The organism is Micromonospora sp. DT53 (assembly GCF_049841535.1).
GTDB lineage: Bacteria > Actinomycetota > Actinomycetes > Mycobacteriales > Micromonosporaceae > Micromonospora.
In genome coordinates this window covers 194,303-249,520 of record NZ_JBNCKM010000001.1, presented here as the reverse complement: position 1 = coordinate 249,520, position 55,218 = coordinate 194,303, and the positions used below count along the sequence as shown (strand labels likewise).

General features: G+C 72.9%; 55 protein-coding genes, 4 pseudogenes and 1 riboswitch (1 of these 60 running past the window's edge). Of the genes and pseudogenes, 35 read left to right on the top strand and 24 right to left on the bottom strand.

The features are described 5' to 3' along the window. On the top strand, positions 1-792 hold the 3' portion of the coding sequence (locus ACLQ3B_RS01285; RefSeq protein WP_425776592.1) for an MFS transporter. 486 nt of this gene lie to the left of the window's left edge; 792 of the gene's 1,278 nt are visible here — the last part of the coding sequence; its start codon lies off the left edge, out of view; the stop codon is at positions 790-792. Between the two features lie 51 nt (positions 793-843). Then, positions 844-2,253 carry a glutamate--tRNA ligase gene (gltX, locus tag ACLQ3B_RS01280; RefSeq protein ID WP_425776590.1) on the top strand — a complete coding sequence of 470 codons (1,410 nt, stop codon included), beginning with the start codon at positions 844-846 and terminating at the stop codon, positions 2,251-2,253. Positions 2,254-2,339: 86 nt separating this feature from the next. Here gltX and ACLQ3B_RS01275 read toward each other — a convergent pair whose 3' ends face one another. Further along, entirely contained in the window at positions 2,340-2,939 is a 600-nt protein-coding gene (locus tag ACLQ3B_RS01275) for a copper resistance CopC family protein (protein WP_425776588.1), read from the bottom strand. A 252-nt stretch (positions 2,940-3,191) separates the two neighbouring features. Here ACLQ3B_RS01275 and ACLQ3B_RS01270 point away from each other — a divergent pair, with 252 nt between their 5' ends. Further along, positions 3,192-3,842, top strand: coding sequence for a hypothetical protein (locus tag ACLQ3B_RS01270; RefSeq protein ID WP_425776586.1), 651 nt, complete (start codon positions 3,192-3,194; stop codon positions 3,840-3,842). A gap of 74 nt (positions 3,843-3,916) precedes the next feature. Here ACLQ3B_RS01270 and ACLQ3B_RS01265 read toward each other — a convergent pair whose 3' ends face one another. Both ACLQ3B_RS01265 and pyrE read right to left on the bottom strand, forming a co-directional pair. After that, entirely contained in the window at positions 3,917-4,246 is a 330-nt protein-coding gene (locus ACLQ3B_RS01265) for a hypothetical protein (RefSeq protein ID WP_425776585.1), read from the bottom strand. 213 nt (positions 4,247-4,459) lie between these two features. Then, entirely contained in the window at positions 4,460-5,002 is a 543-nt protein-coding gene (pyrE, locus tag ACLQ3B_RS01260; protein WP_425776583.1) for an orotate phosphoribosyltransferase, read from the bottom strand. 119 nt (positions 5,003-5,121) lie between these two features. On the opposite strand from pyrE, the gene ACLQ3B_RS01255 reads away from it, so the two are divergent. From ACLQ3B_RS01255 to fabF, 7 genes and pseudogenes are all read left to right on the top strand, one after another. Further along, the gene (locus ACLQ3B_RS01255) at positions 5,122-6,306 is read left to right on the top strand and encodes a sensor histidine kinase (RefSeq protein WP_425776581.1); all 1,185 of its coding nucleotides are present in this window, start codon (positions 5,122-5,124) and stop codon (positions 6,304-6,306) included. Further along, positions 6,303-7,004, top strand: coding sequence for a response regulator (locus ACLQ3B_RS01250; protein ID WP_425776579.1), 702 nt, complete (start codon positions 6,303-6,305; stop codon positions 7,002-7,004). Before ACLQ3B_RS01255 ends, ACLQ3B_RS01250 begins: the two co-directional genes overlap by 4 nt. A 37-nt stretch (positions 7,005-7,041) precedes the next feature. Continuing rightward, the gene (locus ACLQ3B_RS01245; RefSeq protein ID WP_425776577.1) at positions 7,042-8,343 is read left to right on the top strand and encodes a PucR family transcriptional regulator; all 1,302 of its coding nucleotides are present in this window, start codon (positions 7,042-7,044) and stop codon (positions 8,341-8,343) included. Positions 8,344-8,421: 78 nt separating this feature from the next. Further along, positions 8,422-9,339, top strand: a pseudogene (locus tag ACLQ3B_RS01240) (ACP S-malonyltransferase); the annotation flags it as partial. Between the two features lie 5 nt (positions 9,340-9,344). Further along, on the top strand, positions 9,345-10,289 hold the full coding sequence (locus ACLQ3B_RS01235) for a beta-ketoacyl-ACP synthase III (protein ID WP_425776576.1): 945 nt from the start codon (positions 9,345-9,347) through the stop codon (positions 10,287-10,289). A gap of 85 nt (positions 10,290-10,374) precedes the next feature. Continuing rightward, complete coding sequence (locus ACLQ3B_RS01230) at positions 10,375-10,614, top strand: acyl carrier protein (RefSeq protein WP_030330276.1); 240 nt, start codon at positions 10,375-10,377, stop codon at positions 10,612-10,614. Positions 10,615-10,616: 2 nt separating this feature from the next. After that, complete coding sequence (fabF, locus tag ACLQ3B_RS01225; RefSeq protein ID WP_425776574.1) at positions 10,617-11,843, top strand: beta-ketoacyl-ACP synthase II; 1,227 nt, start codon at positions 10,617-10,619, stop codon at positions 11,841-11,843. Positions 11,844-11,891: 48 nt separating this feature from the next. On the opposite strand, the gene ACLQ3B_RS01220 is transcribed toward fabF, so the two are convergent. After that, positions 11,892-12,110 carry a hypothetical protein gene (locus ACLQ3B_RS01220; RefSeq protein ID WP_030488757.1) on the bottom strand — a complete coding sequence of 73 codons (219 nt, stop codon included), beginning with the start codon at positions 12,108-12,110 and terminating at the stop codon, positions 11,892-11,894. 134 nt (positions 12,111-12,244) lie between these two features. Here ACLQ3B_RS01220 and ACLQ3B_RS01215 point away from each other — a divergent pair, with 134 nt between their 5' ends. Further along, positions 12,245-12,910 (top strand): lipoprotein, encoded by a 666-nt coding sequence (locus ACLQ3B_RS01215; protein WP_425776572.1) that lies wholly within the window; start codon positions 12,245-12,247, stop codon positions 12,908-12,910. Positions 12,911-12,981: 71 nt separating this feature from the next. Here the strand turns inward: ACLQ3B_RS01215 and ACLQ3B_RS01210 are convergent, their stop codons facing one another. After that, positions 12,982-14,715: a glycoside hydrolase family 3 protein gene (locus tag ACLQ3B_RS01210; RefSeq protein ID WP_425777993.1), complete on the bottom strand. Its 1,734-nt coding sequence runs from the start codon at positions 14,713-14,715 to the stop codon at positions 12,982-12,984. 97 nt (positions 14,716-14,812) lie between these two features. Continuing rightward, positions 14,813-15,304: a DUF3145 domain-containing protein gene (locus ACLQ3B_RS01205; protein ID WP_124820305.1), complete on the bottom strand. Its 492-nt coding sequence runs from the start codon at positions 15,302-15,304 to the stop codon at positions 14,813-14,815. 309 nt (positions 15,305-15,613) lie between these two features. Between ACLQ3B_RS01205 and ACLQ3B_RS01200 the strand changes: the two genes are divergently transcribed. Continuing rightward, complete coding sequence (locus ACLQ3B_RS01200) at positions 15,614-15,943, top strand: hypothetical protein (RefSeq protein ID WP_030330285.1); 330 nt, start codon at positions 15,614-15,616, stop codon at positions 15,941-15,943. Between the two features lie 75 nt (positions 15,944-16,018). Here the strand turns inward: ACLQ3B_RS01200 and ACLQ3B_RS01195 are convergent, their stop codons facing one another. After that, complete coding sequence (locus ACLQ3B_RS01195; protein ID WP_425776570.1) at positions 16,019-16,645, bottom strand: carbonic anhydrase; 627 nt, start codon at positions 16,643-16,645, stop codon at positions 16,019-16,021. 170 nt (positions 16,646-16,815) lie between these two features. On the opposite strand from ACLQ3B_RS01195, the gene ACLQ3B_RS01190 reads away from it, so the two are divergent. The 5 genes from ACLQ3B_RS01190 (at position 16,816) to ACLQ3B_RS01170 (ending at position 22,985) form a co-directional block, all read left to right on the top strand. After that, the gene (locus ACLQ3B_RS01190) at positions 16,816-17,751 is read left to right on the top strand and encodes an alpha/beta fold hydrolase (protein WP_425776568.1); all 936 of its coding nucleotides are present in this window, start codon (positions 16,816-16,818) and stop codon (positions 17,749-17,751) included. 107 nt (positions 17,752-17,858) lie between these two features. Further along, the gene (locus ACLQ3B_RS01185; RefSeq protein WP_425776566.1) at positions 17,859-19,976 is read left to right on the top strand and encodes a HelD family protein; all 2,118 of its coding nucleotides are present in this window, start codon (positions 17,859-17,861) and stop codon (positions 19,974-19,976) included. Positions 19,977-20,082: 106 nt separating this feature from the next. Further along, on the top strand, positions 20,083-21,000 hold the full coding sequence (locus tag ACLQ3B_RS01180) for a cation diffusion facilitator family transporter (RefSeq protein ID WP_425776564.1): 918 nt from the start codon (positions 20,083-20,085) through the stop codon (positions 20,998-21,000). Positions 21,001-21,141: 141 nt separating this feature from the next. Continuing rightward, positions 21,142-21,273: riboswitch (cyclic di-AMP (ydaO/yuaA leader) on the top strand. A gap of 5 nt (positions 21,274-21,278) precedes the next feature. Next, positions 21,279-22,343 carry a coiled-coil domain-containing protein gene (locus tag ACLQ3B_RS01175; protein ID WP_425776562.1) on the top strand — a complete coding sequence of 355 codons (1,065 nt, stop codon included), beginning with the start codon at positions 21,279-21,281 and terminating at the stop codon, positions 22,341-22,343. Positions 22,344-22,487: 144 nt separating this feature from the next. Then, positions 22,488-22,985 carry a hypothetical protein gene (locus ACLQ3B_RS01170; protein WP_425776560.1) on the top strand — a complete coding sequence of 166 codons (498 nt, stop codon included), beginning with the start codon at positions 22,488-22,490 and terminating at the stop codon, positions 22,983-22,985. A gap of 96 nt (positions 22,986-23,081) precedes the next feature. Here ACLQ3B_RS01170 and ACLQ3B_RS01165 read toward each other — a convergent pair whose 3' ends face one another. Continuing rightward, the gene (locus ACLQ3B_RS01165) at positions 23,082-23,549 is read right to left on the bottom strand and encodes an SRPBCC family protein (RefSeq protein WP_425776558.1); all 468 of its coding nucleotides are present in this window, start codon (positions 23,547-23,549) and stop codon (positions 23,082-23,084) included. A gap of 187 nt (positions 23,550-23,736) precedes the next feature. Here ACLQ3B_RS01165 and ACLQ3B_RS01160 point away from each other — a divergent pair, with 187 nt between their 5' ends. Continuing rightward, complete coding sequence (locus tag ACLQ3B_RS01160) at positions 23,737-24,714, top strand: PfkB family carbohydrate kinase (RefSeq protein ID WP_425776556.1); 978 nt, start codon at positions 23,737-23,739, stop codon at positions 24,712-24,714. Continuing rightward, positions 24,711-25,538, top strand: coding sequence for a 5'/3'-nucleotidase SurE (surE, locus tag ACLQ3B_RS01155; protein WP_425776554.1), 828 nt, complete (start codon positions 24,711-24,713; stop codon positions 25,536-25,538). Before ACLQ3B_RS01160 ends, surE begins: the two co-directional genes overlap by 4 nt. A 17-nt stretch (positions 25,539-25,555) precedes the next feature. Here the strand turns inward: surE and ACLQ3B_RS01150 are convergent, their stop codons facing one another. Further along, entirely contained in the window at positions 25,556-25,918 is a 363-nt protein-coding gene (locus ACLQ3B_RS01150; RefSeq protein WP_030330302.1) for an STAS domain-containing protein, read from the bottom strand. A gap of 387 nt (positions 25,919-26,305) precedes the next feature. Between ACLQ3B_RS01150 and ACLQ3B_RS01145 the strand changes: the two genes are divergently transcribed. Then, positions 26,306-26,446: a hypothetical protein gene (locus ACLQ3B_RS01145; RefSeq protein ID WP_238670080.1), complete on the top strand. Its 141-nt coding sequence runs from the start codon at positions 26,306-26,308 to the stop codon at positions 26,444-26,446. 185 nt (positions 26,447-26,631) lie between these two features. Beyond that, on the top strand, positions 26,632-27,030 hold the full coding sequence (locus ACLQ3B_RS01140; protein WP_425776552.1) for a hypothetical protein: 399 nt from the start codon (positions 26,632-26,634) through the stop codon (positions 27,028-27,030). Between the two features lie 156 nt (positions 27,031-27,186). Here ACLQ3B_RS01140 and ACLQ3B_RS01135 read toward each other — a convergent pair whose 3' ends face one another. Further along, positions 27,187-29,880, bottom strand: coding sequence for a cellulose binding domain-containing protein (locus tag ACLQ3B_RS01135; protein ID WP_425776550.1), 2,694 nt, complete (start codon positions 29,878-29,880; stop codon positions 27,187-27,189). A gap of 352 nt (positions 29,881-30,232) precedes the next feature. Here ACLQ3B_RS01135 and ACLQ3B_RS01130 point away from each other — a divergent pair, with 352 nt between their 5' ends. The 3 genes from ACLQ3B_RS01130 (at position 30,233) to ACLQ3B_RS01120 (ending at position 32,050) form a co-directional block, all read left to right on the top strand. Further along, positions 30,233-30,919, top strand: coding sequence for a BON domain-containing protein (locus ACLQ3B_RS01130; protein WP_425776548.1), 687 nt, complete (start codon positions 30,233-30,235; stop codon positions 30,917-30,919). 88 nt (positions 30,920-31,007) lie between these two features. Further along, positions 31,008-31,505, top strand: a complete 498-nt coding sequence (locus ACLQ3B_RS01125) for a redoxin domain-containing protein (RefSeq protein WP_425776546.1) — start codon at positions 31,008-31,010, stop codon at positions 31,503-31,505. Next, a complete protein-coding gene (locus ACLQ3B_RS01120) occupies positions 31,502-32,050 on the top strand; it encodes a DsbA family protein (RefSeq protein WP_425776544.1) in 549 nt (182 codons plus the stop codon). Before ACLQ3B_RS01125 ends, ACLQ3B_RS01120 begins: the two co-directional genes overlap by 4 nt. Before the next feature lie 11 nt (positions 32,051-32,061). Here the strand turns inward: ACLQ3B_RS01120 and ACLQ3B_RS01115 are convergent, their stop codons facing one another. After that, positions 32,062-34,917: a LuxR C-terminal-related transcriptional regulator gene (locus ACLQ3B_RS01115; RefSeq protein WP_425776542.1), complete on the bottom strand. Its 2,856-nt coding sequence runs from the start codon at positions 34,915-34,917 to the stop codon at positions 32,062-32,064. A 144-nt stretch (positions 34,918-35,061) separates the two neighbouring features. Here ACLQ3B_RS01115 and ACLQ3B_RS01110 point away from each other — a divergent pair, with 144 nt between their 5' ends. The 5 genes from ACLQ3B_RS01110 (at position 35,062) to serS (ending at position 40,356) form a co-directional block, all read left to right on the top strand. Beyond that, positions 35,062-35,490, top strand: a complete 429-nt coding sequence (locus ACLQ3B_RS01110; RefSeq protein WP_425776540.1) for a hypothetical protein — start codon at positions 35,062-35,064, stop codon at positions 35,488-35,490. Further along, positions 35,487-36,635, top strand: coding sequence for an alcohol dehydrogenase catalytic domain-containing protein (locus ACLQ3B_RS01105; RefSeq protein ID WP_425776538.1), 1,149 nt, complete (start codon positions 35,487-35,489; stop codon positions 36,633-36,635). Before ACLQ3B_RS01110 ends, ACLQ3B_RS01105 begins: the two co-directional genes overlap by 4 nt. Positions 36,636-36,686: 51 nt before the next feature. Beyond that, positions 36,687-37,868: a saccharopine dehydrogenase family protein gene (locus ACLQ3B_RS01100; RefSeq protein ID WP_425776536.1), complete on the top strand. Its 1,182-nt coding sequence runs from the start codon at positions 36,687-36,689 to the stop codon at positions 37,866-37,868. Positions 37,869-37,911: 43 nt separating this feature from the next. After that, positions 37,912-38,976: a MerR family DNA-binding transcriptional regulator gene (locus ACLQ3B_RS01095; RefSeq protein ID WP_425777992.1), complete on the top strand. Its 1,065-nt coding sequence runs from the start codon at positions 37,912-37,914 to the stop codon at positions 38,974-38,976. A 96-nt stretch (positions 38,977-39,072) separates the two neighbouring features. Next, entirely contained in the window at positions 39,073-40,356 is a 1,284-nt protein-coding gene (gene serS / locus ACLQ3B_RS01090) for a serine--tRNA ligase (protein ID WP_425776535.1), read from the top strand. Between the two features lie 57 nt (positions 40,357-40,413). Here the strand turns inward: serS and ACLQ3B_RS01085 are convergent, their stop codons facing one another. Genes ACLQ3B_RS01085 through ACLQ3B_RS01070 form a run of 4 tightly spaced genes read right to left on the bottom strand, consistent with a single transcriptional unit; the run spans position 40,414 to position 45,080 of the window. Continuing rightward, complete coding sequence (locus ACLQ3B_RS01085) at positions 40,414-41,313, bottom strand: cytochrome c biogenesis CcdA family protein (protein WP_425776533.1); 900 nt, start codon at positions 41,311-41,313, stop codon at positions 40,414-40,416. Further along, entirely contained in the window at positions 41,310-41,927 is a 618-nt protein-coding gene (locus tag ACLQ3B_RS01080) for a TlpA family protein disulfide reductase (protein ID WP_425776531.1), read from the bottom strand. The genes ACLQ3B_RS01085 and ACLQ3B_RS01080 overlap by 4 nt, the downstream gene beginning before the upstream one ends. Before the next feature lie 40 nt (positions 41,928-41,967). Further along, complete coding sequence (locus tag ACLQ3B_RS01075; RefSeq protein ID WP_425776529.1) at positions 41,968-43,431, bottom strand: NADH-ubiquinone oxidoreductase-F iron-sulfur binding region domain-containing protein; 1,464 nt, start codon at positions 43,429-43,431, stop codon at positions 41,968-41,970. Then, a complete protein-coding gene (locus tag ACLQ3B_RS01070) occupies positions 43,431-45,080 on the bottom strand; it encodes a hypothetical protein (protein WP_425776527.1) in 1,650 nt (549 codons plus the stop codon). Before ACLQ3B_RS01070 ends, ACLQ3B_RS01075 begins: the two co-directional genes overlap by 1 nt. Positions 45,081-45,270: 190 nt before the next feature. Here ACLQ3B_RS01070 and ACLQ3B_RS01065 point away from each other — a divergent pair, with 190 nt between their 5' ends. Then, positions 45,271-46,179, top strand: a complete 909-nt coding sequence (locus ACLQ3B_RS01065) for a L,D-transpeptidase (protein ID WP_425776525.1) — start codon at positions 45,271-45,273, stop codon at positions 46,177-46,179. A gap of 16 nt (positions 46,180-46,195) precedes the next feature. Here ACLQ3B_RS01065 and ACLQ3B_RS01060 read toward each other — a convergent pair whose 3' ends face one another. The 4 genes from ACLQ3B_RS01060 to ACLQ3B_RS01045 are packed head-to-tail and all read right to left on the bottom strand — an operon-like array spanning position 46,196 to position 49,657. Continuing rightward, complete coding sequence (locus tag ACLQ3B_RS01060; protein WP_425777991.1) at positions 46,196-46,819, bottom strand: response regulator; 624 nt, start codon at positions 46,817-46,819, stop codon at positions 46,196-46,198. A 5-nt stretch (positions 46,820-46,824) separates the two neighbouring features. After that, complete coding sequence (locus ACLQ3B_RS01055; protein WP_425776523.1) at positions 46,825-47,955, bottom strand: sensor histidine kinase; 1,131 nt, start codon at positions 47,953-47,955, stop codon at positions 46,825-46,827. Positions 47,956-47,982: 27 nt separating this feature from the next. After that, positions 47,983-48,783 (bottom strand): ABC transporter permease, encoded by an 801-nt coding sequence (locus ACLQ3B_RS01050; protein ID WP_425776521.1) that lies wholly within the window; start codon positions 48,781-48,783, stop codon positions 47,983-47,985. 1 nt (position 48,784) lies between these two features. Then, on the bottom strand, positions 48,785-49,657 hold the full coding sequence (locus ACLQ3B_RS01045; protein WP_425777990.1) for an ABC transporter ATP-binding protein: 873 nt from the start codon (positions 49,655-49,657) through the stop codon (positions 48,785-48,787). Positions 49,658-49,836: 179 nt separating this feature from the next. Between ACLQ3B_RS01045 and ACLQ3B_RS01040 the strand changes: the two genes are divergently transcribed. Beyond that, positions 49,837-50,691 (top strand): alpha/beta hydrolase, encoded by an 855-nt coding sequence (locus tag ACLQ3B_RS01040; protein WP_425776519.1) that lies wholly within the window; start codon positions 49,837-49,839, stop codon positions 50,689-50,691. Positions 50,692-50,699: 8 nt separating this feature from the next. Here ACLQ3B_RS01040 and ACLQ3B_RS01035 read toward each other — a convergent pair whose 3' ends face one another. Beyond that, a complete protein-coding gene (locus ACLQ3B_RS01035) occupies positions 50,700-50,957 on the bottom strand; it encodes a hypothetical protein (protein WP_425777989.1) in 258 nt (85 codons plus the stop codon). Next, positions 50,946-51,046 (bottom strand): annotated as a pseudogene (locus tag ACLQ3B_RS01030) (DivIVA domain-containing protein); the annotation flags it as partial. The pseudogene ACLQ3B_RS01030 and the gene ACLQ3B_RS01035, both read right to left, overlap by 12 nt. On the opposite strand from ACLQ3B_RS01030, the pseudogene ACLQ3B_RS01025 reads away from it, so the two are divergent. After that, a pseudogene (locus ACLQ3B_RS01025) lies at positions 51,044-51,658 on the top strand (DUF5753 domain-containing protein); the annotation flags it as partial. The pseudogenes ACLQ3B_RS01030 and ACLQ3B_RS01025 overlap by 3 nt on opposite strands. 14 nt (positions 51,659-51,672) lie before the next feature. After that, entirely contained in the window at positions 51,673-51,879 is a 207-nt protein-coding gene (locus ACLQ3B_RS01020) for a DUF397 domain-containing protein (protein ID WP_425776518.1), read from the top strand. A gap of 97 nt (positions 51,880-51,976) precedes the next feature. Here the strand turns inward: ACLQ3B_RS01020 and ACLQ3B_RS01015 are convergent, their stop codons facing one another. Continuing rightward, positions 51,977-52,798 carry a hypothetical protein gene (locus ACLQ3B_RS01015; protein ID WP_425776517.1) on the bottom strand — a complete coding sequence of 274 codons (822 nt, stop codon included), beginning with the start codon at positions 52,796-52,798 and terminating at the stop codon, positions 51,977-51,979. A gap of 133 nt (positions 52,799-52,931) precedes the next feature. Here ACLQ3B_RS01015 and ACLQ3B_RS01010 point away from each other — a divergent pair. Continuing rightward, positions 52,932-53,051, top strand: a pseudogene (locus ACLQ3B_RS01010) (type II toxin-antitoxin system VapB family antitoxin); the annotation flags it as partial. Between the two features lie 141 nt (positions 53,052-53,192). Here the strand turns inward: ACLQ3B_RS01010 and ACLQ3B_RS01005 are convergent. Together ACLQ3B_RS01005 and ACLQ3B_RS01000 are read right to left on the bottom strand one after the other, a co-directional pair. Then, entirely contained in the window at positions 53,193-53,603 is a 411-nt protein-coding gene (locus tag ACLQ3B_RS01005; RefSeq protein WP_425778069.1) for a type II toxin-antitoxin system VapC family toxin, read from the bottom strand. After that, positions 53,600-53,881, bottom strand: a complete 282-nt coding sequence (locus ACLQ3B_RS01000; RefSeq protein WP_425778068.1) for a hypothetical protein — start codon at positions 53,879-53,881, stop codon at positions 53,600-53,602. The genes ACLQ3B_RS01005 and ACLQ3B_RS01000 overlap by 4 nt, the downstream gene beginning before the upstream one ends. 106 nt (positions 53,882-53,987) lie before the next feature. Between ACLQ3B_RS01000 and ACLQ3B_RS00995 the strand changes: the two genes are divergently transcribed. Continuing rightward, positions 53,988-55,133: a site-2 protease family protein gene (locus ACLQ3B_RS00995; protein ID WP_425776515.1), complete on the top strand. Its 1,146-nt coding sequence runs from the start codon at positions 53,988-53,990 to the stop codon at positions 55,131-55,133. The last annotated feature ends 85 nt before the right edge of the window (positions 55,134-55,218 follow it).

Sequence of the window (55,218 nt, the reverse complement as noted above, 5' to 3'; positions counted from 1 at the left end):
GTCTCGGGTTGGGTGGGCATCCCGCAGGCGCTCGGGCTGGTGCTCGGCGCGGTGCTGGTCACCGCCGTGGTCACCGGTAACGCCGCCGGCTACCTGGCCATCGCCGTGGCCATCCTGCTGCTGTCGCTGCCGTTCGCGTTGCTCACCCCCGACGAACCGCTGCCGCGTACGCATCGGCCGGCGATCCGGACGCGGGCGCTGCTGGCCTCGATGTGGATCAGCCCCCGTCGGCACCCGGACTTCGCCTGGGCCTGGATCACCAGGTTCCTGGTCCAGCTCGGCAACGCCCTGGGCACCCTCTACCTGCTGTACTTCCTCACCGACGGGGTGGGCCACCCCGACCCCGAGGCCGGCCTGCTGGTGCTGATCCTGCTCTACACGCTCGGAATGATGCTGACCGCTGTGGTCGCCGGCCGGCTGTCCGACCGCTCCGGCCGCCGCAAGATCTACGTCATCGTGTCCGGGCTGATCATGGCGGTGGCGGCGCTGCTGCTCGCGGTCGCGCCGGTCTGGCCGATGGCCGTCGTCGCGGCGCTGCTGCTCGGCGCCGGCTACGGCGTCTACCTCGCGGTGGACGCCGCGTTGATCACTCAGGTGCTGCCCCGGGCCACCGACCGGGCCAAGGACCTGGGCGTCATCAACATCGCCAACTCGGCACCGCAGGTGCTCGGCCCGGCGCTCTCCGCCCCGCTCGTGGTGTACCTGGGCGGCTATCCCACGCTCTACGCGGTCACCGCCGTGGTCACCCTGGTCGGCAGCGCCCTGGTCGTGAAGATCCGCTCAGTGCCGTGAGCCAGGGGGCGGTGGCGGAAAGCAGTCGCGTACCGCCGTAGGCTGGGGGACGTGACAGTACGTGTGCGCTTCGCCCCCTCCCCGACCGGTATGTTCCACGTCGGCGGCGCCCGCTCGGCGCTGCAGAACTGGATCTACGCCAAGCAGCAGGGCGGCGTGTTCGTGCTGCGTATCGAGGACACCGACGCGGCGCGCAACAAGCCCGAGTGGACCGAGGGCATCCTCTCCGCGCTGGACTGGATCGGGATCTCCCGGGGGAGCTACGAGGGCCCGTACTTCCAGTCGGCGAACGCGGGCGAGCACCGGGCCGCCGCCGCGCGCCTGTACGAGTCGGGCCGCGCCTACTACTGCGACTGCACCCGTGAGGACGTGCAGGCCCGCACCGGCTCGCAGTACCAGGGCTACGACGGCTACCACCGCGATCTCGGCCTGGGCCCGGGCGAGGGGCGTGCGCTGCGCTTCCGTACGCCGGACGAGGGCACGACAGTGGTGGTCGACCTGATCCGCGGTGAGCCCACCTTCGAGAACAAGCTCATCGAGGACTTCGTCATCGCCCGGGGCGACGGCTCGCCGGTCTTTCTGCTGGCCAACGTCGTCGACGACATGACCATGGGGATCACCCACGTGATCCGGGCCGAGGAGCACCTGCCCAACACCCCCAAGCAGCAGTTGCTCTGGGAAGCCCTCGGGGTCAAGCCGCCGGTCTGGGCGCACGTGCCGGTGGTGGTCAACGAGAAGCGACAGAAGCTCTCCAAGCGCCGCGACAAGGTCGCCCTGGAGGCGTACCGCGACGAGGGTTACCTCGCCGGGGCGATGCGCAACTACCTGATGCTGCTCGGCTGGGCGCCCTCCGGCGACCGGGAGATCGTTCCCTGGTCGGTCATCGAGGACGAGTTCCGGCTGGACGAGGTCAACCTCTCCTCGGCGTTCTTCGACGAGAAGAAGCTGCGCGCGTTCAACGGTGAGTACATTCGCGCGCTGCCGGTGGCCGAGTTCATCGACGCCTGCCAGCCGTGGCTGACCGGCACCGGGACCATCGCGCCACCGCCGTGGCAGCCCGAGGAGTTCGACGCCGACGCGTTCGCCGCCGTGGCACCGCTGGCCCAGACGCGGATCGCGGTGCTCAGCGAGATCGTGCCGAACGTCGACTTCCTCTTCCTGGCCTCGCCGCTGATCGACGAGGCCGCCTGGACCAAGACGATGAAGGACGGCTCCGCCGAGCTGCTGGACGACGCCGTCGCGGCGTTCGAGGCGCTGGAGTCCTGGGATGCCGAGTCGCTGAAGTCGACGCTGGAGGCGGTGGGCGCCGAGCGGGGCCTCAAGCTCGGCAAGACGCAGGCGCCGGTGCGGGTCGCGGTCACCGGCCGCACCGTGGGTCTGCCGCTGTTCGAGTCGCTGGAGGTGCTCGGTCGCGAGCGCTCCCTGACCCGGATCCGCGCCGCCCGCCTGCGCCTGGTCTAGGCCCCCACCTCCGTCGATCATGGAGTTGTGGTGCCCGGTTTGGCGACCCACGGGGACTTTGTCAGCCACCACAACTCCATGATCGACTAGGTTTGGCGGCGGCGGAACAGGAGGCCGGCTGCTAGGGCGGCTAGTAGTAGCAGGGCGCCTAGCGGCCAGAGCCACCAACGGCCGGCGGAGTCGGACTGCTCCTTTGCCGCCGGCACTGTGGAGGCAGTCGAGCTGCCGGGTGTCGCCGACGCGGGCCCGGCGGTCGGCTCACCCACGGCCGAGGGCGAGCCGGCCGGGCTGGTGCTGGCGGCGGCCGACGGCGAGGCGGACGGGTCGGCGGCGGTGCCGGTCGTGAGGGTGAACCGCACCTCGCCCTTCACCGGATGCCCGTCGGACGACGCGAGCTGGTAGCCGACGATGTAGAGCCCCGCGGCGGCCGGCTTGAACGGCACCCGCACCCGACTGCCGTCGAAGGCGGGAGTCCCGCCGGCGACCACATTGTCCGGTCCGGTTATTGTGATCTTCGTCGTAGTCGGTGACGGCTTGGCGAGGAACCGCAGCTCGACCCGGGCGGGTGCCGTCGCCACGCGGGCGCCATCGCGCGGGTTACTGCCGGTCAGCTCGTTGTGGGCGGCGGCCGGTGTCGCCGGCACCAGAAACGACACACCGAACGCCACGCCGAGCACCACTGGCATGACCCGCACCGTACGTGCAACCCTGCCCCCCATGAACCCCTCCGTAAGGGTACGATCCGCCCGCTGATCAAACGGCTCCTCACTAGTCGAGCAGAGATCGCAGATAGTTCCAAATACTGTTCCAAAAGCTGCAACTCATCGACGTTCTGCGGAGTCTGTAGGAGTGGACGCGACCATCTGGTCGATGCCGCACCGGCAGATCGGTCCAGACGTCACGACGAAGCCATCCATCGAACGGGGCGAGGAGGCGGGATGGTCCGACACATGAGGCGCTTGGCCGCCGTGTTGGCGGGCACGCTGGCGGCGGCGCTGCTGTCGCTTGGCACCGCCGGCCCGGCCTCGGCGGCGCCGAAGCCGCCACCCGCCGGAGTGGACATCACCGGCACGGGGCTGTCCGCGCCGCTGCGGATGCACGAGGACACGGAGCCCGCCCTCGTGGGCGCGGTCATCGACCAGGTCAACTTCCTCGCTCGCACCGGCATGCCGACCGGCCCGAAGGCGGCCAGCCTCGGTCCGAAGTACACGGTCGTGGTGCTCGCCGGCGAGACGCCGAAGCAGACGTACGACCTCTATCCCAAGGCGGTCGGTGGCCCTCGCGTCTACCGGCCGGCGAAGCAGCCGGACGGTCGCAAGACCAGCGCCGGCTGGTTCCTGGGTCGGCTCAGCATGTCCGAGACCCTGCGCACCGCCGGTGTGCCGCTGGAGCGGCAGTTCGACACGGTCAGCGGCGGCGCCGGCGGCGGCGAGCGGGTGCTCCCGGAGGACACGCTCGACCCGGCGAAGGACCTCGACGAGGCGCTCGGCGACCTGCAACGCCTGCTGTTGCTCAACGTCGGCGTGATGCTGACCATCACGGTCGGCCTCGCCGGGATCGCCCTGCTGATCCGCCGCCGCACGCGCTGAGCTGGCGCACGGGGTTGAGCTGGCGCACGCGCTGACCCGACGCACTCGCTGATCAGCGAGTGCGTCGGCGGTGATCAGCACCAGCGGCGCGGTGGGCGCTCCCTGCGGGTGGCCCGTGGCCGCGGCCGGACTGGGCCGTGCCGATGTGCCCCGGCCCAGCCGGGAAGTTCGCTGAGGCAACCAGCGGGAACGTCGGAGTCGGGCTCGGCGAGGGTGTTGGGCTCACCGGAGCGCTGACGCGGAAGCGGGGCATCATCGTCGGCCCGGCCGGCGAGCGGCTCCACCGGGTGCGCCGATGCGCCGCCGACCGCCCGGCGGTGCTTGCCAGCCGCCTGCGGGTCGTGGTGCCCCGGCCGGCAGGGCTCGCCCTGGGCGCAGCCGTGTTCGGCCTCCCCGTGCGCCATTCCCGGTCTCCTCACGCTCGCCTCACCCTCGGATGCTCCCCCCGAGGTGCCCTGTCACCGTACTGGCCGGGACCGACGGGCCGCGCGCAGCGTACCCGGGGTCCGGGAGGGCCGGTCCTCGAAGACGCCGGTGAGCGCGGGGCCTGGTTACGCAGTTCACAGCTTCTTCGCGCACCGTTCACCGGGGGCTCGCCGGCGGGGAGGACCCGGCGTTCAGCGGGTGCGGTGAGCCTCCAGGTCGGCTCGGGTGAGGAGCGCTCGCAGTGTCACGCCGTGATCGGCGAGCGCCTGCGCCCCGCCCTCGGCCCGGTCGATGACGCAGAGGGCGTGCTCCACCCGGGCACCCAGCTCACGGAGTTGGCCGGTGGAGATGACCACCTGGCCGCCGGAGGTCACCACGTCCTCGACGACAAGCACCCGCCGCCCGGCCAGCTCGGCCCCCTCGGCGAGCCGGGCCGTCCCGTACGCCTTGGCGGTCTTGCGGACGAAGGCGCAGGGCAGCCCGGTGTGCCGGCCGAGCGCGGTCACCACCGGGATGCCGCCCATCTCCAACCCGGCCAGCACCTCGGTGTCCGTCGGGACCAGGAGCGCCAACTGGGCGGCCACCCGGTCCAGCAGACGGGGATCGGCCTCGAAGCGATACTTGTCGAAGTACTCGTCGGCGGTCCGACCGGAGCGGAGCACGAACGTGCCGGTCAGCCGGCAGGTGGTGTCGATCTCGCGAGCCAGCGCGGCCAGGGTCTCCACATCGGTCATGATGATCATTATTGCGCTGGCGGCGCGTGATCCGCGTACCCCTTTCGGCGCATGGCGGTGCGGTCGACGTCCTCCCCCGGTCGGAGTTCGACGGGCGACGGTTGTGGTGGGATCGGGGCATGCGTCCGCCACCGTGGCTCGACTCCGGCACCCTCGGCCGTGACCTCGTGCTGGCCGGCGCGTCGCTGGCCGGCGGCCTGGTGCTCTACGCCCTGGGTTGGCAACCGCAGGTCCGTCCGGACGCGGACGCGCCGTCGGCGCTGTTCCTGCCGCCGCTGGTGGCGGTCTGCGTCGCCGTCGGCCTACGGCGGGTGGCACCGCGTGCCAGCCTGGCCGTGGGGACCGGCGCACTGGTGGTGGACACGGCGCTGGGCAGTTCGCTGGGCACTGTCCTGGTCTACACGCAGGTGCTCTACGACGCCTGCGTGTACGGCCCGCCCCGGCTCTGGCGGTGGTTACTGCGGATCACCGTGGCGCTGAGCCTGGTCGGGGTGGTCGTCGGCGTGCTCGGGTACGGCCATTGGCGCGGGGCGGCGTTCGGGGTGCTGGTGGTGCTCGTCGGGCTGCTGCCGGTCCTGACCGGCATCAGTGTGCGGCAGTACCGCGACCAGGCCGCCGCCGAGCGGGCGCGGGCCGAGCAGACCGCCCGGCTTGTCGAGTTGGACCGTCGGCAGGCGGTCAGCGCCGAACGGGCCCGGATGGCCCGGGAGTTGCACGACGTGGTCGCGAACCACCTCAGCGCGGTGGCCATCCACGCCACCGCCGTGCTCTCCGTGCCCGGCTTGGATCGCGCTCAGGTGGAGTCGGCGTTGCGGGTGATCCGGGAGAGCAGCGTGCAGGGGCTGGCGGAGATGCGTCAGATGATCGAGGTGTTGCGCGAGCCCGGGACCACTGGCGAGCCTGGTACGCCGGACGTGCTCACCGCGCGGCTGGCCGAGGCGGACGGACTTGTCGAACGGGCCCGGGCGGCCGGTCTCGCGGTGCGGGTCCGGACCGATGGCACGCCGGGCGCGCTGCCGGTGGGGGTGGACCTCGCCGCGTACCGGATCGTGCAGGAGTCGCTGACGAACGCGCTCAAGCACGGCACGGGCGAGGCGGAGTTGACTATCGCGTACCGGCCGGCCGAGGTGGTGCTGACTGTGGAGAACCCGGTGCGTCGGGGCGGAGCCGGGCTGGCGGGCGCCGGGGCCGGGTTGATCGGCATGCGGGAGCGGGTCACGCTGCTGGCCGGCCGGTTCACCGCCGGGCCGCGCGACGGTCGCTGGCAGGTGCGGGCGGCCCTGCCCACCGGGGAGGGCGGGTGAGCGGGCCGGCGCGGCCACCGGGTGACGCGGGCGCGGCGACGGTACGGGTGGTGCTCGCCGACGACCAGCCGGCGGTTCGGGCCGGGCTGGCGTTGATCCTGAACGGCTCACCGGGTGTCGCGGTGGTCGGCGAGGCGGCCGACGGCGACGCCGCTGTGCGCCTGTGCCGGGAGTTACGCCCCGACGTGGCGGTGCTGGATGTGCGGATGCCGCACCGGGACGGGATTTCCGCGACCCGGGCGATCGTCACCGACGGGCTCGCCGACGTGCTGGTGCTCACCACGTTCGACCTGGACGAGTACGTCTTCGGGGCGTTGCGGGCCGGCGCGGCCGGGTTCCTGCTCAAGGACACCGACGCCGCCGGCCTGGTCAGCGCGGTGCGGACGGTGGCGCGCGGCGACGGGTTCATCGCGCCCACGGTGACCCGGCGGCTGATCACCGCGTTCGCGGCCACCGCGCCGGGCGCGTCGGCGGACGCCCGGGCCGCGCTGGACACCCTCACCCCGCGCGAGCGTGACGTGCTGGCCTGCCTCGGGTTGGGCCTGTCCAACCAGCAGATCGCCGATCGGCTGGTGTTGGCGGAGAGCACCACCAAGACCCATGTGAGCCGGATCCTCGCGAAGCTGGACCTGCGGAGCCGGGTGCAGGCCGCGATCCTGGCCCAGGAGGTGGGCCTGCCCGCTCCCCCGCAGCCGTGAGACGGGCGCCGACCGTGACCGGCGGACCGACGCCGACGTGGTTGGCCTGCTCACGACGTGTCAGGCTAGGGCGGTGAGCACGCCGGGCGGTGGGAAGCTGTCGGCCACGCTGCGCCGGATCGAACGATCGGCGGGGGCGTTGGCCACCTCCAGCGTGGCCCGGATGGACGAGACGCTGCCCTGGTTCCGGGCGCTGCCGGCCGACCAGCGCTCCTGGGTGATGCTTGTCGCCCAGGCGGGCGCGAGGTCGCTTGTGCAGTGGCTGCGGGAGGGCGGCGGCACGGCGGACAGCACCCAGGAGGTCTCGGACGAGGTCTTCGACGCCGCCCCGCAGGCGCTGGCCCGGTCGATCACCCTCCAGCAGACCGTGGCGTTGATCAAGGTGACGATCGACGTGGTCGAGGAGCAGGTGTCACACCTGGCCGCCGAGGGCGAGGAGCAGCAGCTGCGCGAGGCGGTGCTGCGCTTCTCCCGGGAGATCGCGTTCGCCGCCGCCCGGGTGTACGCGCGGGCCGCCGAGTCACGCGGCGCCTGGGACGCCCGGTTGCAGGCGCTGCTCGTCGACGCGCTGTTGCGCGGGGACTCGCCGGACGTCCTGGCCAGTCGGGCCGCCGCGCTCGGCTGGACGGACGCGCCGCCGGTGGCGGTGGCGGTCGGGCGGTCGCCCGGCGGCGAGGTCTCGGCGGTGCTGCACGTGGTCTACCGGCAGGCCCGCCGGATCGGTGTGGAGGTGATCGGCGGTGTGCACGGCGACCGGCTGGTGATCGTGCTGGGCGGCGCACCGGACCCACTGACCGCCACCGCGAAGCTGTTGAGCGCGTTCGGGGACGGCCCGGTGGTGGTCGGTCCGGCCGTACCGAGCCTGGACGAGGCGACCGAGTCGGCGCGGGCCGCGCTGTCCGGCTTCCGGGCCGCACCGGCCTGGCCCAGCGCGCCCCGGCCGGTACCGGCCGCGGACCTGCTGCCGGAGCGGGCCCTCGCCGGCGACGCGGAGGCCCGTCGGCGGTTACGCCACGACGTGTACGCGACACTGGTGCGCGCCGGTGGGGAGCTGCTGGCGACCCTGGACGCCTTCCTGGCCGCCGGTGGCACGTTGGAGAGCGCGGCTCGGGCACTGTTCGTGCACCCGAACACGGTGCGTTACCGGTTGCGCCGAATCGCCGAGGTGACCGGGTTCTCGCCGCTGTCGCCGCGTGATGCGTTCGCCCTTCAGGTCGCGCTGACCGTGGGTCGGTTGGATCCGGTTGCCCCGTTGACCTCGCCGGTCCCGACTCAGACAATCACCCCGGCCGCCCGGAAATCCCCCCAAACAGAGGATGATCCCCGCCGATCTTTGTAGGAAACCTCCAAAGGTCCTAGTGTGGTTTGGTCGAAGGCGGCACCGCGTTACCCGCCCGTATCCGGGAGAGTCATAGGCGTGCTCGCCGTACTTAGTCCCGGCCAGGGTTCTCAGAAACCCGGCTTCCTGACCCCCTGGCTCGACCTGACCGGCACCGAGGCGCGACTGCGCGAATGGTCGGCGTTGGCCGGGGTCGACCTGCTGCACCTGGGCACCGCCGCCGACGCCGACGAGATCAAGGACACCGCCCGCACCCAGCCGCTGCTGGTCGCCGCGGCGTTGCTCGCGGCCGAGCACCTGCCGCTGGACGACGTCGCGCTCACCGCCGGCCACAGCGTCGGTGAGCTGGGCGCCGCCGCCCTGGCCGGTGTGCTGTCGGCCGACGCCGCGATCACCCTGGCCGGCGTACGCGGCCGGGAGATGGCCGCCGCCTGCGCGCTGGAGCCAACCGGCATGGCCGCCGTGCTCGGCGGTGACCCCGACGAGGTGATCGCCGCGATCGAGGCGAACGGGCTCTACCCGGCCAACCGCAACGGCGCCGGGCAGATCGTCGCCGCGGGCGCCCTGGACGGCCTCGACAAGCTCGCCGCCGCGCCGCCCGCCCGGACCCGGATCATCCGCCTCCAGGTGGCCGGCGCGTTCCACACCCCGTACATGGCGCCGGCCGAGACCGCGCTCGCCGCGGAGGCCGCCGGGATCACCCCCGCCGACCCGGCCCGGACCCTGCTGTCGAACCTCGACGGCACAGCTGTCGACAACGGCGCGGCCATGGTGCAGCGCCTCGTCCGCCAGGTCACCGCGCCGGTGCGCTGGGACCTGTGCATGCGCACGCTGGCCGACCTCGGGGTCACCGGCGTGATCGAGCTGCCCCCGGCCGGCACCCTCGCCGGCCTGGTCAAGCGGGAGCTCAAGGGCGACGGCGCCCCGGAGATCGTCACCCTCAACACCCCGGACGACCTGCCGGCCGCACGGGACCTGATCGCCCGTATCGGAGGTCGTTCATGACTGGCAGTCGCATCGTCTCGATGGGGCACTACCAGCCCTCCCGGGTGGTGACCAACGACGACATCGCCCAGCTCGTCGACACCAACGACGAGTGGATTCGCGACCGGGTCGGCATCGTCAGCCGGCGGATCGCCGACACCGAGACCGTCGCCGACATGGCCGCCGCGGCCGCCGACAAGGCGCTTGCCAACTCGGGCCTGACCGCCGCCGACATCGACCTGGTCGTGGTCGCCACCTGCTCCTCCATCGACCGCAGCCCCAACGTGGCCTGCCGGGTCGCCGCCAAGCTGGGCATCACCGCGCCTGGCGCGTTCGACCTCAACACCGCCTGCTCGGGCTTCGCGTACGCGTTGGGCACCGTGGACCACGCCATCCGGGCCGGGGCGTCGCGCAACGCGATAGTCATCGGCGCGGAGAAGCTGTCCGACTTCACCGACTGGACCGACCGCTCCACCTGCATCATCTTCGCCGACGGGGCCGGCGCCGCGGTGGTGTCCGCCACCGCCGACGACGAGCCGGCCGGCATCGGCCCGGTCGTCTGGGGTTCGGTACCGGACAAGAGCGACGCGGTCCGCATCGAGGGCTGGCGCCCGTACATCCAGCAGGAGGGGCAGGCGGTGTTCCGCTGGGCCACCACCGCGCTGGCGCCGCTCGCGTTGCAGGCCTGCGAGCGGGCCGGGGTCGACCCGTCGGAGCTGGCCGCGTTCGTGCCGCACCAGGCCAACGCCCGGATCATCGACGGCATCGCCAAGCGGCTCAACATCCCCAACGCGATCATCGCGAAGGACATCGTCGAGTCCGGCAACACCTCGGCGGCGAGCGTGCCGCTGGCCCTGTCCAAGCTGGTCGAGCGCCGGGAGGTGCCCTCGGGCGCGCCGGTGCTGCTGTTCGGCTTCGGCGGTGGCCTGACCTACGCCGGTCAGGTCGTCCGCTGCCCCTGATGACCCCCTCGGGCGCGTACGCGTCGAGGAGTGGCGGTCGGCGACGCCGACCGCCGGACAACCCCGATGAAAGGAACCAACCGCAATGACCCGTGACGAGATCACCACCGGCCTCGCCGAGATCCTCGAAGAGGTTGCCGGGGTGAACCCGGACGACGTGGCCGAGGGGAAGTCCTTCACCGACGACCTCGATGTCGACTCGCTCTCCATGGTGGAGGTCGTGGTCGCGGCCGAGGAGAAGTTCGGCGTCAAGATCCCGGACAACGAGGTGCAGAACCTCAAGACCGTCGGCGACGCTGTCAGCTACATCGCGGCGCAGTCCTGATCATGACTCGTCCTGACGTCGTCGTCACCGGGCTCGGCGCGACGACCCCGCTTGGCGGGGACGTCGCGTCGACCTGGGACGCAATGCTCGCCGGCCGCTCCGGGGTGAGTGCCCTCACCCAGGAGTGGGCCGAGCAACTTCCGGTCCGGATCGCCGCCCAGTTGGCCGTGGAGCCGTCCGAGGTGCTGGACCGGGTCCGCCTGCGCCGCCTGGACCGTTCCGAGGCGATCGCGATCATCGCGGCGCAGCAGGCCTGGGCGGACGCCGGCCTCGCCGGTTCCGACCTCGACGGGGAGCGGTTGGCCGTCAGCGTCGGCTCCGGCATCGGCGGTGCCACCACCCTGCTCGCCCAGGACGACATCCTGGAGGCGTCCGGGCCACGGCGGGTCTCCCCGCACACCATCCCGATGCTGATGCCGAACGGTCCGGCCGCCTGGGTCGGGCTGGAGCTGGGCGCCAAGGCCGGCGTGCACTCGGTGGCCAGCGCCTGCGCCACCGGCGCCGAGGCGATCGCCCTCGGGCTGGACATCATCCGCTCCGGCCGGGCCGACGTGGTGGTGGCCGGCGGCACCGAGGCGGTCATCCACCCGCTGCCGATCGCCGGTTTCAGCTCGATGCGGGCCATGTCGACACGTAACGACGACCCGGAGCGGGCCTCCCGCCCGTGGGACCGGGGCCGGGACGGCTTCGTCCTGGGCGAGGGCGCCGGCATCCTGGTGCTGGAGCGGGCCGAGCACGCCGCGGCCCGGGGCGCCCGGGTGTACGCGCGTCTCGCCGGCGCCGGCATCACCTCCGACGCGTACGACATCGTGCAGCCGCACGCCGAGGGCGAGGGCGCCATCCGGGCCATCGCCAAGGCGATCGCGGACGCGGACATCGCCAAGCGCGACATCGTGCACGTCAACGCGCACGCCACCTCGACCCCGGTGGGGGACATGCTGGAGATCGGCGGGCTGCACAAGGCGCTCGGCGACCACCCGGTGCTGTCCGCGACGAAGTCGATGACCGGTCACCTGCTCGGTGCGGCCGGCGCGCTGGAGTCGATCGCCACCATCCTGGCGATCCGCGACAGTGTCGTCCCTCCGACGATCAACCTCGACGACCCGGAGCCAGGCCTCACCCTGGACGTCGCCGCGCACAAGGCCCGCCACATGGACATCCCGGCCGCGTTGAACAACGCGTTCGGCTTCGGCGGCCACAACGTGGCTCTCGTCTTCGCCCGCCCCTGAGACCCTGCGCAAGGGCCCCTCCTCGTCGAGGAGGGGCCCTTGCGTCGTTCAGCCTCGGTTGCGGGGGTGCTGCTTCGCGGTGCGCTCGTTGCCGTGGCGGTAGTTGCCGGTCCAGCGGGCCATCACCAGTTGTGGGTCGTCGTCGACCTCGGCGAGGAACTCCGCGGCCCGAGCGCCACGCAGTGTGCCGGCGACCCGCCCGTGGTGGGTGATCACCACCGTGCCGTCCGCCCGTTGCACGTGTCGGAATCCTTCTGCCGCTCCCATGGGGGGAGGCTGCCAGACCGTCCGGGGGCGGGGCGACCCGATTTCCGTCGCGCCTGCGAACGGTCCCGATTGACGTTCGGACACCACACGGCTTGGATGGGCGGACTGAAGATCGACTGACGGAGATCACCACCATGGACACTCGTACCCGCGTTGCCGTGTCGGCGGCGCTCGCCCTCGGCCTGCTGGCCGGCTGCGGCGACGACGCCGACGCTCCCGCCGGGCCGGCGGCCGTCAGCCCTGCCCCACAGGCCACCGGCGAGCCCTGGTACGACGAGGTGACCCCGGCGTCGTCCGGCGGCACGACCGGCGGCTCGGGTTCCCCCTGCCCGGTGCCGGTGTCGTTTCCGCTGGCCGACGGGTGGACGGCGAAGGCGGTCGAACCGCCCAAGGGGGAACTGGCCGAACTCGTCGGCGAGGCGCTCACCAAGCGCGGTGGCACCACCATGCGCTGCGAGGTGGACGGCCGGTCGGCGGGCGGCGGGTTCCTGCGGATCTGGGCGGCCGACCCGCCGACGGTCCCGCGGCGCGCCACGCTGGAGAGTTTCGCCGCCGGGGCCGGCGAGACGGTCGCCGGCCCGCAGTTCCGCGACCTGCGGGCCGGCGGCTTCGACGCCACCGAGATGACCTGGCTCGCCACCAACCCGCTGGCCGAGGAGGAGTCGCGGAACTGGGCGCTGGCCGTCCAGTCGGCGGGGCAGACGCTGGTCTTCGCGGTCAACGAGGGGCTGATCACCGAACGGACCGACGTGCTGCCCGCCTACCGGCTCGCGGTGCGCGGGCTCGCGAAGGGCGAGTGAGGTCGCCCTTCGCGGTGGGCGCTGATCCGGCCGCGCGGGCAGCTCAGGTGCGACAGGTCGTCGCGGGCAGCTCAGGTGCGACAGGTCGTCGCGGGCAGCCCGGTGACGGCCACCGGAGACCGGCCGCCCGGCCGGGCCTTGCCGGCGAGCACGGCGGCCAGGGCGGTCATCGACGCCCGGCTGGAGGAGTACGTCGCCAGCAGCGTCGGTGACTTGGCGTCGGCCAGCACGTACGGGGTGTCCATGGCGACCGTGACCGCCGCGTCGGGGCTCAGGTCCTTGGCGCCGTCGCCGTAGCCCACCAGGTGCACGATCGTGCCGCCGCTGGGCTTGACCTGCACCCCGGCGGCGGTCAACGCGGCGGTGAGCGCGGCCCGGGTGCCATCCCGACCACCGGACGAGGTGACGGTGACCGGCCCGCTCACCGCCTTGCCGCAGGCGCCCCGCAACACGGTGACGGCGGCGGCGGCCAGCGCGTCGGCCGCCGCCCGGTGCGCCGGGGTGTTGAGCGTGGACATCTGCGCCGCCGGCAGGTCCGCGAGGCGGAACTTCATGGTCAGCACCCGGGTGACCGCCTCGACCAGCCGGGTCCGGGGCAGCGATCCGCCGCGCAGCGCGGCGAGCAGACCGTCGTACGCCTGACCGACGTTCGGGGTCATCAGGATGAGGTCGTTACCGGCGTTGAGCGCCCGGACCGCTGCCTCGCCGGGAGCCCAGCGCTTCGCGGGCGGCATGTTCATGCCGTCGGTGATCACCACGCCCTTGAAGCCGAGTTGGCCGCGCAGCACGTCGGTGAGCAGCTTGTGCGAGAACGTCGCAGGGGTCCCCGGGTCGATCGCGCGCGCGTCCAGGTGGCCGGACATCACGGCCATCGCGCCCGCGTCCATACCGGCGGTGAACGGCGGCCACGCGCCGCTCTGCAACGCCGCGGCGGACTGGGTGAGCACCGGAAGATCCTGGTGCGAGTCGTCGGCGCTGTGGCCGTGCCCGGGGAAGTGCTTCAGGGTGGCCGCGACCCCGACCGCCTGGAGGCCACGGACCGCGCCGCCCACCTGGGCGGCGGCCTGCTTCGGGTCGGCGCCGAACGACCGGGAGCCGATCACGGTGCTGCGGGTGGCCAGCACGTCGGCCACCGGGGCGAAGTCGATGTTGATGCCCATCGCGGCCAACTCGGTGCCGGCGGCCCGCCAGGCGGCCTCGGTGAGCTTCGGGTCACCGGCCGCGCCGGACGCGAGGGCGCTGGGCAGCACGGTGACCCCGTCGGTCACCCGGGTGACGACGCCGTACTCCTGGTCGGTGCCGATCAGCAGCGGCGCGGGGCCGGCGGCGAGCCGACCGGCGGCGCCACGCAGCCCGGTGGTGAGCTCGTGCACCTGCTTGGGGTTGTCGACGTTCGTGGTCTCCTGGTTGCCCTTGGTCGGGTCGTCGGCGCTGAAGCCGACCAGGATCAGGCCACCCAGCCGGTACTTGGCGATCATGTCGGCGGGGGTGTCGACCCCGGCGAGGGCCTGGTTACCGGCCGCCGAGCCGGCGGAGACCTTGGTCGCCGAGTCGCCGTAGGCGTACGGCATCAGCACCTGGCCGACCAGGTCTTCGTCGGACAGCGTCGCCACCAGCGCGGCGGCGCGGGCGGCGGGATCGCTGGCCGGCGGCGCGGCCGGGGCGCTCGGGCCGGCGGACGAGGCGGCCGGGCTGGGCGTCTGGGCGGGTCGGGGAGACCCGCCCGAGCAGCCGGAGACGAGCAGGGCGGTCAGGGCGGCGACAGCGACACGGGCGCGCCACGGGCGATTCGACACGCCGCCTATCCCACCAGTTCCCCCTTATCGGGGCAACTTGACCTTACCGCCCGCACGCCGCACCGACGGCGCGCGCGTGCACGTCGCCGCCTCGCGGACCGTCGGGTCAGCCGACCCGAGTGAGCAAGGTCACCGGGGCACCGTCACCGGCATACCGGTAGGGCTCCAGGTCAGCGTCCCACGCCGTGCCGAGCGCCTTGTCGAGGGCGTGCGCCAGCGCCTCCGGGGCCCGGGAGGCCGCCATCAGCGCACGAAGTCGGTCCTCGCCGAGCTGGATGTCGCCGGCCACGCCGACCGTCGCCCGGAACAGGCCACGGGCCGGCACGTACATGAAGCGCTCACCGTCGGCATTGGGACTCGGTTCCTCGGTGACCTCGAAACGGATCATGGGCCACTGCCGTAGGGCAACAGCCAGCTCGGCGCCCGTCCCCGGACGACCGGTCCACCCGCACTCGGCCCGGCGTGCGCCGGGGTCGACGGGCTGAGCCGTCCACTGCAGGTTGACCGGCGCGGCTAGGACGCGCGCGATCGCCCACTCGACGTGCGAGCACACGGCGAGCGGGGTCGAGTGGACGTATACGACGCCACGCGTTGGCACGGTGACCTCCCGGGAGAGCGAGGTGCGTCTTCCCCTACGACCTCGTCCACCCAGGTGGCTGCTGCAACACATGATGACTCCTGTGACGCGTGGTGCGCCAGGGAATCGGAAAAAACGCCGGGTGGAATAGCCGGACGGGTGGCCGCCGTTGCCTCTCAGGACACCGCGACGACCAGCATGATGTCGTGGTCCTGTACAGTTCCACCGGCGGCTTATGCCGCGTTACACCTTCGCGGGCCGAGTCACGTACGACCCGCACACAGCCCCCGGACGTCCAGTCCTCCCGTACGTCTTGCAAGGAGTACCTCCGTGGCGAGCAACACCTCTAAGACCGCGCGCGCGTCCGTCCGGGCCGGCCAGGCTGGCCAGGGTGGCGCCCTCAGCGTGCTGGGCGAGTTCAAGTACCTCATCCCGCTCAACGGCGGCAAGCACGCCTACGTGCGGAACCTGACCAACGGCAAGACCGCGCACCTGCGCACGGACTCCGACGCCTTCGTCGAGGAGATCCGCGTTCTGGCCGCCGCCGGCCACGCCGCCAAGATCCGGGCGGAGATCAACAACCTGGCTGCCACCCACCCGGGTGACGGCTGGGAGGCCACCGAGAAGCGCCTGGTCGCGGCCGGCGTCTTCGAGGGCTGAGCCCTCCCCCACCGCACCAACCGAAACCGCCCGCCGGGAACTCCCGACGGGCGGTTTCGTCCGTCCAGGGCCAGGTCAGCCGGGGTCGAGCAGGGCGACCTCGCCGGTGGCCAGGTCGTAGAGGCCGCCCACCACGGCCACCCGACCGGCGGCCACCGGCCCGGCCAGCAGGTCGTCCTCGCGCAGGATGCGCACCGTGCGCCGCACGTGTCGGCGGATCGCCAGCGGCTGCACCGCCGGGTCGTCGATCCCCGCCTCGATGACCGCCGGGGCGATCTCGTCCACCAGGTGCGCCAGAGACCCCCCGGGACGCTGCCCGGTGCGCAGCGCCTCCACCGTCGCCTGCACCGCGCCGCACCGCTCGTGGCCGAGGACCATCACCAGCGGTACGCCGAGCTGGCCGACCACGTACTCGATCGAGCCACAGACCGCGCGATCGAGCACGTGCCCCCCGGTACGGATCACGCAGATCGCGCCGAAGGTCTGGTCGAAGATCGCCTCCAACGGCACCCGGGAGTCGATGCAGCCCAGCACCACTGCGTACGGCTGCTGGTCGCCGGAGGCCGCCGCGGCGGCGGCCGTGACGTCGTGCCCGTGCACCGGTTGACCGCTGACGAACCGCCGGTTACCGGCGAGCAGATCGGCCAGCGCGGCGCGCGGCGTACCGCCGGCCTGCCGCCCCGGCCCCGACGTCGCGCCCATGGGCGCCCCCGACGACCCCATGCCGTTCAGCTTGGCCCGCCGCCGTCCGGCACGGGCGAGGTCGGGAATGTTCGTGACGGCGCGATTGGCCGGGTGCCAGGGCGGGTAGCCGGTGTTACCGCCGGGTATCGGAGGTGCTGGTGGTACTGGGTGGCCCTGGGGAGGTGGCGATGCCGGAGCGGTTCGAGGTCGGCCTGCCGGACGGCGTACGGCTCAACGTCGAGGCGACGGGTCCGACGGACGCCCAGGTCACCGCAGTCCTGCTGCACGGATGGACGCTGGACGGGCGCGCCTGGCACCGGCAGGTCGACGCGCTCACCGCGGCGCCGTTCGGTGCTGCGGTGCGGGTGGTCGCGTACGACGCGCGGGGGCATGGCCGGTCCAGCTGCATGGCGCTGCCCACGGCGACCCTGGCCCAGTTGGGTGACGACCTGGCCGCGGTCATCGACGCCGTGGCGCCGACCGGCCCGGTGGTGCTGGTCGGGCACTCGATGGGCGGCATGACGATCATGGAGTACGCCCACCGCCACCCCGCGCACTTCGCCGCCCGTACCGCCGGTCTGGTCTTCGTCTCGACCACCGCCGAGGGGCACACGCACACCGTCTACGGGCTCTCGCCACGGATCGCCAGGTTGATCCGGTTGGCCGAGACGACAGGCGCCGGCGTGCTGGCCCGCTGTGGCTCGTGGCGCGCGCCCCGGGCACTGCTGAACGCGTTGCAACCGAGCATCCGGTGGATGCTCTTCGGCGACCGCTGCGAGCCTGCCGACATCCGCCTGGTGACGTCGGCGGTGGCTCGTGCCTCGCTGCGCTCGATAGGCGGGTTCCGCGCCTCCATCGGCACCCAGCACCGACTGGACACCCTCGCCGCGTTGGCCCACCTGCCAGCCGCCGCCCTGGTCGGCGACCGGGACCGGCTGACCCCACCGCCGTGCGCGGAGTCGATCGCGGCGGCTCTGCCGGCCACCGAGCTGACCGTCTGCCCAGGCGCCGGGCACATGCTGATGATGGAACGCCCGGACGAGGTCAACTCGGCGCTCACCGGCGTGCTGCGACGGGTGCTCACCGAAGCGCCGCACGCGATCACCGCCGAAACGGGTGCGTGAGCGCGTTCGCGCACCTCGGGCGCGGCCGGTCGGGCCCAGGGCCGTACTCTTCTCGGTTGGCCCGCGCGGTTTTCGCCGCCTGCCGGCGACCTTTGAAGGAGCGTGCGTTGACCGACCAGACCGGCCTGGAGCAGGAGATCGCCGTCGAGCAACGACACCTCGACCGGGTGTACGCCCGACTGGCCGAGCTGCGGCAGTCGGCCGTCCGCGCCGAGCGTGACGGCTACCGGATGGCCCGGGTGGGCACGCACGGCGCCCTGGTCGAGCGCGACGCGATGGTCTTCCACGCGGCGCAGCGGCGACACACCCTGGACGCCGAGCACGAGGGGCTGGTCTTCGGCCGGCTGGACCTGCGCGACCGTCAGGTGCTGCACGTCGGGCGACTGGGGATCCGCGACGAGAACGCCGTCACCCTGGTCGTCGACTGGCGCGCCCCGGCCGCCGCCGCCTTCTACCAGGCCACCCCGGCGCAGCCCCTGGACGTGGTGCGGCGCCGCACGATCCAGTCCCGCGCCGAACGGGTCACCCGGATCGAGGACGACCTGCTGGACCCGACCGCCGCCCCGGAGGGGATGACTGTCGTCGGTGACGGCGCGTTGCTGGCCACCCTGTCCAAGGCCACCGGCCGGGGCATGCGCGACATCGTGGCGACCATCCAGCGGGAGCAGGACGAGGCGATCCGCTCGCCCGGCTCCGGGGTGACGATCGTCGCGGGCGGGCCCGGCACCGGCAAGACCGCTGTCGCCCTGCACCGGGCCGCGTTCCTGCTGTATTCCGACCGCAGTCGCTACGCCGGCGGCGGCATCCTGGTGGTCGGCCCGTCGTCGGTCTTCGTCGAGTACATCGGCTCCGTGCTGCCGTCGCTCGGTGAGGACACCGCGACCCTGCACTCGCTGGGCACCCTCTTCCCGGGGATGACCGCGACCCGCCCCGACCCGCCCGAGGTGGCGGCGGTGAAGGGCTCGCTGCGGATGCGCCGGGTGCTGGAGCGGGCGGCCCGCGACGCGGTGCCGGGTGGCCCGGCTGAGCTACGGCTGCTCTACCGGGGCACGCTGCTGCGACTGGACCGGGCCGCGCTGGACCGGATCCAGGACCGCGCGCTGCAACGCGGCGCACGCCGCAACGAGGTGCGCCGGGCCGGTTTCGACGGGGTGTTCGCCGCGCTCTGGGCGCAGGCCCGTGAGTTGAGCAGCGGTCGACTGCCGGAGCAGCCCGCCTTCGAGGCGGAGATCGCCGAGCGGTCGGAGTTCCGGGAGTTCCTCAAGGCGTGGTGGCCTCGGCTGCACCCCCGGCACGTGCTCGGCTGGCTGGCGCAGCCGGATCGGCTGCGCCGCTACGCCGGGGGAATCCTCTCCTCGGCGGAGATCCGGCTGCTCGACGCCGCGTACCGGAACCTGGACTCGGCCGGGCTGACCATCGCCGACGTGGCGCTGTTGGACGAGTTGGACGCGCTGCTCGGCAAGCCCGCGCAGCCGGCTCGCGCGCGACGCGATCCGTTCCAGCTCGCCGGGGGCGTCCGCGAGTTGAGCACCCTCGGTGAACGGCAGCGGGCCGCCCGCGCGGCGGCCCGGGAGCGCCCGGAGGACTACCGGGAGTACGCGCACGTGGTGGTGGACGAGGCGCAGGACGTTTCGCCGATGCAGTGGCGGATGATCGGTCGACGTGGCCGACTGGCCTCCTGGACCGTGGTGGGCGACCCTGCGCAGACCGCGTGGACCGGCGACCCGGAGGAGCTGACCCGAGCCCGCGACCAGGCGCTGGGCCGGCGTAAGCGGCACGATTTCACGCTCACCACGAACTACCGCAACTCGGCGGAGATCTTCGCGGTGGCGGCGGCGGAGATCCGCCGGCTCTACCCCGACCTTCCGCTGCCGACCGCCGTCCGCTCCACCGGGGTCGAACCGGTCGAGCTGGTGGTGCCCGCCACGGGCCTGGAGACCGCGACCGTGGAGGCCGCCACCGGCCTGCTGGCCGAGGTGGAGGGCACGGTCGGGGTGATCACGCCGGTCCCCCGCCGCGACGAGGTCGCCGGCTGGCTCGGCGCGCTCGGCGCGCCGAGGTTGCAGGTGGTGACCAGCCTGGAGGCCAAGGGCATGGAGTACGACGGGGTGGTGCTGGTCGCCCCGAGCGAGATCCGGGCGGATCCGGGTGCCGGGGTACGCACCCTGTACGTGGCGCTCTCCCGGGCCACCCAGCGGCTCACCACCATCGACCCGACCGGCTGAACTGCGCGGACTGCCGTCGGTGGGAGACGCCGCACGTACACTTGCACACATAGCGATGTGAGCATACATTTGACCGGGTCCCGGCCAGCGGCGGAAGGTGGTTCTCGTGGGCGCAGGTCATGACCACCACCACGGGTCCGTCGCCAATGCCGCGCACCAGCACCGGGGTCGACTCTGGGCGGCATTCGGGCTGCTCGCCACCCTGATGGTGGTCGAGGCGGTGGTCGCCCTGCACACCGGCTCACTCGCCCTGCTCTCCGACGCCGGGCACATGTTCACCGACGTGCTCGGCATCGGGATGGCACTCGCCGCGATCACGGCGACCCGGCGGGCCACCGGCGACCCGCAGCGCACCTTCGGGCTCTACCGACTCGAGGTGCTCGCCGCACTCGCCAACGCCGTCCTGCTCTCCGGCGTCGCGATCTACGTGGTGATCGAGGCGATCCGCCGTTTCGGCGATCCACACCAGGTCATCGCCGGCCCGATGCTCGCGGTCGCCGTGCTCGGCCTGCTCGCGAACATCGCCGCCTTCGCCCTGCTGCGCGCCGGGGCCCGAGAGAGCATCAACCTCCAGGGCGCCTACCTGGAGGTGCTCGGCGACCTGCTCGGCTCGGTCGGCGTCATCGGCGCGGCGCTGCTCATCACCGTCACCGACTGGTGGTGGGCCGACCCCCTGGTCGCGGTCGCCATCGGCGTGTTCATCCTGCCGCGCACCTGGCGGCTGGCCCGCGCCGCCATCCGCATCCTGGTGCAGGCCGCCCCGGAGCACCTCCAGGTGACAGCCGTGCACGACCGGCTGGCCGCGGTCCCCGGTGTCGTCGAGGTGCACGACCTGCACGTCTGGACGCTCACCTCCGGCATGGAGGTGGCCTCCGCACACCTGACCATGGCAGCTGGCGCGGAGGTCGGCGCGGTGCTCACCGCGGCGCGTACGGCCCTGCACGACGACTTCCGCATCGAGCACGCGACCTTGCAGATCGAGCCCGGCGCCGCCTCCGGAGCGTGTGGATCCATCGAGTGGTGACGGGGCTTTCGGCGCATTACCCCGCTTTGCCGTACTTCTTGGTGCTGACGCACGCACCGTCCGTCACATTGGCTGCAGCGGCCCCATCGGCACCGGTAGGCTCAGTCCCGGCCTCCACCAGGCGGCGCCTCCCGGCGCCGGTGGTGGTCGCCGCCTAATCGCCCAGCCGGGCGAACCGGGGAACCATGTTTCTGGGGTGCATCCGCGTCAGCGGTAGGGATCTTCCGTCCCGAACCCGTCAGCTAACCCGGTCGGCGGCTGACGGAAGGACATGCGCAGTGGCACCAGCACGACCACCCGCCGCCCGACTGGCGGCCCTGATCGTCGCGATGTTCGCCCTCGGCGTCGCGCTTCCGGCCGGCACCGCCTCGGCCGCTCCCCCGACCGGCCAGCGAGCCGCCGCACCCGACTCCGACGAGGAGGGCGGCACCCCGGCGTTGCGCGCCCAACTCGAGGCGGCCAGCAAGGGCTACCTGGACGCGAAGCGCGCCCTGGACACCTCCGTGCAACGGCAACAGCAGCTCGCCACCCAGCTGAAGACCATCGAGGTCGAGATCGACCAGCGCAGCGGCAAGGTCGGCGAGATCGCCGGAGTGGCGTACCGCACCGGCCGGCTCGGCGCGATGTCGGCGCTGCTCAACAGCAACACCCCGGAAGGCTTCATGGACCGGGCCGCCGCGCTGGACGCGGTCGCCGCCAACGAGGACAGGGTGCTGCGCGACCTGCTGAAGAGCAAGGACCAGTCCAACCGCACCCGGGGCGCCCTGGACGGCGAGATCACCGAACAACGCAAGCAGGTCGCGGTGATGGCCAAGCGCAAGGAACAGGCCGAACGGGCCCTGACCGTGGCCACCACACCCAAGCCGCAGACCACCGCGGACACCGACTCCAACCGGGGCACCTCCACCGCCAACGCGAAGGCCGCGCCGCGCAACTCCGACGGCTCCTGGCCCTCCGAGTCCTGCAGCGTCAACGACCCCACGCCGGCAAGCGGCTGCATCACCCCGCGCACCCTGCACGCGCTCAACCAGGCCAAGGCCGCGGGCTTCACCCGGTACGTCTCGTGCCACCGCCCCAGCGGCTCCGGCGAACACCCGAAGGGCCGAGCCTGCGACTTCGCGGCACAGAAGGGCGGCTTCGGCGGAGCAGCCACCGGCGGCGACAAGACGTACGGCAACAACCTGGCCGCGTACTTCATCCGCAACGCGGACCGGCTCGCCGTGCTCTACGTGATCTGGTACAGGCAGATCTGGCTGCCCAGCAGCGGGTGGAAGTCGTACAGCGGGGCGCACGGCACCCCGTCGACCGACCACACCAACCACGTACACCTGTCGGTCTACTGACCCACGCTTTCGTGCTGCCGGTGCGTCATCGTCGATGGCTCACCGGCAGCGCGTGCGTCTGGGCCGGCACTACGTCGCCGGGCGTACCCGTGATGTCGTCGCTCGTCGGACGACCCGGCCGGGGCCGGCGGGCAGCATCGCGGTATGCCTCGGATCCGACCCACCACCCGCAAGGCGCTGCTCACCCTGCACCTCGTCACCGCGCTCGGCTGGCTGGGCGCCGACCTGGTGCTGCTCACCCTCGGCATCGCCGTGCAGCGGGGCACCGACCCGGGAGTGGCCTATCCGGTCATGGCCCTGGTCGGCACGGTGCTGTTCGCGCCGCTGAGCGTCCTGGTCTGGCTGATCGGAGTCGCCAGCTCGCTGCTCACCCCGTGGGGCCTGCTGCGCCACCGTTGGGTGCTGGTCAAGCTCGTGCTCACCACGGTGATGGTCGGGCTGGTGCTGTTTCTGCTCCTGCCGAACCTGCGCCACGCCGGAGCGGTCGGCGCCGCCCTACCCACCCGGGATCGCGCCGACCTGGTCATCGCGCCGGCGGTGTCGACCACCCTGATGATCATCGCGACGGTGCTGTCCACCTACAAGCCGTGGGGCCGCCGCCGCCCCACCCCCACCCGAGATCGCGTCGCAACCACAACCTAGCGCCCGCGATCTTGCACTTGCCGTCCCGGCAGATGGGGCATCCTCGCTGACGTCGACAACTGAAACCGCGAGATCGGCGGGCCGGGTCGGGGCGAATCAGACCGGGGGTGGCGGATTGTTGGTGCGGTCCAGGGCGGCGCCCAGGCGGGTGGCCAGGGCCAGGTGAGCGGCTTGGGCCTGGCGGAACGCGTAGCGGAACAGCGGCTTCGGCGCGGTCAGGGTGATCTCGACGTCGATGCGGACCAGGCCGTCCGGCTCGGCGCGCAGTCGGGTGTGGTTGCGCACCGTGGTGGCGGGCCACTGGCGAGCCACCATGACGATCTCGTCGGCCTCGCTGATCAGCACATCCGCGTGGTACGTCGTCCGGAAGCGCAGCGGGCCGGCCGCCAACCGGTCGTTGATCGTGTAGCTGGCCTGGGCTCCGGGTCGGGGTGGCACCCGGCGGACCCGGACGATCAGCGGGTGCAGCTCACCCTGCCGGGTCAGGTCGCTGAGCAGCGCCGCCGCCTCGGCGGGCGAGCATCGGGCCTGAACGGTGTAACTGAAGGTATCGCTGCTGAGCACACCGTCTCCCGCCGTCGTTGGTCGCCCGATCGTCCCGTACCGATGTCTGGCTGGCAACGCCCGACGACCCGCAGCGCCGCGCCGGACCGGGCCGATGGTGCGACCTGCCGCCACCTGCCCCATTAAGGTCGGTTGGTGCAAATCTTCCGAAGATGCCGGAGGCGGCCAGCATGAACGGCGACGACCGATGAGCGGGCACGTGATGGTCTTCGCGCCCACTCCACAACTGACGGTGACCCTGGACCAGCCCAACGATCACCCCGAGCTGCACCTGCACCCCGGCGGGCAGGGTGTCTGGCAGGCCCGGATGGTGATCTCCCTGGGTGTCGACGTGGTGCTCTGCGCCGCCCTCGGTGGCGAGATCGGCCAGGTGCTGGAGCCGCTGCTGGTCAGCGAGGGCGTGGACCTCAAGGTGGTGGTCCGCGACTCCGGTAGCGGCGGGTACGTGCACGACCGCCGGGAGGGCTCCCGGCAGGAGATCGCCGACGTGCCCGGGCAGCCGCTGAGCCGGCACGAGATCGACGAGCTGTACAACCTCGCCCTCGGCGAGGGCCTGCGGGCCTCGGTGAGCATCCTCAGTGGGCCGAACGAACCCTGGCTCGTACCCGCCGACCTGTACCGACGCTTCGCCGCCGATCTCGGCGCGAACGGTGGCCGGGTGGTGGTCGACCTCTCCGGCGATCACCTCGGTTCGGTGCTGGAGAGCGGGGTGTTCTTCCTCAAGGTGAGTCACGAGGAGTTGATCCGCGACGGCCGCGCCCGCAGCGACGACACCGTGGAGCTGACCCGGGCCATGTACGAGCTGCACGCGGGCGGCGCCGAGACGGTGGTGGTGAGCCGGGCCGACCAGCCGGCGTTGGCGCTCATCGACGGGGAGCTGTTCCAGGTCGAGATGCCCCGACTGGAGGCCGCCGACCCGCGCGGCGCGGGCGACTCGATGACCGCCGGGGTGGCGGCCGTCGTGGCCAGGGGCGGGGACATCCGGACCGCCATCCGCACCGGCGCCGCCGCCGGCGCGCTGAACGTGACCCGGCACGGCCTGGGCACCGGGCGACTCGATTCGATCACCGGTCTGGTGGACCGGGTCCGGCTGGTGCCGGCGGACAGCCGGCAACAGGAACGGACCACCCCGGACGAGTTGGCCGGCCGGGTGGTCGAGCGATGACCCTGCGAGTGCTGATCACCAACGACGACGGGATCGCGGCGCCGGGCATCCAGGCACTGGCCTGGGCGGCCAGGCAGCGGGGCCTGGACGTGGTGGTCGCCGCACCGATGGAGGAGGCGAGCGGCACCAGCGCCGCGATGAGCGCCCTGGAGCGCGACGGGCGAGTCGTCGTGAACGACCATCCGCTGCCGGACCTGGCGGGTGTGCCGGCGTACGGGGTCGGTGGGTCCCCCGGCTTCATCACGCTGATCGCCCTGCACGGGGCGTTCGGTCCACCGCCGTCGGTGGTGCTCTCCGGTGTCAACCGGGGTGCCAACGCCGGCCGGGCGGTGCTGCACTCCGGAACGGTGGGCGCCGCGTTCACCGCCGCCACGAACGGCTGCCGGGCGATGGCGGTGTCCCTGGACGTGCTCTCGGCCGGCGAGGCGACGGCCGCGAGCGGTGGCGCCGCGGTGGACGCCGCCGCCCGGGTACGCGACGCCGACCGGCACTGGAGCACCGCCGCCCGGGTCGCCCTGGACCTGCTCCCCCGGCTGACCTCCGCGCCGATGGAGAGCGTGCTCAACGTCAACTCCCCGGACCTGCCGCACGGGCAGCTGCGCGGGGTACGGCGAGGCACCCTGGCCAGCTTCGGCCAGGTACAGATGACGGTGGCCGAATCCGGCCACGGCTTCGTCCGTACGTCGCTGGAGGAGCCGGGGCAGGCCGCACAGCCCGGCACGGACGTGGCGTTGCTGGCCGCCGGGTACGCGTCGGTGACGGCCATCCGAGCGGTCACCGAGGCGACCGACATCGACCTGACCGGCCTGGACGAGCAGCCCTGACGGGGTGCCCAGCGCGCTCAGGCGCCGGGCAGCACCTCGGGGGTGGCGGCGCCGGCGAAGTAGGGCTCCGGGGCGCCGAAGAGGCCGAGCAGACCGGTCACCCAGAGCTGCCGGTGCACGAACCGGCTCGGCTCGGTGACCACCAGCTTGACGTCGCTGACCTCGGCCGTCTGGAAGCCGGCAACCATGGCGCTGATGCCGACCGAGTCGATGAAGGTGACCAACCTCATGTTGAGTTCGATGCGCAGCGGGCGGCCCTTGGCCAGCACCTCCGCGATCGCTTCGCGCACCTCGTACGCTGTGTCGACGTCGATCTCGCCCCGAGGGGCGATCTCCACGACACCACCGGACAGAACCGACTTCACGATCGACAGGCTCACGCGAGCACCTCCACCCGCCCGTCCCCCGGGCGCCTCATCAGTACGCGGGCCGCGACCGAGAGTATTCCTCCGACGGCCTCGGTCGCCACCCCTCGGGATGAGCAATTCGCGGATCCGGACCCACAAAGCGGCCCATATCCGCACTTTTCAGTATCTGATTACTCAAGACTTTTTGTCATTTGAGCAGCGGCGATCGGTAGTGACCGACGCGCCGCCGAACCAGGGTAGCGGTCCGGACCCGCCCGGCCCGACAACCGGCCCCCGACGTACGCCTGCCCCGTGTGCCGTCGGCGTGTCGCCCACAGCCGGCCGACGCGATCCGCGCCCACGGTTGCCGACGCGCCCTAGCATCGGCCGGGACACCCGCCGTGACGGAGAGGATCTTCGATGATCAAGCGACTTGCCGGGTTGGCCGGCGTCGGCGTTCTGCTCGCCCTTGTGTTGGCCTGCGGTTTCGGTGGCGGAGACGACGATGACGACGATGACGACGACTTCGCGCGGGGCGTCGCCGTGTCGGCGGTGCGTTGAGTCGGTGACGCGCCGGGTCATGGCACGCCGAGCCACCGCCGCTCCGAACTACCGGTGCTCCGCGGAGGGCGGGGTTTGCGTCCGGCCGACGCGGGGCACTGCGGGGTAGGCGACACCGTGACGCGCTGGAAAGACGCCGAAGTCCGAAGTGGCCGGCGGCTTCGGCACCTGAGGAGGTAACCACGATGTTCGGAACCAACCTGCTGGACCGCCGCAGCAAGCCGGAGCGGATCGCGGACCAAGCCTGGGAGCACCTGCTCTCGGCCGTCAGCTACGCCGGAGACAGTGTGCGGGACACCGCCCGCTCGGCCCGCCAGAACAGCACCGAGCTCGCCGACGGGGCGGGTGACCTGGTGGGCTCCGCCGCCGAGGAGGCGCGACGCCGCGCCTCGCTGGCCTTCGACGCGCTCGCCGGCCGCCGGCCGGCACTGCCCTGGACGCTCCTGATCGGCGCCGCGCTCGTCGGCGCGGCGGTCGGCTGGGCCGTCGGCTCCGCCGCGCGGGCTGCCGGCAGCCGGGACGACCGTACCGCCGACGACGTGGAGTTCGTCGACGTCGACCGCCCCAGCTCCCCCGCCGTCTGAACGTCAGCACCACCGCGGGCCCCGCTCGACCCAGGTCGAGCGGGGCCCGCGTGGTGGTGGGGTGGGATGGCCCGGTCCGCCGGGTGCCGGACCCCTCAGGCGGCCCGGCGGACCGGAGTCTGGTGGTGATCCGGGGTCCCGGCCCGGATCACCTGCTCAGCGACTCGTGCAGGTGATGGTGGCCGGGGACGTGTTGCGGCCGGTCCACGAGCCGAGGAAACCGGCGGTGGTGCTGGCCCCGGCGGCGAGCGCGCCGTTCCAGCCGCTGTCCCGGACCGACACGGCGGCCCCGGTCTGGGTGTGGGTGCCTCCCCAGAGCTGGTTGACCCGCTGGCCGTCGGTGAAGGTCCATTCCAGCGTCCAGCCGGCGATGGGGGCGCTGCCGGCGTTGGTGACCACCAGATCGGCCTGGAAACCACCTGACCAGGAACCGGTCACCCGGTAGGTCGCCGCACAACCGGCGGTCGGCGGTGGGGTGGTGGGCGGTGGCGTCGTCGGCGGTGGCGTCGTCGGCGGTGGCGTTGTCGGGGGTGGCGTCGTCGGGGGCTCGCCGGTTGTGGGTTCGGCGACCAGGATGCCGCGACCGTTGGTGCCGAGGTAGACCCGGCCGTAGACACGCGGATCGCCGGTCAGCGCCTCGGTCGGGTTGCCGTACTGGTGGCGGTCGTCGTTCACGCGTACCCAGGTCGCGCCGGCGTCGTCGGAGCGGTGCACGCCTGGTTGACCGTCCACCGTGCCGTAGAGGAACACGGCGGGACTGGTCCGCCCGGGTGCCGCCTTGCCGAAACCGACGTTGCCGGAGGCACTGACGCCGGTCAGCCTGCTGAAGCTGGTGCCAGCGTCGGTGGAGCGCCACAGCCCGCCGGGCCCGGCCAGCCACAACTCGCCGGCCCGGCCGGGTAGGGCCTTGAACCGCACGTCGGTGGTGGGCAGCCCGGCCGCCGTGGTCGGGGTGAAGCTGGCCCCGCCGTCGGTGCTCAGGTAGAAGCGCCCACCGCTGAAGCCGTAGAACCGGCTGGGGTCGACCCGGTCGGACTCGATGGTCGCGTTCGCCGGGATGCCGGTGGACGCCGCCCAGGAGTTGCCGAAGCCGACCGAGTGGACGACGCGTTGGCCCGCGTCACCTGGCGCCCACACGAACCGGCTGCCGTCGGCGGCGGCGGCCACCGTGCCGCCCTGGTTGACCCCGGACGGTTCGGTGCCCTGGAACCAGGTGGCGCCGCCGTCGGTGGAGAAGGCGACGTGACTGTCGTTGGGCCGGTCGGCATCGGTGAAGTTGCCGGCGCGTACCAGCACCGCGGGCTTGCTCTCCGCGTAGTCCAGGCTGGTGGTGCTGGTGAAGACCGGCTGGGTGAACAGCATCGACGGGATCGTGTCGAGGTCGGTGTGCCGGAAGCCGCCGACGTCGCCGAGCGCGCTGATCAGGGGTGCGCCGCTGGGCGGGCTGATCAGGTCGAGGACGGCGGTCTCCTCCAGCCCTCGGACCATCGGCCGGAGGGTGAGCTGACCGCCGGTGTCCCATTTGGTCAGGTCGGTGGTGCCGTAGATGGTGGCGCCGGTGCCGTACATCATCCGGTTGGAGTCGTGTGGGTCGATCTCCACCGACTCGTTCATCCAGCCGAGCTTGGGCGAGGCCTCCGGAGGCGCCGGGTTGACGCCGAAGGTCAGCCAGGGCACCGAGCTGATGTCCAAGGTGTAGCGGCGGGACCGCTCGGGATAGCTGGTGAAGTCCCAGATCCGGGTCCAGGTCGCCCCGCCGTCGGTGCTGCGGAAGAAGATGGCGTCCGGCCACCAGGAGACCTGGGTGGCCACCATCAGCGTGTTCGGGTGAAGCCGATCGATGGTCAGGCCGCTGTAGCCGAAGTAGGCGTCGGCGCTGGTGGAGGGCACCGGGCTGATCCGCGTCCAGGCCCCGGTCGACCGGGTGAACTTCCAGACGTCACCCTTGCCGCCGTCGTACGGGCCGCCGGTGTCGCTGGTGGCGATGTAGAGGTGACCGCCGACCGGGTCGACGACGCCCTTGTGGGCCAGGTAGCCGGTGGGCTGACCGGGGATGCGCGCCCAGGTGACGCCGCCGTCGGTGCTGCGGTAGACCGGGTTCGCCTTGTCCGCCACGCCCACGTAGATGGTTTGCGTGGTGGAGCCGGCGGTGCCTGTGCTCTTGTCGAAACTGACCCAGGTGAGGCCCTGGTTCTGCCCGTTGTAGCCGTTCGGGTCGCTGGGGTCCGCGCGGTAGTTGCCGACGTTGGGGAAGGCGGCGACGCGGGCCCAGGTCACGCCGTGGTCGGTGCTGCGCCACAGCCCGTTGCCGCCCTCGGCGCCGTAGTACACGATGCTGTTCCGGTTGGGGTCGACGGCGAGCCGCTCCCCCATTCCCCGGCCCGGCATGTTGCCGCCGTTCTTGAACGGCAGCTCGGTGGCCTGCCAGGTGGCGCCCTTGTCGGCCGAGCGCAGGATCGCGCCGTTGTTCGGGTCCCAGCCATTGGTGTACATGCCGACCGCGGCGTACACCCGGTCGGTCTGCACCGGGTCGGTGGCGATGCTGACCACGCCGTTGTAGCCCCACCGGTCGGCGCCGACCCAGTCGAGCAGCGGCGTCCAGGACTGGCTGGTCTGTTCCCAGCGGTACGCCCCACCGATGTCGGTGCGCGCGTAGATGAGGTTCTTCTCGGTGGGGTTGAAGATGATGCCGGGCACGAAGCCGCCGCCGCCCACCGGGACGTTTCGCCAGGTGTATGCCTCCGCTGCGGCCGGGGTGGGGGCCGACCCAGCGGCGGTGAACGGGACCACCACGACGGCTGTGGCGGCGGCCAACACGGACACGACCGTGGCGGCGAGACTTCTCCGCATCTGCGGTTCCTCTCGGGATGGAACCCCGGGGGACGGGGTCGATCGCCTGGGTGCCGCCGTGGCCCGGGGGACGAGCACGACGACGGGGACGGGCGGAGCTGCCCTGGCTCCACCACCCGACGCGACGGCTCCCGCGATCGAGGAACGCGATTACCGTAACCGAAAGCCGCTCGCTTTGGAAGCGCTCCCATCATCGATGTTCGTCCGTACCTTCCGCCAGTGCCACCCAGGTCCGGCCCCGCCGTCACCCGGTCCGGGCGAGGGCGGCTCACCCGGAGCGACGGCAGGATCGCAGCACGGCGGACCTCCGGCCGCAGCCGGTCCGCCATCGGAAACAGCGGAGGAGGGACAGATGGCCATCGCGGACATCCACCGCACCGACCAGGACATCCAGTCCGCCGTGCTCGACGAGCTGACCTGGGAACCGCGGGTGCAGCCGCACGAGATCGGCGTGACCGTCGCCGAGGGCGTCGTCACCCTGACCGGCCGCGTGGACAGCTACGCCAAGAAGTGGGCCGCCGAGCGGGCCGCACACCGGGTCACCTCGGTCCGGGCCGTCGCCAACGACGTGGCGGTGCAACTCGCCAACGGCACCGAGCGCGCCGACAGCGACCTGGCCGCCGCAGCCAGCCACGGGCTGGAGTGGGACGCGTTCGTACCCATCGAGAAGCTCCAGGTCACCGTCTCGGCCGGCTGGGTGACGCTGCACGGCGACGTCGAGTGGGAGTACCAACGCCGAGCCGCCGAACGCGCGGTCGCCCGGCTGACCGGCGTACGCGGGGTGAGCAACGGCATCACCGTCCGACCGGCCAGCGCCCCGGACGGCCGCGACCTGGCCGATCGGATCGTCGACGCCCTCGCCCGAGCCGGAGCGACCGAGGCGGAACGGATCAGCGTCCGGGTGCACGGCGACACCGCGATACTCGCCGGGTTGGTGCACTCGATGCCCGAACGGGCCGAGGTCGAGCAGGTGGCCTGGTCCGCGCCCGGCATTCGGGAGGTGCAGAACCACATCGCGGTCGCCCCGGTGCTGCGCTGAGCGACCGGGCGCGACGAGCGCCGAACGGGCGCGGAACCACCCGGGGTGGGTGAGCCCGCCTCACCCGCCCCGGGAGCAGGCTGGTGGCATGAGTGATCCGAACGGGCTGATCCAACCGGGGCGTACCGCGCCCGGTTTCACCCTGCCGGCCACCCCGGACGGGGCTCTGCTGGGGCCCGAGCAGTTCCGTGGCCAGCCGGTCGTGCTCGCCTTCTACCCCGCCGACTGGAGCCCGGTCTGCGGTGACCAGATGTCGCTCTACCAGTCGGCGGCACCCGTCTTCGCCCAGTACCGGGCGGTGGTGCTCGGCCTGTCGGTGGACAGCATCTGGTCGCACCGGGCGTTCGCGGAGAGCCGGGGCATCGAGTTCCCCCTGCTCTCCGACTTCGAGCCGAAGGGCGAGGTGGCGCGCCGCTACGGCGCGTACATGGCGAACGGCGAGGCGGCCCGCGCGCTTGTCGTGCTCGACCCGGCGGGGACGGTGACCTGGAGCTACCTGTCGCCGCCCGACGTCAACCCCGGCGCCGACGGCATCTTCGACGCGCTGGACCAACTCGCCGCCGATCGGAAGGTGATGGCCCGATGAGCACGCCACTGCAGGTCACCGCCCGACTTCGGGATCCGGTGACGACCGAGGACCACATTCGGGGGCCGGCTGACGCGGCGGTGACGATCGTCGAGTACGGCGACTTCCAGTGCCAGTTCTGTGGTGCCGCGTACCCGAACCTGCACGAGTTGCTGCGGCAGCGGGCCGACACCGTACGTCTGGTGTACCGCTACTTCCCGATCGCGAACGTGCACCCGTACGCGGAACGCGCGGCCGAGACGGCGGAGGCCGCCGGGGTTCGGGGCCGGTTCTGGGAGATGCACGACTGGCTCTACGAGCATCAGGACCAGCTCGACCCGGTGCACCTCTCGCTCGGTGTGGAGCAGGTCGGGTTGCCGCCGGACGAGTTGAACGCCGAGGTGGAGAACCGCGCGCACGCCGACCGGGTGCGCAGGGACTTCGTGGGGGGCATCCGCAGCGGGGTGAACGGCACCCCCACCCTCTTCGTCAACGGCGTCCGGCACGACGGCGGGTACGACCTGCCGGACCTGTTGACGGCCGCGGACGCCGCCGCGAACGCCTGACCGCCATCCGCTCAGATCAGTCGCAACTCGCGCGCCCGCCGGACCGCTTCGCGCCGGCGGGTCGCGTCGAGTTTGCGGTAGATGTTGCGGACGTGGGTCTTCACCGTGTTGACCGAGAGGGACAGCTCGCTGGCGATCTCCACGTTGGACAGGATGCTCTGCAGGTAGCGCAGGATGGTCAGCTCCCGCTCGGTGAGCGGCTCGTCGAGCGCGCTCCTCGCTCCGGCGGCGGTCGGCGCGGCGGCGCTCTGCCCCGCGCCGCGCACCAGGTCACTGACCAGTGCGAAGTGCGCGGTGCCCGCGTCCAGGTGCGCGGCCAGCAGGTCCCGCACGGGCGGTTCGGCATGGGTGAAGACCCTTCGGCAGCCCTGCGGGCCGGCCAGGTCCAGCGTCTGCTCCAGGACCCGACCCGCCCGACGCCCGTCCCCGGCGCGGTCGGCCAGCACCGCGTCCAGCAGAGCCGCCTCCAGACGTACCGGTAGCGGCCAGGCAGTGGCCGCCGGCGCCTTCCAGTCCGGCAGGGTCCGCTCGGCGGCGGCGGCGTCGCCGGCCAGCAGCTGCACCTTCGCCAACGTCACCGCGAGCACCGGGTCGGCCCCCTCGTCGGCGGCGCCGGCCAGCAGCTCGCGGGCGGAGTCGAGGTCGCCCCGCGCCGCCCGCAGTTCGGCTTCGGCGGCCCGCAGCAGACCTGTCAACCTGGCGGTGGGCGGTCGGTCGGCCAGCGCCTCCCGAGCCCGGACGAGCAGCCGCTGGCCGGCCGCCGGGTCGCCCGAGTCGCGGCGCAGCTGAGCCCGGCACAGCGCGGCCACGGCCGCCGCCACCGGTTCGTCGACGGTCAGCCAGTCGTCGCCCACCTCGGGGTTGCCGCCCCAGCCGCCCGCCGCGTCGAGCGCGGGGAGGGCGAGGGCGAGGTTCGTGGTGGCCTCTTCGGGCTGGTCGCGCAACAGCGCCACCACGGCGAGAGCCAGGTACGCGTAGCCGCAGTCGAGCCGACAGGACCAGCCCCGACTGGGCGGCATGCCGAGCGCGTCCCGCGCCGCCTGCTCGGCGGTCCGCAGTTCTCCGCGCACGGCGAGCAGCAGTGCGGCCCGGCTGGCGGCGACCAGCTCCGCACGCGGCCGGCCGGCCTCCCGAGCCGCCGCCCGGGCCCGGACGAACCGGGCGGTGGGCAACGCGCCGTCGGCCAACTCGACCAGCCCCAGAGCGGTGCCGGTGAAGGCCCGCAGGTCCAGGTCGTCGGCTGCGCCGCCCCCGCCGGCCGTCGGGGCGGAACTGGCCGCCCCGACCGGCGGGCTGTCCGGCACCCGGGTCGGCGTGGCTTGCGCCGGGCGGGTGCTCAGCAGCCGAGCGGCGGCCGCCCGGACCTCGGCGCGGTCGTCGGCGAGCCGGGCCACGGTCAGCTCCAGCGCGGTGACCAACCGCAGGAACCGGTCCCGCCGCGGCACCGGCAGGCCCGCGGCGTGCCCGGCGGCGGCCCGCAGGTGACCGGTGGCCGCCGGCAGGTCACCGGCGTACGCCCGCTCGGCGGCGCAGGCCAACGCCACCTCCGGATCGGCGCGGATCACCTCCGCTGGCGGCGGCGCGGGTGCCGGGACGTGCACCGGGTCACGGTCGTAGCGGGTCAGCTCCGGCCAGTGCGCGACGAACAGGTCACCGGCCAGGTCCCAGCGACCCGCGGCCAGGGCGTGCCGCAGACCGTCGGCGGGCCGGCCGGCGCCCGCGTACCAGTCAGCGGCCCGGACGTGCAGCTCGCGCAGCTGGTCGGCGGGCAACCGGGCCAGGTCGGCGCGGAGCAGGTCGGCGAGCAGTGACTCGCACCGGTACCAGGGCGGCCGGGTGTCCTCGCGGTGCAGCAGACCACCGGTCCCGGCCAGGTCGGCCAGCGCCTGCCCGGCGTCGGCGCGGCCGGTCAGAGCCTCGGCCAGGTCGGCGCAGACGGTGTCGACGAGGGCGGTACGGCGCAGCAGGTCCTCCTGGGCGGGGTCGAGCGTCGCCAGCACCTCCTCGTGCAGGTACCCGGCGATCTCCGGTTGGTCTCCGCCGAACTGCCCCACCCAGCGCTCCGGGTCGGGCTGTCCGCGTACCGCCAGGGCGGCGATGCGCAGCGCGGCCGGCCAGCCGCCGGTGCGCTCACGCAGCCGGTGCACGGCGGCCGCCGGCAGCGCGGCCGCGTGGGCGGTGAGCAGGTCGGCCACCTCGTCGTCGGTGAACGCCAACTCGTCCGGGCCGATCTCGGTCAACTCGCCGGCGAGGCGGAGCCGGTGCAGTGGCAGGTGCAGTCCGGCTCGCGCGCCGATCACCAGACGGAGCCGCCGCCCGGCATGCCGCAGCAGGAACTCCAGGCCGGTCAGGGCCGCCGGGTCGGCGACCCGGTGCAGGTCGTCCAGGATCAGCAGCACCGGCCGGTCGGCGGCGGCGAGCGTGGCGGCCAGCGCCTCCAGTTGGTCGGGGCGCGGCGGTCGGTCGGGCACCGGCCCGCCCGGCGCGGACCCGGTCGCCGATCGCAGCGCCGCGGCGAGGTACGCCCAGAGCCGGTCTCCGTCGTCGCCGGCCTCCACCGACATCCACGCCGAGACCGGGGTGTCGGAGGACGAAACCGACAGGTCGCCGGAGTCGGGCACGATCGCGCCCGGCTCGACGTCCGGCGGAGCGCCGCCCAGCCGCACCCAGGAGGCGAGCAGGGTGGTCTTGCCCCAACCGGCGGGGGCGGCCACCAGGGTGACCGGTCCCGCGCTGCCCTCGTCCAACCGGCGCAGCAGGCGGGGCCGGGCCACCACCGGCTCCGCCGGCACGGCCGGCGTCAGCCGGGACGCCAGCAGCGGTGGCTCCGGTGCCGGCTCGACCCGTACGCGATTCTGTTCCGGCACCCAGTCCCACCCCCACCACGCGTTCCGCCCCCGGTCGGCGAGCGGTTACCCGACCCGGGCCGGTTCACCCCTTCCGGGCGAGCGCGCTTCACCCCGCCGCGACGAACGATCGAGGGACGTGGACCGGGAGGACGGGTGGTACCGATGGGACGGCTGGCGCGGGCGGGACCCGCCCTCGGCGGCGCGGCGCTGGCCGGGGCGGCACGGTTGCTGCGCGTACCCCGTCGGGGTGCCCGGCCCGGCGCGGACGGCGACGCCCGGTGGGAGGTGGTGACCGTCGACCGGCCGCCGGAGCAGGTGCTTCCCGACGGCCGGTGGCCGGAGCCGCTGCGCCGCCTGGACGGGGCGGTCGAGGTGCGGGTGCGGCCGGCGCCCGGCGACCGGGGCACCGAGCTGGCCGCCCGGCCGCTGGCCGGCCTCACCCCGCCCACCGGGCTGGCCGCGCACCTGGTCGGCGACGACCCGGGCCTGCTGGTCCGCCGGACACTGCGCCAGATCAAACAACTGGTGGAGGCCGGTGAGGTGCTGCGCGCCGACCGTTCCGCGTTGGACCGCCCCGAGGTCCACGGGTGAGGGCGCTGTGCTGGGTGGCCGCCGGCGAGCTGGAGGTACGCGAGGTGCCCGACCCGGAGCTGCGCAACGAGCGTGACGTCATCGTCCGGGTCCGGCGCAGTGCCACAGGTGGCGGTGATCTGCCGCTGCTGGCCGGCCGGCACCCGCTGCTGCGGGCCGGCGACGTGCTCGGCGCCGAGTTCCTGGGCGAGGTGGTCGAGGTCGGCCCCGGGGTCCGCCGACATCGCGCCGGCGACCGGGTGGTCGTCGGCGCGAGCGTGGCCTGCGGCGGCTGCTGGTACTGCCGGCAGGGCCTGCACTCCTGCTGCGACAACGCCCATCCCGACCTGGCCAGCGCCGACCCCGACCTGGCCCGCTCCGACGCCGGCTGCTTCGGCCGGCCCCGGGCCGCGGGCGGCTTCGCGGGCGGCCACGCCGAGTACGTCCGGGTGCCGTACGCCGACGTGAGCGCGTTCCGGGTGCCGGACGCCGTCGACGACGACCGGGCGGTGTTCGCCGCCGACGCGGGGCCGACCGGGTGGCTCGCCACCGAGTTGGGTGCGGTGCGCCCCGGCGACGTGGTGGCGGTCTGGGGCGCCGGGGCGGTGGGCCAGTTGACCGCCCGGGCCGCGGTGCTGCGCGGCGCGGCCCGGGTGTTGGTCGTGGACCGGCACGAGGACCGGTTGCGGATGGCCGAGCGGCACTCCGACGCCGAGCCGCTGGACTACCGCCGCACCGACGTCGCGGCCGAGCTGCGCGACCGTAGCGGTGGGCGCGGGCCGGACGTGTGCGTGGTGGCGGTCGGCACGCCGCCGTCCCGTTCGATGGCCGACCGGTTCGGTGGCCAGCACGCCGACCGACCGGACGCGCTGCGGGAGGCCGTGCACGCCTGTCGCACGAGCGGCGTGGTGGTGGTGCTCGGCGGGACGGGCGGGTTCGTCGACGCGTTCCCGTTGGGTGCGGTGACCGAGCGGCGGCTCACGCTGCGCGGCACTGCCCGGCCGGATCTGCGGGACGTGCCGATGCTGCTGGACCGGATGGCCCGCGACGAGCTGCGGACCGAGCACCTGGCCACCCACCGACTGCCGTTGGCGCGGGGCCCCGAGGGGTACGCGCTGTTCCGGGACCGGGCCGACGGCTGCGTACGCGCCGTGTTCACCCCGTGACGGCACACTCGTGCTCACCTCATCGCCGGGGGTAGATGGCAGACTCCGGGGATGGCCGTGGAGCGAACGTACGACGTGGTGCTGTTCGGAGCGACCGGGTTCACCGGCGGCCTGACCGCCGAGTACCTGGCCCGACACGCGCCGGCCGGGCTGCGCTGGGCGTTGGCCGGGCGCAACCCACAGCGCCTCGCCGCCGTACGGGACCGGCTCGCCGCGATCGACCAGGGACTTGCCGACCTGCCGCTGCTCACCGCCGACGTGACCGACGCCGACTCCCTCCGGGCGGTGGCGGACAGCGCCCGGGTGGTGGCCAGCACGGTCGGCCCGTACATCCACCACGGGGAGCCGCTGGTCGCGGCCTGCGCCCGGGCCGGCACCGACTACCTGGACATCACCGGCGAGCCGGAGTTCGTCGACCTCATGTACGTGCGCCACCACGCCGAGGCGGCCCGCACCGGCGCGCGGCTGGTACACGCCTGCGGGTTCGACTCCATCCCGCACGACCTGGGCGCCTGGTTCACCGTCAAGCAGCTGCCCGCCGACGTCCCGATAACCGTGGACGGGTACGTGCGCGCCGGCGGCCGGTTCTCCGCCGGCACCTACCATTCGGCGCTCACCGCGTTCTCCCGTTCCGGACAGGCCAGCCGGGCCGCCCGGGACCGCCGGGCGGTCGAGCCGCGCCCCACCGACCGGCGGGTCCGGGCGGTGCCCGGCCGGCTCGCCCGCTCCAAGGAGCTGGGCATCTGGACCGTGCCGCTGCCGACCATCGATCCGCAAGTGGTTCGCCGCACGGCCGCGGCCCGCCCGGAGTACGGCCCGGACTTCCGCTACCGGCACTTCGCCGCGGTGAAGCGGCTGCCCACCGTGCTGGCCGGCGCGGCCGGGCTCGGTGCGCTGATCGGGCTGGTGAAGCTACCGCCCAGCCGACGCTGGCTGCTCGGCCGGCTCGCGTCCGGGCAGGGGCCCACCGCGCAGCAGAGGGCGTCCTCCTGGTTCCGGGTCCGGTTCGTCGGCACCGGCGGTGGGCAGCGGGTGGTCACCGAGGTCGCCGGCGGTGACCCCGGCTACGACGAGACGGCGAAGATGCTCGCCGAGTCGGCGCTGTGCCTGGCGCTCGACGAGCTGCCAACGACCGCCGGCCAACTCACCCCGGTCGCCGCGATGGGCGACGCGCTGTTCGACCGGCTCGTCCGGGCCGGCCTCACCTTCCGGGTGCTCGAGCGCTCGGCTTGACCCTCAACCGGGTCGAGGGGGCAGGATGCCCAGCGTGAGCGACCTGCACAGCATCGGCGAGCTGGCCCGGGCCAGTGGCCTGACCGTCAGCGCACTGCGCTTCTACGACTCGGCGGGGGTGCTGGAGCCGACAGTGGTCGACCCGGTGACCGGCTACCGCTGGTACGCGAAGGAGCAGATCGCCCCGGCCCGGCTGGTGGCCGGGCTGCGCCGGATCGCCATGCCGGTGCCGGAGATCGCCGCCGCGGTACGCGCCGAGCCGGCGGCGGTGCACCAACTGCTCGACGCGCACCTGCGCCGGCTGGCCGACGGGCTCAGCGACGCCCGCCGCGAGGCCGACCGGCTCCGGGCCCTGGTGGATCCGGCGCCGGCGACCGCCACCACGCTCCTGGTCTCCCCCGCCGCCCTGGCCGCCGCGCTCGACGCGGTCCGCTTCGCCGTCGGCGTCGACCCGGAACTGCCGATGCTCGCCGGGGTGCTGTTCGACGTGGAGCCCGACGGCGTCCGACTCGTCGCCACCGACAGGTACCGGCTGGCGCTGGCCCGGGCCGGGGCCGACGTCGACGGGCCCCCGGTGCGGGTGTTCGTGCCGGTGGCCCTCGTCGACCAGCTCCGACCACTGCTCGACACCGCCGACACCTGGCCGGTACGGCTGACCGTGGCGGGCGCGGACCTGCGGGTGCGCGCGGCCGACCGCACGGTGACCGGCACCGCCCTCCCCTACGACTTCCCGGACTACCACCGGCTGTTGCGTAAGTCCGTCGGCGAGCGGCCGACCGCCCGCCGGATCCCGGTGGACGTGGCCGCGCTGCGCGCCGCGCTGGCCGACCCGGCGGCCCCCACGGTCGCCCGCGACCACGACGGCACGACCCGGGAGGTCACCGTGCTCGGCGTCGACGACCAGGGCGGGCTGCGGTTGCTTCCCGCCGCCGACCCGGGCACCGACGTGCTGCGGGTCGGGGTGGACGGCGGCTACCTGCTGGACGCGCTGAACGCCGCCGGCGCGCCGCAACTGGTGCTGGAGCTGGACGGGCCGATCGCCCCGCTGGCCGTACGCCGGCCGGACGACGCGGACACCTACTCGGTGCTGATGCCGATCCGGCTGTAGAAACCCCTCGCGCTCCCCGTCCCGGGGTGGAAACGTGCGCGACGGTAACATCTGATGGTTCACCAGTGAACCCCGGACGGAGGCGTACGGAGCAGCATGCTCGACATGGAGTTGATCCGGAAGGATCGCGAGGCGGTGGCGACCGCGCTGGCGAAGCGTCTGGATCCCGCCGAGGTCACCCGAGCGCTGGACGAGATCCAGCGGCTCGACCAGGAACGCCGCGCCCTGATCACGGAGATCGACGCCGAGCGGCAGCGCCGCAAGGCCGAGGCCCGGGCGTACGCGCAGGCGAAGCGGGCCGGCGAGGAGCCGCAGGCCGCCGCGCCGGAGGCGGAGCGTAAGCAGCTCGCCGAGCTGGAGTCCCAGCTGGACGAGGTGCAGGCCCGGCTGCGCGACGCGATGAGTGAGCTGCCCAACCTGCCCAGCGACGACGTGGTGGCCGGCGGCAAGGAAGCCAACCGGGTCGTGAAGACCTTCGGCGAGCCGCCGGTGATCGAGAAGGTCCGCGACCACGTGGAGCTGAGCCGCGCGTTGGGCCTGGTCGACTACGAGCGCGGCGTCAAGCTCGGCGGGTCCGGTTTCTGGATCTACACCGGGGTCGGCGCGCGGCTGGAGTGGGCGCTGCTCAACTACTTCGTCGACCAGCACATCAAGGCCGGTTACGAGTTCCTGCTCCCGCCGCACCTGCTACTGGACTCGGCCGGCTTCGCCGCCGGGCAGTTCCCCAAGTTCTACGACGACGTCTACCACCTGGACTCGGCGTCCGCGCCGCGCGGCCAGTTCCTGCTGCCCACGTCCGAGACGGCGATCCTCGGCGCCTACCAGGACGAGATCCTGGAGACCCCGAAGCTGCCGCTGAAGGCGTTCGCGTACACCCCGTGCTACCGGCGGGAGTCGGCCGGCTCGCACTCGGACGAGCGCGGCACGGTGCGGGGGCACCAGTTCAACAAGGTGGAGATCTTCCAGTTCACGCTGCCGGAGCAGGCCGACGTGGCGCTGGAGGAGATGCTCGCCCACGCCGAGGGCCTGGTCGAGGGGCTGGGTCTGCACTACCAGCGCACGCTGCTCTCCGCCGGTGACGCCAGCGCCTCGATGAAGAAGACCCTCGACATCGAGGTGTGGATGCCGAGCACCGGCAAGTACAAGGAGGTGTCGTCGGTCTCCTGGGCCGGCGACTACCAGGCTCGTCGGGCGGCCATCCGTTACCGCGAGCCGGGCGGCAAGCAGACGCGTTTCGTGCACACCCTCAACGGGTCCGCGCTGGCGACGAGCCGGCTCTTCCCAGCCATCCTTGAGCAGTACCAGCAGTCCGACGGCAGTGTCCTGATCCCCAAGGTCCTCCAAGACCGCCTAGGCACCGACCGCCTAACCCCCCGCTAACCCGCCCCCGCCCCGCCCCCTCCCCCAACCCCACCCTTTCCCGCGTTGATCATGAAGTTATTGCCCCTCACCTCGGCGTGTCGTGGCAATAACTTCATGATCAGCGGGGCTGGGCGGGGGTGAGGGTTGGGGGCTGGGACGGGCGCGGCGCCACGCCAGGGCTGCCAGCAGCCCCAGGGCGGCCAGCAGCAACGCTGGGCCGATGGTGTCCAGGGTGTCGGCCAGGGCTCGTTGGAGCTGGGACGCCGCTTGGATCACCGGGTCCTGGAGGGCGTCGCGGCGGCCGGCGGCCAGGCGTAACTCGTACCAGCCGTACCAGGCGACGTAGGCGCCGGCGAGCAGCAGCACCAGGCCACTGAGGCGGGGCACCAGCGCCCCGGCGACGCGCAGCCGGGCCACCAGGCCGTCGCGCACCAGCGCCACCCCGAGCGCGGCGACCGCGACCACCAGACCCATCCCCAGGGCGTACGCGCCGAACAGCGCCAACCCCTGACCGGTCGAGCCGGCCTGGAGGCTGGTCACCACGATGGCCAGGAACGGCGCGATGGCGCAGCCGAGCGACGCCAACGCGTACGCCGCGCCGAACAGCGCCATCGACGGCCAGGACCGGGTCAGCCGGGGCGCGCGGGCGGACCAGCCGGGGGCGGGCAGTCGACGGCCGGCGAGCAACCAGCAGCCGGCCACGACCAGCAGCACGCCGAGCGCCACGGTCAGCCACGGCAGCCGGGGCCGCAACCAGCCGGCCAGCGGCGCGAGCGCCAGGCCGAACGCGCCGAACACCAGCACGTACCCCAGGGTCAGCCCGGCCGCCGCGGTGAGCGCGCGGCCGACCGCGCCGCGGGTGTCCGACTCCCCGGCGACCAACAGCGAGAGGTACGCGGGCAGCAACGCGAAGCCGCACGGGTTGACCGCGCCGAGCATGCCGGCGGTCAGCGCGAGCAGCAGTGCGGCGGTCACGCCCCGGCCAGTGCGGCGACCCGGGCGGTGAGCGCCTCACCGTCCAGGAAGCCCTGGTGGACGACAGTGCCGTTCCGGTCGATGATCACGAAGATGCTCTGCTCGGTCACCTTGAACCGCTTCCAGAGCGCGCCCTTGCTGTCCTCGATCTGCGGCGTGCCGCCGAGGTCGAACTCGGTGACGAACTCCTTCATCGCCTTCCGCTCGCCCAGCCCGGCGACGCCGACGATCGGCACGGTGTCCCGGTACTTGGGTGCGATCTCGGCCACCGTCCAGGCCTGGCTGGCGCAGGTGGCGCACCACGGCGCCCAGAACCACAGCACCACCGGCTTGCCGGCGAGCTGTGCCGCGTCGAACGCGGCCCCGCCGAGGGTGGTCCCGGTGAAGCGGAGCACGTCCGGGACCTGCGCCGGGGCGGCGGGTGGCCCGCCGGTCGCCGCCCCGGTCGGGGTGGGCGGGGCGTCGGTCGAGGCGGGGGCCGATCCGGCGGTGACGGGCCCACCCGGCGCGGTGCCGGTGCAGGCGGCAACGCCGAACAGGGCCACCACGAGCGCCCCGGCGGTCGCGGCGCGGCGCAGTCGCCCAGCCCCTTTGCACGCCATGCCGATCCGCATCCGCTTCTCCGTTCTGGTCAGGGAGGAACCGTGCCCTTTCCTACTCGGCCTTGGCGAGTCGCAGCGCCAGCTCCGGGCAGACCTTGACCGCCTTCAGCGCGCCCTCCCGCAGCCAGGTCGGCACCGGGGTGGCGGGGAAGGCGGGATATCCGTTCGCGTCGAGCCGGATGAAGTCCGGTACGACGTGTGCGCACAGCCCGTGCCCGTCACAGCGCGACCAGTCCAGGGTGAGCTTCTGCGGGTTCGCGTCGGGTGCGCCCGGCAGCCCCATCACGCCCTTGACCCGTCGGCCACAGCCGTCGCCGGTGCTGTGCAGCCGCAGGTCCTCGGTGAAGACCTCGATCGCGGAGAGCGCGAACCGGGCGGTGCCGTCCGGGTGGCTGCACGCGCCCCGGCCCTTCACCTCACCGGCGGCGGCGCGCACCACGTCTGCCGGTTGGCTGCCGGCGACGGCCAGGTCCACCGCGCGGGCCAGGTCGGGCAGGCCCATCTTGCACGGACCGCACTGGCCGGCGGACTCACCAGCCAGGTACCGCACCACCTGGGCGGCCTCACCGAGCGGGCAGGTGTCGACACCGAGCGGGACGATGATGCCCGCGCCGAGGGTGCCGCCGACCGCGGCCAGGCCCTTGCGGGACACCTCGGCCTTCTCCGCCGCCTCCGGGGTGATCCACTTGCCGTGGTAGCCGCCCATCAGGATGCCCTGGACGTCCGGCACCTCGCAGAGATCGAGGACGTCGCGCAGCGGCATGCCGGCGGTGCACTCCACCACGGCCGGTCGGCCCGCCGCGCCGGTCACGGTGAGCAGCACGGTGCCCGGCTCGTCGTCGGTGCCGAGCGCCGCGTACTCGTACGGGCCCAGTCGGGCGCCGACGGCGAGCTGGGCGTACGTCTCGGCGTTGGACAGCAGGGTGGGCAGGCCGCTGACCCCGGAGTCGCTGGAACGCTTCTTGGTGCCCGGCGGGATGTGCGGCAGCCCGTTGATCCCGTTGACAAGTGCGCCACCCTCGCCGGAGATGAACCGGTGCGGCACGGTGACGATTGTCGTCTGCACCGGCATCCGGCGCTCGTCGAGGGCCTCCATCAGCGAGTCCCGGCCGACCCCGTCGTCCGCCACGCCGATCACGATCTCGTCGGCGTCCAGCGCGTACGCGGCCAGCGCCGCGCCGTCCAGGATCAGGTGCGGGGCGCGGGTCAGCAGCACCTTGTCCTTCCAGCTGGCCGGCTCCCCCTCGGTGGCGTTGACCACCACGACGGCGGCGAGGTCCTGCCGCTTGCAGGACTCCAGCACCGCGCGCAGTTTGCGGGCGAACGGGAACCCGGCCCCGCCCTTGCCCTTGAGCTGCATGCCCTCGGCGAGCTGGAGCAGTTGCGCCGGCTCCATCGGGCCGATCGGTCCGTGCACCTCCTCGTGCGCGAGCAGGTCGAGCCGGCCGTACTCGGCGAAGCCGGCGGTGAGCCGCGGCTCGCCCACGCAGGCGACCGGTGGCACGGCGGTCCGCATCACTTCGCCTCACCCCGCAGCCCGGCCCAGTACGCCCCGTCCACCGCGTCGGGGCTGGCCTTGCGGCGCTTGGCGGACCGGCCCTCGCCGGCTGCCCGTCGAGCGCGGCGGGACGCCAGGTCGACGAGGGTCGGCGTGTCGTCGACGGGCGGCGGCACCTCGTCCGGCACGTAGCGGGCCGGCGGGCGCCAGTAGTCCGGCTCCTCGGGCAGGTCGTCCTCGATGCTGTGCCGGCCGCTGCCGCTGCGCGGCGCCGACGAGATCGGGCTGCTGGAGACCGGGCCGACCGAGATCGGCTCGACGGAGATCGGGCCGGCGGAGATCGGCTCGTCGGCCTGCCACCGGCGCGGGCTGTCCCACGGCTCCTCTGCCTCGTCGAGGGTGGACTGCGGCGGCGCCGAGTAGCGGCTGCCGTCGTCCTCGCTGCGGGACCGGCGACGGGACCGCTCGGCGGCCGGCTCGTCGGCGCGGCGCCGGCCGGTGGGAACGGCCTCGTCCCGGGTACGGGAGCCGCGCCGCCGGGTCACCGGCTCCAACTCCTCCTCGTCGCGCAGGCGGGTGCCGGTCTCCTCCACGCTGCGGCGGGCCGATCGGCTGGTCGTGGTCTCCTCGGCGCGCCTGCTGCGCGAGGATCGTTCGGTGTCGCGGCGGGCCGCCGGCTCCTCCTCCCGCCGACGTCGGCTCGGCCGGGTCGGCTCGACGAGGGAACCGGGCTCGGGCACCACCGGGACGGTGAACCGTTCGGGGTCACGCCGGGCCGCCGGCGCGGCCCAGGTGGCGGTGGTGGTCTCCGCCCAGGCGGGACGCTTGTCGGCGGCCTTGCTGCGCCGACCCAACCCGGCCAGCAGCGATCGGGCGGTCTTCGCCTCCTCGGCCCGGCCGACCATCACCGCGTTGCGCACCGCGGCCTGGTGCTGCTCGCGGCTGCGCCGACCGATGGTGACCGAGAACCGGACCAGCAGGGCAAGCACCACCAGCAAGATGCAGCCGAGGTAGCTGAACATCACCCAGGGCGCTGCGGCCCGACCGGCGTTGAGGCCGTGAAAGACAGCGAACGGCCAGGCCAGGTACGCGGTGGAGTGCAGCGTGCGCCACAGCCACTTCGGACCGACATCGGCGAAGCGGGCCCGGACGATGCCGGTCCAGATCACGCTGACCATCAGCAGCGCGGCCACCGTGCCGAGCCCGACGTAGAGCCCCCGGCCGCCGACGAACGGCACAAGCGCGTCGGTCGCGGCCGCCCGCCCGGTGGCGATCTTGGTGAGGACGTGGAAGCCGAGCCCGGCCACGCCCAGCACGCCTGTGGCCCGGTGCGCCGACTGCATCAGCACCCGGTGCGGGATGCGCAGCACGAGCCGGTCGGTGGCGAGCAGTCCGAGCATCACGGTGAGGCTCAACGTCACCAGGGAGACCACCCCGGCGAAGAACTCGGTGAAGAAGAAGCCGTACGCGTACGCCGTCTGGCCGACGCCGGTCAGCATGACCGCCGCCCAGAGCGCGGCGAGCACCGACGCGATCAGCAGGGTGCTCGCCGACCGGGACGGGGTGCGCACCCCCCGACTGCTGGCGCTGGTCCGGACGGTCGCCGCCTTCTTGTCCTGCTGTGCCCGGGCCATCTGCTCCTCGATCGTCTCGCGGCGGCGCACCACCGGCCGACCCCTGCTCCCCCATCCAGTACGGACCGGCGGGGCGCGCGGATCACCCGCCGACGGAAATTTCCGGACCGAAATCGAACCGAGGGGCGCAACCGTGCGTTCTTGCCGCTCCCACCCACCGATCTGGACGGCGGTTCTCGCCGAAGCGGGGGTCCCGAAGCATCGGCCACCTTAGAGTGGTTTCGTGCCGTTTGACCGAAAGACTCCGTACCGTCGTCGCGGCGTCTGGGTGGCCGCCGCCGTCGGCGTACCCGCGCTGCTGGTGACCGCGCTGCTGGTCGGCCAGGCTCTCACCCCGAGCTCGACGGCCCCCGACGACCGCAACGTGGTGGCCGACCCGACTCCGAGCAGTGTGGAGCAGACCCCGGAGGAGTCGATCCCCCCGGCCGCGCCCGCCCCGGACGGGCTGCCGGTGGTCGACTACGACCCCGCACCCGGTGGGTTCCCCGCCGATCCGGCCAGCACGGATGTCACGCCACTGACCGACGGCGCGCACCCGACCAGACGCCTCGCCGCGTACGACGCGCCCGGTGGTCGTCCCCGCGCCTTCCTCGAACCGGCGATCCGTGGTGTCGAGCTGACCATGCCGATCGCCCAGCGGCGTGCCGGCTGGACCGCAGTCCTGCTGCCCTCGGCCAACCGACGGCTCGCCTGGCTGCCTCCCGGCGGGTTCGAAACGGTGCCGCTGCGCGACCAGATCGTGGTCGAACGCAAGGTCCACCGACTCACCTGGTACCGGGCCGGCAAGGCGGTGCGCTCCTGGGAGGTCAGCCTCGGCCAGTCGGGTCAGGAGACTCCACTCGGGCGGACCTTCATCCTGGGCCGCACCCCACCGCCGGAGGAGGTCTACGGCGGGGTGGACATCTACGCCCTCGGTTCGGTGCCCGACGACCCGGAGTCGGTGCCGTCCGGGCTGCAGGGCGCACACATCGGGGTGCACAGCTGGCACGACGACGACGAGTTGGGCGAGAACACCACAAACGGCTGTATCCGGCTGACCCGCAGCGGTCAGCGGGAACTGCTCGCCGAGGTCCGCCCCGGCAGCAGCGTCGTCGTGGTCGACCAACTGGCCGCCCCGCCGCCGACCGCCTGAGCGCAGCCGCGCACTGTCACTCGCCCAGCAGCCAGCCGTTCCGCTCGGCGACCCGGATCGCGTCGGCCCGATTCCGGGCACCGGTCTTGCCGATCGCCGCCGACAGGTGGTTGCGTACCGTCCCCTCGGACAGGTGCAGCGCCCGGGCCAGGTCGGCGACCGTGCCGCCGCCGCGGGCGGTCCGCAACACCTCGGTCTCCCGCTCGGTCAGCGGGCTGACCCCGGCGGCCAGGGTCTCCGCGGCCAGCGTCGGGTCGACCACCCGCAGGCCGGCGTGCACCCGGCGGACCGCGTCGGCGAGCTGCCGGGCCGGCGTGTCCTTGACCACGAAACCGCTCGCACCGGCCTCCATCGCCCGGCGCAGGTAGCCGGGTCGGCCGAAGGTGGTCACCACAAGCACCCGGCAGGTCGGCAGCGCGGCCCGCAACGCCGTGGTGGCGGCGATCCCGTCCAGGCCGGGCATCTCCACATCCAGCAGAGCGACGTCGGGGCCACTGCGTCGGGCCTCGGGCACCACCTCGTCGCCCCGGCCGACCTCGGCGACAACGGTCAGGTCCTCCTCCAGCGAGAGCAGGGCGGCCAGCGCACCCCGGACCAGCGCCTGGTCGTCGGCGAGCAGCAGCCGGATCGGCGTGGGCATGGCGCTCACCGGGCCTCCGCCGGCGCGTGCACCCGCAGCAGAAAACCGTCACCCGCCGGTCGACGACCCACGGTCACCACCGCGTCCAGCCGCCGCGCCCGCTCCCGCAGGCCGACCAGCCCGTGCCCGTTCGCGTCGGGAGTGGACGGGCCACGACCGTCGTCACTGATCTCGACCCGATCCGGGTGCACCCGGATCACGCAGCACCGCGCCCCGCTGTGCCGGACCACGTTCGTCACACCCTCCCGTACCGTCCAGCCGAACAACCGGTCCCACTCCTCCGGCAGGGCCGGCACCTCGGTCGACACGTCGGCCGCGATACCCGCCGCGGCCAACGCCGACCGGGCGCCGGCCAGCTCCGCGGCGAGGCTGACCTCGCGGTACGCCCCGACCGTCTGTCGTACGTCGGCCAGCGCGGCCCGCGCCAGCGCCTCCACCTCGGCGATCTCGGTGGCGGCCCGCTCCCGGTCGACCTCGATCAGACGCCCGGCCAACTCGGCCTTGATCGCCACCACGGTCAGCGAGTGCCCGAGGATGTCGTGCAGGTCGCGGGCGGCGCGGGCCCGCTCCTCGGCGACCGCGAGCCGACCGATCTCCTGCTGGGCGGCCCGGAGTTCGCTGTTGCGCTGGGCCAGCCGGGACACCCCGAACATGGCGAACGAGGCGAGCAGCACCGCGAAGACGATGCCGTTCTCCGCCTCCCACCCCGGCACCAGCCAGGACGCCAGCACGGGGGTCACGGCGCAGAGCACCACGGCGACCAACGACTCCCACGGTGGCAGCAGGAACACCGCCGCCGCGGCCACGTAGACCAGGGTGGCCAGCCAGTCCCCGCCGGTGCCCGGGAGACTGGCCAGGCCCACCGCGAGCAGCAGCGCCAGCCCGGCCCGCGCCCGGCCCGCCGGGATCGGCAGTATGGCCTGGCGCAGCTTGCGGGCCCACTGGAACAGCAGCACGTAACCGACGCTGAAGACGACCAGGGCCGCCACACCGAGGACCCGCCGCCACGGCTCCGGCTGGTGCAGCGCGGTGGCGAGCGGCACGTTGAGGAAGAACAGCCAGACGGCGGCCAGCAGCCAGCCGGTGACCCGCCAGTGGCGGCTCACCGGCCAGTGTTGCCCGGTCGAGAGGTCCATCGGGTTCACGCTATCGGCCCGGCCCGGTCAGACCCGCGCGGTGTCCCGGCGGAACAGCCGGGCCGCGCCGACGCCGAAGAGCAGCGCCCAGACGACCAGGTTGGCCACCGCCGCCATGCTCACCCCGTCACCGGTCAGCGGGGCGCGGGCCAGCACACCCATGCCGTACACCGGGGTGAACTTCGCGACCTGCTGGAGCACGTCCGGCAGCACCTCCACCGGGACGAACAGCCCGCCGAACATGGCCAGCACCGCCAACACCGGGCCGATGATCTGCATGACGTTCTCAGCCGGCGCCAGGTAGCCGATGAAGAGACCGAACGCGGCGAAGACCAACGAGCCGACCCAGGCGGCGAGCCCGGAGAGCAGCCAGACGTACGCCGGGACGCGGACGCCGGCCACCGCACCCACCAGGAACTCGATGACGACCGCGAGCAGACCGAGGCTCATCGCGGTGATCAGCTTGGTCGCCACGTACGCCGCCGGGCGTAGCGGGGTGAGCCGTAGCTGCCGGCTCCAACCCAGCGCCCGCTCGGTGGCCACCGCGCCACCGACGCTCGTGGTCGCCACCATGGCCGCGTACACGGCCAGGCTGATCATGACGTACGCCGTCACCGGACGACCGTTGTCCAGCGACTGCCCGCCCTGCGGCAGCCCGAAGATGAGGAAGAAGACGCCCGGCATGATCAGCGTGAAGGCGAGGGTACGGCGGTTGCGCAGCACCCGGCGCAGCTCGATGAGCAGGGCGCCCGGGGCGAACCCGCCCAGTGCGGGCAGCCGACGGTCCGGCTCCGTGACACCGGCGCGGGTGGGGGTGGAGGTGGTCATCTCAGGCTCCGGTCTGCGCGGTGGTCAGGGCGAGGAAGGCGTCCTCAAGGTTGCGGGAGGTGATCTCGACGTCCCGGGCAGCGGTCCGGGTCAGCAGATGCCGGGCGATCGCGTCCGAGTCGCCGGTCCGCACCAGCACGGTGTCGCCGCGCACCTCCACGGCGTCCACGCCGGGCAGCGCGGCGAGGGCGGCCTGGTCGGCGCCGGGCAGGGTGGCCCGCACCGTACGGCCGGCGGCCAGGTTCTTGATCTCGGCGGTGGTGCCGTCGGCGACGATGCGTCCCTGCCGGACCAGCACGATCCGGTCGGCGTACGCGTCCGCCTCGTCCAGGTAGTGGGTGGCGAAGATGACGGTCCGTCCGCGCCGGGCGTCGCGGCGCAGGGCCTGCCAGAAGTCCCGCCGGCCCTCGACGTCCATGCCGGTGGTCGGCTCGTCGAGCACCATCAGGTCCGGGTCCGGCAACAGGGCCAACGCGAAGCGCAGGCGTTGCTGCTGACCACCGGAGCAGCGCCCGACCACCCGGTCGGCGATGTCGGTGATGCCGGCCCGCTCCAGCACCTCCGCCGCCGGGCGGGTGTGCCGGTAGAAGTGGGAGGTCATCCGCACCGTCTCGCCCACGGTGAGGTCCTTGAGCAGGCCGCCGGTCTGGAGTACCGCGGCGACCCGACCTCGGGCCACCGCCTCGTCCGGGGTGCCGCCGAGGACCCGGACGGTGCCGGTGTTCGGGCGGGACAGCCCGAGCATCATGTCGATGGTGGTGGTCTTGCCCGCGCCGTTCGGGCCGAGGAACGCCACCACCTCGCCGGGCTGCACCCGTAGGCTCAACCCGTCGACCGCGGTGACCGCGCCGAAGCTCTTGGTGAGGCCGTCCAACTCGACAGCCGGATGCGTACTGGTCATGCGAATGATGCTCCGGCAGCGCGTACCCCGATGCCCGGAGCGGTCGTCACGCCCCGACCGTGACATTTGTCAGGGGCTCTTGTTCCCGGAGGGTTTCCCGCCCCGGCAGCGGGTAACCGCCGGGCCGAACGCCGCGACACCGGGAGGACGCGATGGGTGCCACGCCGCAGGGTCAGGTCGACACGGTCGTGCTGATCCACGGGCTCTGGATGACGCCGCGCAGCTGGGAGGGGTGGGCCCAGCGGTACACCGAGCGTGGCATGCACGTCATCGCCCCCGCCTGGCCCGACATGGACCGGTCCGTGGAGCAGTTGCGCGACGATCCCGGCCCGATCGCCGAGCAGAGCATCGCCACCATCGTGGCGCACTACGACCGGATCATCCGGGCGCTGCCCCGACCGCCGATCATCATGGGGCACTCGTTCGGCGGCCTGTTCGCCCAAATTCTCGTCGACCGGGGCCTCGGCGCCGCCGCGGTCGGAGTGCACCCCTCGGCGGTGAAGGGCGTGCTCAAGGTGCCGCTGAGTCAGCTGCGCTCGGGCTTCCCGATCCTGCGCAACCCCGCCAACCGGAACAAGGCCGTCCCGTTCACCCCTGACGACTTCGCCTACACCTTCGGCAACACGATGAGCCGCGAGGACTCCGACCGGGCCTGGCAGCGCTACGCCGTCCCCGGCGCCGGACGTGTCTTCTTCGAGGGCGCGTTCGCCAACCTCGACCCGCGCTCGCCGGCCCGGGTCGACTTCGGACGTAACGACAGGGCACCGCTGCTGCTGATGGCCGGCGAGGACGACCACGTGGTGCCGGCGTCGGTGGTCCGCGCCAACGCCGGGCTCTATCAGAAGTCCCGCGCCCTCACCGCGTACGAGCAGTTTCCCGGCCGATCACACTTCACGGTCGCGCAGGACGGCTGGGAGCCGATCGCCGACTACGCGCTGGACTGGGCGCTGCGCGCGGCGGCCCTACCTCGGGAGATGACCATCGCCAGCGAAACCCCCCGCCGCTGAACCGCTAGTCATCGCCGTCTCATCATCCGCCGCGAGCAGGCACCGTCGTGGTCGGCCCGCAGGAGACAGCGCCGCCCCTCGGGCAGAGTCCGGTCGCAGAAGACCCAGTGGCGTACGTTCTGGTCGTCCTCGGCCGAGACGGTGGTGCCCCCAGGGTCGAGCTGCGGCAGGACGTGTGCCCAGTGCGCGACCACTCGGGCGAGCCGCTGGGCGGACAGCAGGTCACCGGCGACGACGGGTAGATGGATTACCCAGCGTTCGCTCATCGGCCCTGGCTCCGCTCGTTGCGGGCGCGGGCCTGCGCCGACTGCCACTGGCGCAGCGCATCCTTGACCCGCTCGGTCTCCCGACGGCTCAGGTCGCCCGGGACGCCCGCAAGCGCGGCTGGTGGCAGGCGTACGACGACGTGCTGCCGGACTGGTTCGAGGTCTACGTCGGGTTGGAGGCCGAAGCGTCGGAGATCCACGCCTTCCAGCCGCAACTGATCCCGGGTCTACTCCAGACCGCCGACTACGCCCGCGCCGTGATCCGGGCCGAGCACCCCGACGCTCCCACCGACGAGGTGGATCGCCGCGTGGAACTGCGGATGCGCCGCCAGGCGAGCGACAGCCCGCCGAAGCTGTGGGTGGTGCTGGACGAGGCTGCGCTACGGCGACCGATCGGTGGAGCGGAGGCATTCAAGGCGCAGTTGCGCCGACTGGCCGACGAGGCGGAGCGGCCCGGCAACAGCGTCCAGATCCTGACCTTCGGCGCCGGCGAATACGGCTCGATGGGCAGCGCGTTCAGCATCCTCGCGTTTCCCGAGCCGGCCGACCCCGGGGTGGTCTATATCGAGACCCGCGCCGGTAGCCTCTACCTCGAAGGCCAACAGGTCAGGGAATACAGCCGCATCTTCGACCACCTGGTCGCCACCGCCAGCGCTCGCAAGTCGCGCGACCTGATCCAGGGGGCGATCGACGAGCGATGAGAGGACGGCGCGCGGTGGAAGAGATCGACACGGCCCGCGTGACCTGGCGGAAGAGCACCCGCAGCAACGGCTCCGGCGACTGTGTCGAGGTAGCTGACAGCATGTCCGGCCTCGTCGGGTTGCGCGACAGCAAGGATCCAGCCGGCCCGGTGCTGACGTTCGGCCCAAGCGCATGGTCGACCTTCGTCGGGAGCGTCAAGCAGGAGACGTTCGGCAACTGACGCCAGCCTTTAGCGGGGATGCCGCCTGTCGGCATCCCCTTTCCGCGCTTGCCCAGCCAGCGACGCCAACTCTGCCCGGAGACCGCGTCTACATTGTTCACTTTGAGCGTGATGACTCTGAGGCATATTGGCGCCTGCGTGTCATCACGCTCGTTGGCGCCCCGCCACACCTAATCTCGGCCATCCTGCGGCAGCTACGACAGACAGGCACGCTCACGGCTCGAGCCGGGTCAGCCACTCCGCGGTTTGCCCGATCGATGACCTGCTCATTGCTCAGCGGGCTCTTCGGGTGGTGACTGAGGCAAATCGGCGCCTGCATCTTGACGAACTCGCCACCAGCGACGGCGGCGTAGAACTGGCCGGTGGCGAGTCGACCAACGTCACTGAGAAGGCTGCCCTTCGCCCGCGCCATCTCCTGTGCCGCATCAATCTGAGTCCTGCTCGTGAGCAGGCCGAAGAAGTCCCCCGTTGGGTTCCGCTTGATCCACTCGAACAGGGCGAGTTGCAGTTGGTTCACGAAGGTCTGCCGCTGCTGGTCGTCGGGAAGCCCCACAAAGCTGACCACCGAGATGCGGGCTCGAAATCCGGGCGGTGGGGTGAGCAGCTCCCCGGGGTCGACGACGGTGCCGTTGCCGCCGAACAGCGGATCGTTGACCATGGCCGCGGTCAGCAACTGAGCCATCTTCGCGCCGATCTTGACGCCTTCGTCGAGCTGACTGACACCCTCGGGAAGGGCACCGAGCAACGCGATGAACTCCCGCAGGTCGCTCGCGCCGGTCCGGGCGTAGCTGGTCAGCGCCTCGCGCAGCACGGCCCGACTCAGTCGCGCCCGGCCCGTCGGCCCGTCGGCGCGGGCATGCGGGGCAAGCGCGGCCACAGCTGCGTCGGCCCCGGCGGCGAAGGCGTCCGAGTCGTGCACCGTCCGGATCTGGGATCCGGAGACACACCGGCTGGTCCGGAGCATTCCGGTCCGGACCCCGGCGCTAACCTGCCACTTCGTTGAGGGAACTCTGGTCGTTGGGCTGGAGCATCGCCTACCCGAGAAGGCACCCGTGAGCCGGACGATCCTTGATGTTGATGACGAACTACTCGCCGAGGCCAGCAAGATCCTCGGCACCGCGAGGAGGAAGACAACCGTCAGCGCCGCCCTCAAGGCTGTCATTGACCGGGAGAAGCGGCGGCAGTTCGCCGACTGGCTCAAGCCCAGTGTGGCTCCGGTGCTCGGCGAACTGTCCGACCGAAGTCGGCTCGCGGTGTGCGGCGCGCCGCCACAGCCGAACGGGAGCGAACTCACCACCGTCCGGGACGCTGGCTCAGCCCCAGCCCAGGGAGATGTCGAGGATCTCCAGATCGGGCGGCGCGGCTGGGGCGACCCGTTTGGGATCACGGGTGACCAGGTAACAGCGGTACAAAACCGCGGTCGCCACGGCGTGAGCGACGTCCAGGGGCACGTCGAACCGGGCTGCAATCCGGGCCACCCGCCGGCTGGTCGGCGCGTCGTACACCGCTACCTTGATGTCCCGCTCCTCGCTGAGAAGCAGGTCGAGCAGGTGACCGGCTGGTGTGCCAGCCACCTCCAACTGGGCCTGCCCCAGGCAGAGTGCCGGAATCCACACCTCCTGCTCCGGGTCCTCCTCGGCGAGGGTCAGGATCGCCCCCGGCTCGATGCTCGCGCCGGAGGCGTAGGCGAGGAGGGCGGTCGTGTCCAGGACAAGACCGTTCACGCGGTGGCCGACCCGTCCTGGTCGAACTGGCGCAGCCACTCGGTGTTGCGGGCGTGCTGTTCGTCGCTGATCGGCGCTCGTGCGGCGAGGTGCGAACGGGTCCGCTCGATATCCTCGTCGGTCACCACGTAGCCGAGTTGCGCCCATCGGACACGAAGGCTGTCGGCACGCATCTTCCGGCGCAGGATCCCGGTGATGAAGCCCGACGTGTTGCCCTGCGTGCGCTCCACGTACGCGGCCACGTCGTCGGGCAGGCTGATGGTGATGCGGCGAGTCATACTCTGAGCCTACCCGCTGCATACTCAGGCACTGAGGATGACAGCGTCGCGTGTCCGGCTCAGCCGGGTTTGGCATGGCCGGGCCCGCCTGGGGTATCGCGGTGAGATGAGGGCCAGTTTCCGGCTTGGCCGGGTCGCGGGGGTGCCGGTCGGCGTCAACTGGAGCGTGCTGGTCATCTTCGCGTTGATCGCGTGGGGGTTGGCCGCGAACCAGTTCCCCCGCTCGTACCCCGACCGCGCCCCCGTGGCGTACGTGATCGCCGGGCTGGCCGCGGCGGTGGTCTTCTTCGTCGGCCTGCTCGCCCACGAGGTGTCGCACGCGGTGGTGGCCAAGCGCAACGGGCTGACGGTCGACGGCATCACGCTGTGGCTGTTCGGCGGCGTCGCCGAGTTGCGGGGCGAGCCGCGTGACCCGGGCGCGGAGTTGCGCATCGCCGGCGTCGGCCCACTGGTCAGCCTGCTGATCGGGGCGTTCTTCGGTGCCATCGCGGCGCTGCTCGCGCTGGCCGGGCAGGGCGGGCTGTTGTTCGGGGCGGTGGCGTGGCTGGCGGGCATCAACGTGCTGCTGGCCATCTTCAACGTGCTGCCGGCCGCACCCCTGGACGGTGGTCGGTTGCTGCGCGCCGCGGTCTGGAAGGCCACCGGCGACCGGACCCGAGCGTCAGTGGTCGCCGCCAGGGCCGGCTGGGTGCTGGGCGTGCTGCTGATCGGCCTGGGCCTGTGGCAGTTCCTGTCCGGCGTCGGCTTCGGCGGGCTCTGGCTGGCGCTGATCGGCTGGTTCCTGATCGGCGCGGCCGGGATGGAGGAGCGGCAGGCCCGCACCGGCACCGCGCTGCGCGGGATTCGGGTGGGCGACGTGATGACCGCGCAACCGCAGACGGCCTCGGCGGAGATGACTGTCGCGGACTTCGTCGACCACTACCTGTTCGCGTACCGGCATTCGGCGCTGCCGCTGACCGAGGACGGTCGGCCGACCGGCCTGGTCACCGTCGACCGGGTGCGGGGCGTACCGCCCGAGCGGCGGGCGTCGACCACGCTGGCCGAGGTGGCCTGCCGAGCCGACCAGTTGGTGCTGGCCCAGCCCGGTGAACAGCTCAACGACCTACTCCCCCGGCTCAGCGAGTGCGCCGACGGCCGAGCCCTGGTGGTGTCCGAAGACGGCCACCTCACCGGAATCGTCTCCCCCAGCGACATAAGCCGAGCCGTCCAACGCAGCACCCTCCGCACCCCCACCCCCACCCAGCCCCGTTGATCATGAAGTTATTGCCACGACACGCCGATGAAAGTGGCAATAACTTCATGATCAACAAGGGCTTGAGGGGCGGACAGGACGGGGA

Excerpts from the sequence above, each read along its gene's own strand:
- ACLQ3B_RS01130 (WP_425776548.1), top strand. The coding sequence starts at position 30,233 with ATGGCCATCGCGGACATCCACCGCACCGACCAGGACATCCAGTCCGCC.
- ACLQ3B_RS01275 (WP_425776588.1), bottom strand. The coding sequence starts at position 2,939 with ATGCCAGTGGTGCTCGGCGTGGCGTTCGGTGTGTCGTTTCTGGTGCCG.
- ACLQ3B_RS01140 (WP_425776552.1), top strand. The coding sequence starts at position 26,632 with ATGTTCGGAACCAACCTGCTGGACCGCCGCAGCAAGCCGGAGCGGATC.
- ACLQ3B_RS01075 (WP_425776529.1), bottom strand. The coding sequence starts at position 43,431 with ATGCGGACCGCCGTGCCACCGGTCGCCTGCGTGGGCGAGCCGCGGCTC.
- ACLQ3B_RS01035 (WP_425777989.1), bottom strand. The coding sequence starts at position 50,957 with ATGAGCGAACGCTGGGTAATCCATCTACCCGTCGTCGCCGGTGACCTG.
- ACLQ3B_RS01110 (WP_425776540.1), top strand. The coding sequence starts at position 35,062 with ATGGGACGGCTGGCGCGGGCGGGACCCGCCCTCGGCGGCGCGGCGCTG.
- ACLQ3B_RS01255 (WP_425776581.1), top strand. The coding sequence starts at position 5,122 with ATGCGTCCGCCACCGTGGCTCGACTCCGGCACCCTCGGCCGTGACCTC.
- ACLQ3B_RS01135 (WP_425776550.1), bottom strand. The coding sequence starts at position 29,880 with ATGCGGAGAAGTCTCGCCGCCACGGTCGTGTCCGTGTTGGCCGCCGCC.
- fabF (WP_425776574.1), top strand. The coding sequence starts at position 10,617 with ATGACTCGTCCTGACGTCGTCGTCACCGGGCTCGGCGCGACGACCCCG.
- ACLQ3B_RS01220 (WP_030488757.1), bottom strand. The coding sequence starts at position 12,110 with ATGGGAGCGGCAGAAGGATTCCGACACGTGCAACGGGCGGACGGCACG.
- ACLQ3B_RS00995 (WP_425776515.1), top strand. The coding sequence starts at position 53,988 with ATGAGGGCCAGTTTCCGGCTTGGCCGGGTCGCGGGGGTGCCGGTCGGC.
- ACLQ3B_RS01100 (WP_425776536.1), top strand. The coding sequence starts at position 36,687 with ATGGCCGTGGAGCGAACGTACGACGTGGTGCTGTTCGGAGCGACCGGG.
- ACLQ3B_RS01145 (WP_238670080.1), top strand. The coding sequence starts at position 26,306 with ATGATCAAGCGACTTGCCGGGTTGGCCGGCGTCGGCGTTCTGCTCGCC.
- ACLQ3B_RS01040 (WP_425776519.1), top strand. The coding sequence starts at position 49,837 with ATGGGTGCCACGCCGCAGGGTCAGGTCGACACGGTCGTGCTGATCCAC.
- ACLQ3B_RS01060 (WP_425777991.1), bottom strand. The coding sequence starts at position 46,819 with ATGCCCACGCCGATCCGGCTGCTGCTCGCCGACGACCAGGCGCTGGTC.
- ACLQ3B_RS01195 (WP_425776570.1), bottom strand. The coding sequence starts at position 16,645 with ATGGGCGCGACGTCGGGGCCGGGGCGGCAGGCCGGCGGTACGCCGCGC.
- ACLQ3B_RS01055 (WP_425776523.1), bottom strand. The coding sequence starts at position 47,955 with ATGGACCTCTCGACCGGGCAACACTGGCCGGTGAGCCGCCACTGGCGG.
- ACLQ3B_RS01215 (WP_425776572.1), top strand. The coding sequence starts at position 12,245 with ATGGACACTCGTACCCGCGTTGCCGTGTCGGCGGCGCTCGCCCTCGGC.
- ACLQ3B_RS01160 (WP_425776556.1), top strand. The coding sequence starts at position 23,737 with ATGAGCGGGCACGTGATGGTCTTCGCGCCCACTCCACAACTGACGGTG.
- ACLQ3B_RS01000 (WP_425778068.1), bottom strand. The coding sequence starts at position 53,881 with ATGACTCGCCGCATCACCATCAGCCTGCCCGACGACGTGGCCGCGTAC.
- ACLQ3B_RS01265 (WP_425776585.1), bottom strand. The coding sequence starts at position 4,246 with ATGGCGCACGGGGAGGCCGAACACGGCTGCGCCCAGGGCGAGCCCTGC.
- ACLQ3B_RS01235 (WP_425776576.1), top strand. The coding sequence starts at position 9,345 with ATGACTGGCAGTCGCATCGTCTCGATGGGGCACTACCAGCCCTCCCGG.
- ACLQ3B_RS01230 (WP_030330276.1), top strand. The coding sequence starts at position 10,375 with ATGACCCGTGACGAGATCACCACCGGCCTCGCCGAGATCCTCGAAGAG.
- serS (WP_425776535.1), top strand. The coding sequence starts at position 39,073 with ATGCTCGACATGGAGTTGATCCGGAAGGATCGCGAGGCGGTGGCGACC.
- ACLQ3B_RS01270 (WP_425776586.1), top strand. The coding sequence starts at position 3,192 with ATGGTCCGACACATGAGGCGCTTGGCCGCCGTGTTGGCGGGCACGCTG.
- ACLQ3B_RS01170 (WP_425776560.1), top strand. The coding sequence starts at position 22,488 with ATGCCTCGGATCCGACCCACCACCCGCAAGGCGCTGCTCACCCTGCAC.
- ACLQ3B_RS01190 (WP_425776568.1), top strand. The coding sequence starts at position 16,816 with ATGCCGGAGCGGTTCGAGGTCGGCCTGCCGGACGGCGTACGGCTCAAC.
- surE (WP_425776554.1), top strand. The coding sequence starts at position 24,711 with ATGACCCTGCGAGTGCTGATCACCAACGACGACGGGATCGCGGCGCCG.
- ACLQ3B_RS01120 (WP_425776544.1), top strand. The coding sequence starts at position 31,502 with ATGAGCACGCCACTGCAGGTCACCGCCCGACTTCGGGATCCGGTGACG.
- ACLQ3B_RS01125 (WP_425776546.1), top strand. The coding sequence starts at position 31,008 with ATGAGTGATCCGAACGGGCTGATCCAACCGGGGCGTACCGCGCCCGGT.
- ACLQ3B_RS01050 (WP_425776521.1), bottom strand. The coding sequence starts at position 48,783 with ATGACCACCTCCACCCCCACCCGCGCCGGTGTCACGGAGCCGGACCGT.
- ACLQ3B_RS01080 (WP_425776531.1), bottom strand. The coding sequence starts at position 41,927 with ATGCGGATCGGCATGGCGTGCAAAGGGGCTGGGCGACTGCGCCGCGCC.
- pyrE (WP_425776583.1), bottom strand. The coding sequence starts at position 5,002 with ATGACCGATGTGGAGACCCTGGCCGCGCTGGCTCGCGAGATCGACACC.